Consider the following 57,671-nt stretch of genomic DNA (forward strand, 5'->3'; position numbering starts at 1 on the left):
ATGAGTGCGGTATCACCAGTCAGCCGTATTGTTCGCAAGCGGACGCAACTCTTGGCGAAGCTTCGTAACGAAGCCCGCCGACAGTCAGTGACAGTGGAGAATATCCAACACCAGTTCGCTTTCGATATGTTCCTGACCCGATTATTTGCTCATGATGACTGTGTGTGGGTCCTCAAAGGAGGGACGAGCCTTCTCTTACGGATCGGGTCTGGTCGACGCAGTCGCGACATCGACTTAGCGCGCCGGGAGCAAGTCCCTCCTGCAGAAGCGCTCCGAGAGCTGCAGGTGCTAGTTGATGAGCCTGGCCCGACAGATCCCGATTTCACTTTCGAGTTACAAGAGCCGGCAAGGGATAATCAGGACCCGATGGACCGGACCAGAGGATCATTCAAAGTCATTCTCAGGATCGGGGCGCAGCAGGTCGTATCCTTCAGCGTGGATATATCTACGCAGCAGCATCTCGACGCCCCGATTGACTCTGTGACGATCAATCCGGTCATTGAGTACGAGGGGCTTCCATCCGGTGCAGTTATCCGAATGGTTCCGGTTGAAAACGTTGCTGCCGACAAACTATGCGCCTGCTACGAATTGCACGGGGCAGAACCATCAACGCGGTACCACGATCTCATCGACTTGGTCCGGATTGTGACCAGCCAATCCATCGATGCGAAGCTCTTGCAAACACTCATGACAAAGGAAGCCACCCACCGCGGTCTTGATCTTCCAAAGGAGATGATTAGTCCTGGTCCGCAGTGGTCCCAGGCCTATCCGAAGCAGGCGCGGCAAGCAGCTGATTTCCCTGCGGAGTATCACGATCTTGCAACCGCACTTGGCGTCGTCGGAGGGTGCTTAAACCCGCTTCTTAGTGCGTCAATCGTGGCCGGGGTATGGAATCCGCAGAAGCAGACATGGGAATCCTGACAACATATAGGTCGCTGGTGCAGACCTCTCACTTACCCCACTCGCGCGCCTGAGTCACCTGTTCGCCGTCGGGGAGCTGGCTTTCGCGATCCCATTGGCCTGGTGTTCGCAGATGATTGCCCGCTCGAGTTTTACCACGTTACCGAGAAGGCCGAGCATGGTTTTGTATTTGGAGCCGAATCCCACGATTGGGTTGGTCCCGCTTTGATAAATCTCATCGGGCTTCTGCATTCGGCGAGATCTACGACTATGCGGTGTAAGTGCTTGTGCACCTCGTGGCCGAGTGGCGTTGGAGTTCGGTCGGGCTGCGGGATTTTGCTTGCAGTGCTCGTGTCGAGGTGTTTAAGGAGTGCGATGCTGGTCGCCGAAAATCGGCCCGGTTGGGTGAGAGAGCGCGACCTGCATCGCACGCTTTGAAGCCCACGCTTTGAATGGTTTGAGGGCGCCAGGCAGGGGAGGGTGCGCACCAAATTCCCACATCGGGGCGGGGGTTTGTCCGACCTGGGTGTTTGTAAATCCGCTCGCTGAAAACCCGGAATCTGGTGCGAAGATACAAGGCTTGGGGGAACGTTCTTCGTAGACAGACGACGCGACCTGGGGAAACGCAAGTGCTGGTCGACGCGGGCGAGGCCACAAACCCCCAAAACGCAAAGTGGCCCCGGGCAAAAGCCCGAGGCCACAAAGCCGCAAAACCTAGCGCATCATTACTTGAACGTGATCGACGCTGCGCCGCCGATGTGGCGGAGGTTGGAGCGTGCCAGGTCGATCATGCGGCCGACGCCACCGTCGAGAACGGTCTTGGTTGCGGCGGCGGTGAAGCCCTTCATCATGTCCCAGGTGATGTTTGGTGGCATGGAGAGGGCGTCCGGGTCGGTGACGATGTCGACGAGGACGGGGCCGTCGTAGGCGAGGGCCTCCTTGAGCTTCGGGCGCAGGTCGGCTGGGTCTTCAATGCGGAAGGACTTGATGCCGACGCCTTCGGCGATGTTGGCGTAGTTGACGCCGTCGTGGTCGGTTTCGTGCTCGGGGAAGCCTTGGACGAGCATTTCGAGTTTGACCATGCCGAGTGAGGAGTTATTGAACACGATGGTCTTCACTGGCAGGTTGTGCAGCTTGACGGTGAGCAGTTCGCCGAGCAGCATGCCGAGGCCGCCGTCGCCGGACCAGGAGATGACCTGGCGGTCGGGGAATGCGGCTTGGACGCCGATGGCCTGCGGGAGAGCGTTGGCCATGGTGCCGTGCAGGAAGGATGCGGATTCGTCGCGCTTGCCGTTGGGGGTGAGGTAGCGGGAGGACCACACGTTGCACATGCCGGTGTCGACGGTGAAGTAGGCGTCTTCGTCGGCGAGTTCGTCGAGGACGGAGGCGGCGAGCTCTGGGTGGATTGGGGTGCGGGCTTCGCGGGCTTCCGTCGTGTACTTGCCGACGACCGACTCCAGCAGCTCAGCGTGACGCTTCAGCATTGCGTCCAGGAAGGAGCGGTCCTTCTTCTCCTCGATGTGCGGGAGGATGTTCTCGATGACGCTCTTGACGTCGCCGATGACGGGGTAGTGCACCTTGGTGCGGCGGCCGATGTGGGCGCCGTCGATGTCGATCTGGGCGACGTTCTTGCTGGGCAGCCAGTCGGTGTATGGGAAGTCGGTGCCGACCATGATGAAGAGGTCTGCCTTGTCGGAGGCTTCGTGGCAGGCGCCGTAGCCGAGGAGGCCGGACATGCCGACGTCGTATGGGTTGTCGTACTCGATGTACATCTTGCCGCGGAAGGAGTGGCCGACTGGTGCCTTGATCTTTTCGGCAAGCGCGAAGACTTCGTCGCGGGCGTCCTTGGCACCGTAGCCGCAGAAGAGGGTGACGGTGTCGGCTTCGTTGATGGCTTCGACGAGGCGGGCGGCTTCGGTTGGGTCGGGGTAGACGCGCTTGTTGCTGCCGGAGGCGTAGTTGCCGGACAGGGTTGGGGCGTCGGCGGTGACTTCTTGTGCGAAGACGTCACCTGGGACGACGACTACCGATACGCCGTTGCCGGACATGGTGTTCTGGATGGCGTTGTGTACGACGCGCATGCCCTGGTCGGCGGAGTTTGCCATCTCGCAGTAGGAGGAGCACTCCTGGAAGAGCATTTCTGGGTGGGTTTCCTGGAAGAAGGACGAACCGATGTGGAAGGAGGGGATGTGCGAGGCGATCGCGAGGACCTTTGCGCCGTTGCGGTGCGCCTCGAAGAGTCCTTGGACGAAGTGAGTGTTGCCTGGGCCGCAGGATGCGCCGCACACTGCGAGTTCGTCGGTTGCGAGTGCGTCGGAGCCGGCGGCGAATGCGGCGGCTTCCTCGTTGCGGACGTGGACCCATTCGATGCCTTGGGTGCGGACGGCGTCGGAAAGCGGGTTGAGGGAGTCACCGACGAGGCCGTAGATGCGCTTGACACCGAGTTCCTTCAGCTTGGCAACGAATGCCGAGGCGAAGTTCTGAGCCATTTCCAAAGTCTCCTTTATTTGAAGAATAAATTAACCGCTTATCATGTTACCTATTTGCCTCCTGGAACTCGAAAGATTGTGTGAGAGCTGACACAAAGGCCTCGTCTGTGAAGTAGTCGCTATGTCCGCCCGAAACACCAGGTAGAACGCGCGCGCCGTAGGCAGGATCGGTTGGCGACGCCCCCAGCACCGCTTGCGAACCGGACCTGGTCCACAGGATCGGATCGTCGGGAGAATCCACGGTGACCACGCGGGAATCTGGCCCTGCCAGTCGTAGGTCGCTCACGTGGGTACCGGCGACGCCGGCGCTGCCGACGAGCCAGAGTTGGTCGGTAAGCAGGCCGTGGTGGACCGCCGCTTCGGTTGCGACGCGGGTGCCGTAGCTGTGGGCAAGCACCAGCCGGTGGGCGTTCGGGAAGCGGTCGCTGAGCGCGAGTTGGAAGGCGGAGAGGTCGTCGGCGCCGCGGCGCGCCGGGCCGGGATTCAAGCCATCGACCACGTTGGGTGGTGGGTCGTACCCCTGCCAGAGGATGACGGTCGCGCCGGTGCGTTCGGCGAGGAACTGCGCGCGGGCAAGTTCACCGCCCAGGTTTTCGGGCCGGCCGGTGGATACTCCCGCGACCATCGTGATCACGCGCGCCGGGTCCAACACGTCACCGACCGCCAGTGTCGCCGACACGGGCCCGGCTTCTAGTACGGTCGCGCCCGCGGACTCAACGAGCTCGCGGCGTGCCGGGTCGAGCGCGGCCAGGTTTGTCCGGTGTACCTGGCCAAGGTCTACGCCGTGGCGCGCGATGAGCGGTACGTGCCCGCGCGCCGCCTCTAGCTCCCGCTCGCGCGCCTTGCACAGGGCCTCGAGCTCGGCGGCGCACAGCGTGTCGAAGGTCCGCGAGACCCCGTTCAACACCTGCACGGCCAGCGCGTAGACGGGGCTGTCGCGCAGGGATCGGGCCATCGCGTCGAGGCGCGCCTGCCAGGTGGCGTAGCGGCGTAGTACCTTGGCGGCCTGGGTGAGGTCGTCGGCGGGGTGGGCGAAGGTGGCGTCGACACGCTGGAGGCGCTGCAGGGCAGCGGCAGGTGCGGGCCCGTGAAAACCCGCCCCTACCAGGTCGGACCTGGCAACGTGGCACGTCTGGGAACGCGCGCGGAACTCGGCCACGGCACTGTCCAGCACGCCCGCGGCGACCATCAGCTGCCCGGCATCCAGGGCAGGCCGGTAGGCGTCAGACATGGCGCAACGCCTCCGCAAGTCGGGTGTCGCAGTGGATGCAGTCGTCCGCAAATGAGGCGATGGATTCTAAGTGCGTGTTGAGGGCGGTGGTGGAGGCGTCGAAAAGCGATTGGGCGCGATCCCCCAGCGAGCGTAACGCGGCCGCGCTGGCGCTGTCGCGCAGCTCAGCGCGGGGGAGCGACGTGCGGGCGACGCGGTGGGAGCGGGCGAGGGACGGGATAGTCGTTGAGAGATGCATGCACCCATCCTCGAAAACCCGCCGAAACGGGGCAAGGAAAAACCCCGAAACCCTGTGGATAAAATTTCAGATTCGCTAAAGTTATCCACATGCGTATCGCATTGGCACAATTCACCAGTGGACCTGATAAAATGCGCAACCTTTCGCGCATAGAACCCCAGGTCAGGGAGGCCGCGCGCCGGGGCGCGACGCTCATCGTGTTGCCGGAGGCGGCCTCGCACGCGTTCGGGGCCGGCCGCCTTGACTACCAGGCCGAGAATACCGACGGGCCGTTCACGCAGGGGCTGTTTTCGCTGGCCAAGGAGCTGGGCGTGACCATCGTCGCGGGTTCGTTCCGCCCGGCGGACACCGTCGGCAGCATCAACCGCGTCTACAACACCACACTCATCCTCGACGGCCACAGCGACACCCCACGCATCCTCACCTATGACAAGGTGCACCTTTACGACGCCCACAGCTACCACGAGTCCCGCACCGTCAAGGCTGGCGACACCCTGCTCACGTTCCGGCACGGCGACGCCACCGTCGGCGTGGCCACCTGCTTCGACATCCGCTTCCCGGAGCAGTTCAAGGAGCTGGCGGCGATGGGCGCGCACGTCATCGTGGTGCCCACGAGCTGGGCGGACGGCCCAGGCAAGCTTGAGGAGTGGCGCTTATTGACGCGCGCCCGCGCCCTCGACTCCGGCGCGTTCATCGCGGCGGCCGGGCAGTCCCGTCCGAACCACGAGACCGAGGCCGGCGAGAAGTCCGGCCCGACCGGCATCGGGTTCTCCACTGTTGTGGCGCCGGACGGGCACCGGATTGTGGAGGCCGGCTACGGCCCTGAGCTCCTCGACGCCGATATCGACATCGCGCAGGTCGCGGCCGTGCAGGAGGACGTACCTCTTATTAGGCTGTCGGAAACTGGACCGCTGCGTCAGTCGCGCATGTAAGGATCCCACTAGCGCCAGCGGCCTCGAGGGCCTCGCGGTACTCCGCAACCTCGGCGCCCTTGCCACACAGCACGATCTGGTGGTCCCACCACGTGCCCGGCGCCGACACGAACGCCGACCCCGGCACCCAAATGGCCTTCGCGGAACTCTCGCCAAACTCGCCCGGGGTCGGCGCGACGCGCGTAACCTGCAGCCACGGCTGCGAATCTGCGAGCGAGTTGATGGTGCGGGTGTCGTAAAAATCGCTGGGGCTGTCCCCGCATAGCACCAGGTGCACCTCGGGGCGGATGCGTTCCTCGATGAGCCCGAACACCACCGACTTCGCCGCCGCCCAGCCCGTGCCCACGGCCACGAGCAGCATCTTTGGTCGGTTCGCCCGCACCGCAGGGCCTCGCGCCGCCCCTAACGTCAGGTAGTCGCCGACCTCCACATCCGGCCCGTCGAGGTGGAACTCGAGCTGCCCGAACCGGTTCGGCGGCACCGCCGGGGCCAACGCCCACCACACGCCCTGGTTGCCCGCGCGCATCACCGGCAGCGCCTGCCCCGCCGCATAGCCTACCGCCGCGGAAGCCTCCGCCCGCACGACCCACGCCGATCCGTCCTGTACAACCGAGGTCACCTGCGCCACCGACGCCGCAGGTACCCCGGCCTCGTCAGCCTCCCGCGACACCCGCTCCATCTCGCGGGCCGCCCGCACCAACACCTGCGTATCGACGCCCACAACCCCACCAACGATCTCCGCCACCGCCGGAAACTCCGATGCCGGAAACCCCGTCCGCCGCAGATCCAACGCCCACTCGCGCAGCGGGATAAGGGTTGCTTCAGGGATTGCTGCCCCCGCCGACTCGGACTCCTGGGTGGACGCGAGGGTGAACGAAGTGGCGTCGAGAAGCACTTGAGGTACCTCCGTGGGGCTTTCCGGAAAGACCATCGCTGCCTGCGGATACTGCTCCACAATCCGCTCAAACAGCGTGGCGCGCACCTCCGAATCTGGCTGCGCGAGCGCCTGCAACGCGGCCGAATTTGGGCCATCAGCAACGGGGGCAAACTTTGTCATAGGGCCAGGGTACTGTTTCTCAGCCTCGGTGAGGTGGACTAGTGTGAGCAGGGAAACAATTAGAGAGAAAGGTGCCGCAGTGGACTACACGCCGTACACACTTCTGACGGATATCGGATGGATCTCCATCCTGCTCATCATCGGAAACGTGCTCCGAAACCGACTGAAAGTGTTACAGGCGCTGCTCCTGCCGGCACCGATCACCGCCGGACTGCTCGGGCTCATCCTCGGGCAGGAAGTCCTCGGCGTCATTCACTGGTCCGACCAAGTCGGCACCTACACAACGCTGCTCATCGCCGTCGTGTTCGCCTCCATGGCCTACTCCATGAACCTCGGCGGCTCCGTCGCCTCAGGCGCCCGCAACATGTGGGGCTACTCGACGGCCATGTTCATGGGCCAATGGGGCATCTTCATCCTCCTGGGGCTGTACTTCTTCGCGCCATTCTTCGGCACCGAACCATGGTTCGGCATGATGCTCCCGGTCGGCTTCGTCGGCGGCTTCGGCACCGCCGCCGCCGTCGGCTCTGCACTTGAGGACATCGGCATCGCCGAAGCGTCCTCCATCGGATTCACCTCCGCCACAGTGGGAACCCTCGTCGCTATCGTTGGTGGCGTCATCGTTGCAAACTGGGGTATCCGGAAAGGCAAGGCAACCGAACTCCGTGGCACCCTCCCCGAAGACCTGCGCACCGGCTACATCGCCGCCGAGTCCGAGCGCCCCTCCATCGGACGCGCAACCACCAACCCGTCCTCCATCGAACCGCTGGCACTCCACGCCGGATTCATCCTCATCACCGTGCTGATCGCCTACACCGTCAACACCTGGATCAAGAGCATGTGGAGCAACGTCTCCATCCCACTGTTCGCCATGGCCTTCGTCATCGGCCTTATCGGCCGCGGCCTGCTCGTCGCCTTCAAGCGACCCAACTACCTCGATCGCGAAACCATCTCCACCGTCTCCGGCGCCGCCACCGACTTCATGATCGCCTTCGGCATCGCCTCCATCGTCCCCGCAGCACTCGCCGGGTACTGGCAGGCCCTGCTCATCATGTTCGTGCTCGGCACCGTCTTCTGCGTCGTATGGATGGCCTGGGCCGGCCCGCTCTTCTTCGGCGAAAACTGGCTCGAGCGCGGCATCTTCGGCTGGGGCTGGGCAACCGCCGCCGTCGCCACCGGTATCGCCCTGCTCAAGATGGTCGACCCCAAACTGAAGTCCGGCACTCTCAACGAATACGGTGTGGCCTACGTCGGCTTCGCCCCTTTCGAGATCGGTATGACCATCCTCGCCCCAATTGCGATTATCGCCGGGTTCACCACCGCGTTCGGCTGGGTGTCGTTCCTGATCGCCGTTGCGGTGGTGGTCGTGGCGTTCGCGCTGAAGTGGGTGCCCGCCAAGAAACACGGCTCAGGGGCTATGGCTGCCAAGGAATAGGGCCGGAATTTTCCTAGATGGTAGTAGCAGGAATGTAGTAATCCGCTTTTTTGGGCCCATTTCGAGGATTACTACATTCCTGTTACTACCTTTTGCGTTTTGACGTGGGGTTTCAGAGCGTTTCCAAGGGCTCGCCGAGCCCCAAAATCTGCAGCGCCACCCCCGAAAACGCCACACTCCAACCTTGAGTGGAACAGACTCAACTTCTCGTGCGTTAGGGAGAGTGAACAACAAAAATAAAACGCAAAGAGAAAGGAAAACGGACATGTCTTCGTTTAACCCAACTACGAAAACGCAGGAGGCGTTGCAGCAGGCGCTGCAGCAGGCGTCGGCAAAGGGGAACCCGGATATTCGTCCGGCGCATTTACTTGAGGCGATCCTGAAGCAGGAGGACGGCATCGCGGCGCCGGTGCTGCAGGCGACGGGTGTGGATCCGCAGACGGTCGCGAAGGAGGCGGCTGAGCTGGTCGATTCCTACCCGAAAGCGGAGGGCCAGAACATGGCGAATCCGAACTTTAACCGCGATGGTTTGAATGCGTTGAATGCGGCGCAGGAGTTGGCGGGCGAGCTCGGCGACGAGTTTGTCTCCACCGAGGTGCTGTTGGCTGGTATCGCGCGCGGTAATGATGACGCGGCGGAGTTGCTGAAGAAGCGTGGCGCCACGTTTGAGGCGATTAAGGCGGCGTTCCAGTCGGTGCGCGGGAATAAGAAGGTGACGTCGGAGTCGCCGGAGGATCAGTTCCAGGCGTTGGAGAAGTATTCGACGGACCTGACGGCGCGTGCGCGTGAGGGCCGGATTGACCCCGTCATTGGCCGCGATAGTGAGATCCGACGCGTGGTGCAGGTGCTTTCCCGTCGCACGAAGAATAATCCGGTGTTGATTGGTGAGCCGGGCGTCGGTAAGACGGCGATTGTTGAGGGCCTTGCAAGGCGCATCGTGGCGGGCGACGTCCCGGAGTCCCTGAAGGGTAAGACGCTGATCTCCCTGGACCTCGGGTCGATGGTTGCGGGCGCGAAGTACCGCGGTGAGTTCGAGGAGCGCCTGAAGGCGGTGTTGGACGAGATTAAGGAGTCCGACGGGCAGATCATCACGTTTATTGACGAGCTCCACACCATCGTCGGCGCTGGTGCCACGGGCGAGGGCGCGATGGATGCTGGCAACATGATTAAGCCGATGTTGGCGCGCGGCGAGCTGCGGCTGGTTGGTGCGACGACGCTGGATGAGTACCGCCAATTCATTGAGAAGGATGCGGCGCTGGAGCGTCGTTTCCAGCAGGTGTACGTGGGTGAGCCGACTGTGGAGGACACGATCGGTATTCTGCGTGGCCTGAAGGAGCGCTACGAGGTGCACCACGGCGTGCGGATCCAGGATTCGGCGTTGGTGGCGGCTGCGGAGCTGTCGAACCGTTACATCACGAACAGGTTCTTGCCGGATAAGGCGATTGACCTGGTTGATGAGGCGGGCTCGCGTCTGCGGATGGAGATTGATTCCTCGCCGCAGGAGATTGATGAGCTGGAGCGTATTGTGCGCCGCTTGGAGATCGAGGAGATCGCGCTGCAGAAGGAGTCCGACGAGGCTTCGAAGGAGCGTCTGACGGATCTGCGCCAGGAGTTGGCGGATCAGCGCGAGAAGCTCGGTGAGCTGAAGGCGCGTTGGTCGAATGAGAAGTCGGAGATCGATAAGGTGCAGGCTGCAAAGGAGGAGCTGGAGCACCTGCGTAACGAGTCGGAGATCGCGGAGCGCGAGGGCGATTACGCGAAGGTCTCGGAGCTTCGTTACGGCCGCATTCCGGAGCTGGAGCAGCAGGTCAAGGACGCTGAGGAGGCGGCGGGGACGTCGTCAAGGACGATGCTCACGGAGGAGGTTTCTCCTGAGGTGATTGCTGAGGTTGTGTCGGCGTGGACGGGTATCCCTGCGGGCAAGATGATGCAGGGTGAGACCGAGAAGCTGCTGGACATGGAGGCAATCCTGGCTGGCCGCGTTGTGGGCCAGAAGGAAGCTGTCGTGGCCGTGTCGGATGCGGTGCGGCGTTCGCGTGCGGGCGTTGCGGATCCGAACCGTCCGATTGGTTCCTTCCTGTTCCTGGGCCCGACTGGCGTGGGTAAGACGGAGCTTGCGAAGGCGCTGTCGGAGTTCCTCTTCGATGATGAGGCGGCGATGGTGCGCATCGATATGTCAGAGTACGGCGAGAAGCACTCGGTCGCGCGCCTGGTCGGTGCCCCTCCGGGATACGTCGGCTACGACGCTGGCGGCCAGCTGACTGAGGCTGTGCGCCGTCGCCCGTACTCGCTGGTGCTGTTCGATGAGGTTGAGAAGGCACACCAGGATGTGTTCGACGTGTTGCTGCAGGTCCTCGACGAGGGTCGCCTGACCGACGGCCAGGGCCGCACAGTGGATTTCCGTAACACGGTGATCATCCTGACGTCGAACTTGGGCGCGGGCGGCGACCGCGAGCAGATCATGAACGCGGTGAAGTCGCACTTCAAGCCGGAGTTCATCAACCGCCTCGATGATGTGGTGGTGTTCGAGCCGCTGACGAAGGAGCAGCTGGTGGGCATCGTCGACATTCAGCTGGGCACGCTCGCCGATCGCCTTGCTTCTCGACGCCTCCAGCTTCGCGTCTCCGACGCCGCGAAGGCCTGGCTCGCGGACCGCGGCTACGACCCGGCCTACGGCGCGCGTCCGCTGCGTCGTGTGATCCAGCAGGCGATTGGTGACCGGTTGGCGAAGGAGCTGCTGGCCGGCGCGATCCGTGATGGTGATGCGGTGCAGGTTGATGTCGCGGAAGGCGGTGAGGAGTTGGTGGTGTCTGCAGCGAAGTAGCGTTCGGGCTACACTGCTGTCCATGCAACCAACGACGACGATTTACACACGGGTGGCCGTGCCAGGCGTGGAGAACGAGCAACTTGAGGCTCACCAGCTTGGTGGTGGCCACTTCGTCGTTGCGTCGGTGCCGTTTGTGGATGTGTCGTTGGCGGTGGGGGACATCGTGGAGTGCGTGCGCGTTGGCGGCATGTTCCACGTGAATAAGGTCGTGGTGCGCGGGGGTGCGTCCACGGTGCGGATTTTGCCGCAGGGGGAGTCGCCGTTTTCGCTGGCGGAGACGTTGTTGGCGTTTGGTTGCCGGGTGGAGATGGGCCCGGGTGGGATGTTGGCGGCGTCGATAGGTGCGGATTGTCCGAAGGCCGGTATTGATGAGTGGCTGGAGGGTTTGGCTGCTTCTGGCGTGATCCAGCTCGCACCTGGCTATACAGCGTGAGGCATACGCGTATGGTGTTATGTATGACTGTTTTTATTTCTCCGCAGGAGCTGTACGAACGTATTAAGTCCGGCAAGAAGCAGACGGTGCTCGATGTTTCTTGGGAGCCGGAGGCAGGCAAGGCCTGGCAGAAGTTTCAGTCCGAGCACATTCCGACGGCCGTCTACGGTGACCTGGAGGGCCACCTCGTGGGCATGCCGGGCCGCCGCGAGGGCCGCAATCCGCTGCCGTCACTCGCCGTGATCGATGAGGCGCTCGAGGAGTGGGGCGTCGAGGCGAACCGCCCGGTCTTCATCTACGACCAGGGCTCCGGCGTCTTCGCCGCCCGCGCGTGGTGGATCATGCGCTGGGCTGGCCTGGAGCACGTCCACATTATCGACGGCGGCTTCCGCGAGTGGGAGGCCGAGGGCCTCAAGACCATCGCCGGCCCAGGCAACGTGGTTGTGCCGCGCGACCTGGAACTGGAGGGCAGCAAGCTTCCGGTGGCGACGCTGGAGGACGTACAGCAGTTCGAGGGCATCCTGATTGATGCGCGTGATGAGAAGCGCTTTGCTGGGCGTCGAGAAGTACTGGACTTGAAGGCGGGCCACATCCCGTCTGCGCTGAACCTGCCGGCGGCGGACCTGTTCTGCAAGGAAACGAGGAAGGTCAAGGAGACGGACTACATCCGCGACCGCTTCGCAAGCCTGGGAGTGACGCAGAATACGGACCCGGCGAAGATGATTACGTACTCGGGTTCGGGCAACCACTCCGCGCTGCTCATCGCGGCGATGGAGCACGCGGGCCTGCCGGTGGCCACGCATTATGTGGGTGGCTGGTCGCAGTGGAGTGCACGGTTGGGGAATAAGGTCGCCACGGCACTGTAGTATCAATCTTCGATGATTGCTTACGTGTTGTTTGGGCTGGCCGCGCTGCTCGTGGTCGCGGCTGTCTGGTTGTGGTTTGCACCTGCGTCTCCCTCCTTATCGACGCCCCCTCCGCCACCAGCCGAGCCCTCGCCTGAGGCTGAGCCGGACGTGGAGCCTGAGGCCGAGCAGGAGCCTGCGCTCGAGGTGGAAGAAGAGCCGGAACCAGAGCCCGAGCCTGCCCCGGAGCCAGAGCCCCAACTGGAGCCGGAGCCGGTACCGGAGCCGGAGCCCGAACCTGCACCGGCGCCCGAGCCTGCCCCGAAGCGCCCGCACCGCATGTCGGGCCTGCAGCTGCCGGGCGCGTCGCGCCGGGAGCGCCGCCTGTGGGCGGAACAGCACGGCTTCCGCTTCTCCAAGGTGGATGAGTACCTGGTCGACGAGTGGCACCGGGGTGCGGCGGCGTCCGGTGCGGAGCCACGCGATGTCGTGGCGGGCCAGGTCTACGGCCATGATGTCCGCGTGGTGGACCTTGGCGGTGTGACGGTGGTGGCCGTCGCAACGGGTGAGGTCAGCGACATCGTGGTGGATATGCGCCGTCCGCAGTTCCAGGCGGATTCCTCGGCGGATTTGGTGCTGGTGGAAACCGTCGAGGGCTTCGAGCTATTCACGAACGAGCCCGGTCCCGTCCTGCGCTTCATCGACGTGCGCGTGCGCACCGCCCTGCGCGAGATGCCCGAAAGTGTGTGCGCGGTGTGGTGCGAACAAGACTGGGTGTTGGCCCAGCTGGAGCGCGGTTCGACGCCGCAGGACTGGGAGGACACGTTCGCGCCGCTGGCGTTGCTGGCGGACGCGGCACGCACGCTGCCACCGCGCGAGGCGGCCGAGCTCGCCCCGGTGCTCGGTGCCGAGGAGGCACTTGAGCCGGAGACCCCGCAGGTGCAGCGCCCGGAGGAACCACTCGAGCTGCCGACCCGCGTCACCGGCGGAGGTTTCGGCGAGCTGGAGGACCACGAGATTGGGGCGGATTCTGTGGCGCCGATCGCGGACGGTTCACCTGCCGATGACGGCGCGCAGCTCTATGATTTGACCAGAGTGCGCCGCGAGCAGCAGCCCTCCACAATTTTCAACGACACGTCAGACACCCCGGACACCGAGAAGGAGCCAACCGATCATGAACGATAAAGCACGCCTCGCAGAGCTGGTGAAGGAACTGGCCGTGGTGCACGGCAAGGTCACGCTTTCCTCCGGGAAGGAGGCGGACTACTACGTGGATCTGCGTCGTGCGACGTTGCACCATGAGGCTGCGCCGCTGATCGGCAAGCTGTTGCGTGAGATGACGGCGGACCTGGAGTTCGACGCGGTTGGTGGCCTGACGCTGGGTGCGGACCCGGTGGCCACGGCCGTGATGCACGCCGCCGGCCGCCCGATCGACGCGTTCGTGGTGCGCAAGGAGGCGAAGAAGCACGGCATGCAGCGCCGGATTGAGGGGCCGTCGATTGTTGGCAAGAAGGTGCTGGTGGTGGAGGACACCACCACGACGGGCAACTCGCCGCTGACCGCGGTGGAAGCCGTGCGCGCTGAGGGCGCGGAGGTCGTCGCGGTGGCCACCGTGGTGGACCGCGCGACTGGCGCCGCCGACGCCCTGCACGAGGCCGGCCTGGACTACCGATTCCTGCTGGGGCTCGAGGACCTTGGACTCAACTGAGCAGGCTGAGCAGGCCAAAGGACCGACGGAGTGGAATGAGGGCCGCCACGGCGTAGGCCCTTGGGAGGGCCCGTGGCCGGATGACCCCCGGTTGGATCCGCAGTTTTTGGAGGAAGGGGATCGTCGCAACGTAGTGGACGCCTACCGCTACTGGTCCCTCGAGGCGATCCGGGAGGAGCTGGACAAGCGGCGCCACCCGTTCCATGTTGCGATTGAGAACTTTGAGAACGACGCCAACATCGGCACCGTGGTGCGCACCGCGAACGCGTTTCTCGCCGAGGAAGTCCACATTATTGGGCGGCGGCGCTGGAACCGGCGCGGCGCGATGGTGACGGACCGCTACCAGCACATCCGCCACCACGCGACGATCGAGGATTTCGCGCAGTGGGCCAAGGAGCACGACCTGCCGATTGTGGCGATCGATAACACGCCCGGCTGCGTGCCGCTCGAAACGGCGGAACTTCCGCAGCGCTGCGTGTTAGTGTTCGGGCAGGAAGGTCCCGGCATTACGGACGAGACGCAGCGCGAGGCGTCGATGACGTGCTCGATTGCGCAGTTCGGCTCGACGCGCTCGATTAACGCTGGTGTTGCTGCGGGCATCGCGATGCACGCGTGGATACGCCAGCACGCCGACTTGAGTACTGCTTGGTGAAAGGTGAAGGTTGTGGAAGAATCCGCCGCGGAAACATGGTCGCACCGCGCTGACCTGGCTCAATCGGCTGTGCAGGAGCGACACGCCTCCCGCCTGTGGGGGCTGCCGAAGACGAACCTCGCGGTGGTCACGTGGCCGCCGGGCTCGAAGGATCGCCTCTACTGGCACTGGCACTACTGGTGGCAGGCCCACTATTTGGACTGCCAGATCGACGCCGCTCTTCGACGCCCCACCAAAACCCACAAGCGCCGCCTCAAAGACACCCTGCGTGGCATCCAGCGCCGCAACCTGGGCAAGCTGACGAAGAACAAGTACTACGACGACAAGGCCTGGCTGGCCCTGGCGTGGAACCGCGCCGTCGACGAGGGTTTGGCGCGCCGCACGAAGGCCCTCGACGCCCTGGAGTTCGACCTGCTCGCAGGCATCGACCCGGTGATGGGTGTGCTGCCGTGGCGTACGGAGGAAACCTTCTACAACGTGCCCTCGAACGGCCCGGCCGCCCTCTTGTTCGCGCGCACTGGCCGCCTGGACAAGGCCCGCGAGCTGCTTGACTGGACGTTCGACAACCTGGTCACCGAGTCAGGCCTGGTGCAGGACGGGATCCGGATGCGGATGCATGGCCCGGAGGTCGTCGACAAGCTGTATACGTACAACCAGGGCACGGTGCTCGGCGCGAGCCTAGAGATCGCGCTGGCGTTGCGCGCCGACGTCGGACTTCGCGACGACGAGCCAATCGACTCCTTCGCGTACTCAAAACGCGCCGACGATTCCGTGTTTTACATCACACATATCCGGGCAATCGTGGAAGCGATTGTGCTGCATATGGCTACCCCCCAGGGGGTGATTCTGAACAAGTCCTACGAATCCGGCGACGGCGACGGCGGACTCTTCAAGGGAATTCTGGCACGCTACCTTGCCGATGTTGCAGTCCGTCTCCCTGAAGATTCCCGCCAGAACATCGCGACCAAAAAGATAGCATCAAGGCTGATTATGGCCTCGGCGGAGTCCCTTTGGTCCCACCGTTTGGAGGTCGACGGACTGCCGATCTTCTCCGCGCGATGGACCGAAGACGCCCGCCTTCCCCACAATTACGGGCTCGGGCCTTCGTCCTTGAGCGAGGCTGTCGGGTTGGTCCGAATTGATGAGAGGGACCTTTCGGTACAGCTTTCCGGGTGGATGCTGCTGGAGGCTGCTGCGCGGGTGGCGGCTGCAAATAGTCAGTAAAGCAGGCATACTGGTTGGCGTACCTAAGAAGCTCTAGTGGAGGTTATCTTCATGCCAATTGCAACCCCTGAGGTCTACAACCAGATGCTCGACACTGCAAAGAAGGGCGGGTTCGCTTACCCGGCCATCAACTGCACGTCGTCTGAGACCATCAACGCCGCAATTCGTGGTTTCGCAGAAGCCGAGTCTGACGGCATCATCCAGTTCTCGACCGGTGGCGCAGAGTTCGGCTCTGGCCTGTCCGTGAAGAACAAGGTTGCGGGTGCCCAGGCGCTTGCTGCGTTCGCACATGAGATCGCTAAGCACTACGACGTCAACATCGCGCTGCACACCGACCACTGCCAGCTCGAGGTTCTCGACGAGTACGTCCGCCCACTGATCGCGATCTCCCAGGAGCGCGTCGACCGCGGCGAGAACCCACTGTTCCAGTCCCACATGTGGGACGGCTCCGCCATCCCAATCGACCACAACCTTGAGGTCGCCCAGGAACTCCTGGAAAAGGCACACAAGGCCAACATCATCCTCGAGGTCGAGATCGGCGTCGTCGGTGGCGAAGAGGACGGCGTCCAGGCAAAGGCCGGCGCCAACCTGTACACCAGCGAAGAGGACTTCGAGAAGACCATTGATGCCCTCGGCACCGGCGAGAACGGCCGCTACCTGCTGGCCGCAACCTTCGGCAACGTCCACGGCGTGTACAAGCCAGGCAACGTGAAGCTGCGTCCAGAGGTCCTCGACATGGGCCAGAAGGTCGCCGAGAAGAAGCTCGGCCTGGCAGCAGGCACCAACCCATTCGACTTCGTCTTCCACGGTGGCTCCGGTTCCGAGAAGGAGAAGATCGAGGAGGCTCTGCGCTACGGCGTCATCAAGATGAACGTTGACACCGACACCCAGTACGCCTTCACCCGCCCAGTGGTCTCCCACATGTTCGAGAACTACAACGGCGTCCTGAAGATCGACGGCGAAGTGGGCAACAAGAAGGTTTACGACCCACGCTCCTACATGAAGAAGGCTGAGCAGGGCATGGCCGACCGCGTCATCGAGGCCTGCCAGGACCTGCGCTCCGTTGGCACCTCCGTGTCCAAGTAGTCGTACTGCTTGCTTTTCCTGAAACCCCTGGGACCCTCGCGGTCCTGGGGGTTTCTTCGTGTGTGGGGTGGTTTGGGCCCCTTTGGGGGTCCTTTGCGGCCTGCTGTGCACCAAAATCCCTGTTTGGCCAGGGACGACCTGGGGTTTTGTTGTGGCGGTTTTCTGGAATCCGCGAATTTGGTGTCTTGGCCTTTTGCGCGCGCACCAAATTCCCTCTCTTGGTCCCCGCGACCTGGGGTTTTACGAAGCCGCTTCTCCAAAAACCTGGAATCTGGTGTCGCCGCTTTTCACGCCAGTGCCAAAGGACGCAATCCCTTCCGCCGAATCCGCCAAAAGCCCAGGTCGCGAAAAATGCGGTGCGTCTATTGGCACTGAAAGCGTCTGGAAGGTTCCAGCAGTTCACACTTCATGCGGTTAGGTGTCTTGAAATGTGACTATTTTGTATTTGCTGTCGAGGGACTGCTGGCTTGGGGTGACAGGCTTGGCAGGCTTGTGTATACATGTATACATGAGTGGATCAGTGATTAGTTTGCGAATGGACGAAGTCCAGAAACGTCGGCTTGACGAGCTTGCTACAAAGACAGGTAGGCCAAAGGCGTTCTACATCCGTGAGGCAATTGAGGCCTATCTTGATGACGCTGAATATATCTACGAGCTTCAGGCTGAGGCGGAAGCTGTTCGTAGGGGCGAGCTGGAAACTGTTACCCTCGATGAACTTAAGGCCGAGTGTGGCCTGGCAGATTGAGTTTTCGCCTAGGGCACGAAAGGCGGTGCGACGGCTAGACAAGCAGGTACAGCGTCGGCTTTTTCAAGTCTTGGGTGATTTGTCGCGGTTGAATGATCCACGCGTCCGCGGTAAAGCCCTTGTAGGTGGAATGTCAGGGTTGTGGCGTTGGCGTGTCGGGGACTATCGGGTAATTGCTGAGATTCAAGATGACACGGTGACGGTGTTGGTGGTTGATGTGGGGCACCGTGGAGAAATTTATAGGTAGTGGACCGCCCTCACCCACGCTGCTCCCGTCGACCGGAACGAAAACGGCACGACCACCCGGGGCGCTATGGTTATGGCATGGCGAAAGAGAGAATGGGTACGCGTGCCAGGTTGGCGTCGGTGGATCAGTCGATTCAGGCGCGGTTGATGCGTGTGCGTAAGCGCCTGTTGCCGATTCTGCAGATGGGGATCGCTGCCGGTATTGCGTATTGGATCGCGGGAGACATTATTGGGAACGCGAAGCCGTTTTTTGCCCCGATTTCCGTGGTCATCATTATCGGTATGTCGGGTGGGGAGCGCATTTCGAAGGCGATTGATCTCTCGATTGGTTGTGCGCTCGGCGTGCTGGTGGGGGATTCGCTGTTTTACAGGTTGGGGGATGGGGGTTGGCAGATTGCGGCGATTGTGTCGGGCAGTTTGTTGATTGCGTCGTTCTTTTCGAAGTCGCAGTTGGTGAATAACCAGGTGGCGATTGGTTCGATTCTGATCGCGACGATTATGCCGCCCGGTGCGGAGGTGACGGGTTTTGACCGTACGATTGACGCGGCGGTGGGTTGCATGGTGGCGTTGGCCACGATTGCTCTGATTCCGCAGGGGCCGATGGAGCCGGTGCGCGCGGAGATTTCGAACTTGATGGGGTTGATGAGTTCAGTGCTTGACGACGTCGCCTCCGGCCTCACCGACCGCGACCCATTGGTGATCGATGATGCCCTGGAGGCGATCCGCGGGTCGCAGACGGATATTGACGATATGGCGTCGGCGGTGAACGCGGGCAAGGAGACGACGAAGATTTCCCCGTTTTTGTGGGGCGCCCGCCGTTATATCAATTCGCTGAGTTTGGTGATCCCGCCGGTGGATAACGCGGTGCGTTCGTGTCGTGTGCTGGCACGTCGGGCGTTGGTGTTGTGTGAGGACGGGGATCACGTTTCGCCGAAGCAGATTGAGCTGATTGATGTGTTGGCGAAGGCGTGCCTGGACATTTCTGAGGTGTACGAGGTGAAGTCGCGGCGTGCGCAGGCCACCGTGATCCCGCAGATTGTGAACGAGTTGCGGGCGGTGGCGCAGGGCTCGTCGGTGGACCTGCTGGAGAAGGACGCGGTGTTGTCGGAGTACGCGATTTTGGCGCAGACGCGTTCGCTGACGGTGGACCTGCTGCAGGTGTGCGGCATGTCGAGGGAGTCTGCGCTGGCGGCGCTGGCCCCGACCTCTGACACGCCGGCGTACCCGCCGGAGTCCTTCGATTTGCGCTAACCGCGTACCGACTGGATGTCGCGAAGGTGGCGGTAGAACGTCACCCGCTGCAGCGGCCGCGGGTGGGCGACACCGTCCACCACTAGCGTGATGTCCTCCCCGCCGGACTGTAGTGCCCGGCCAGTCAGAACGGTCGCCGGGTCCGTGAGGGCCGGGGCGACCGTTTTGCCTTTCACAAACATCCCGCCAAGCGGCATGCCCGCCAACCCCTCGAGTCGCTGCGGGTCCACGCGGCGCCCCTCCGGCACCACGAGCGGCGTGACCAGCCGTGACGCCGCCAGCCCCGGCGCATCCGGGGTGGGCACCAGGCGTGCTCCGAACTGCCCGAAGAACCGCGCGGAGGGTTCCTCGCCGGTGCGCATCACTAGCTGCTGCGAATCCACCACGATCTCGCCCACGTACTCGCTGCGCCCATCCCCGTGGGAGAGCGTCGCCGAACCGGCCACCACCACGCCCGTGTCCGTCCTAATACACGGCGACGGCACCACCGGCCCCTCCACGGCCAGGTCCACGGACCCCGCGCCCCATGCCACCGCCGCCGGCGACGCCGCATTGGTCGGCAGGTAGGCGACCTCGACCCACATCACGTCCGCGCGCATCAGCCGCGTCAGCACCGCACTCAGCGCAGCATCACTGCCGGACACGACCACACGCAGCCGCTCCTCAGGCCGCTGCGGCGCCAACTGCGGGGCACCCAGGTGCTCCACCGACGGCGACTTCTGGATCTCCGCCAGGCTCGGCGTCGGGTCGTGGGGGAGGGCGGAGCTGGCGACGTCGAGAAGAAAGGAAAGCTCACTTCTCGACGGCACCTCCGGAAGTGTGACCTCCTCCGCACCAGGGACTGTGAGGGAGCTAGCACACGCACAATGAAGAAGACGCATGGCATTCACGCTACAATAAGCCCGGATTAGTGCCTATTAAAGGAGAGAGAATGTCCGCCATTATCATTGTCGGCGCCCAATGGGGCGACGAGGGGAAAGGCAAAGCCACCGATATCCTCGGCGGGAAAGTCGACTACGTAGTCAAACCCAACGGCGGTAACAACGCAGGTCACACGGTTGTTGTGGGCGGCGAAAAGTACGAACTTAAGCTACTGCCGGCAGGCGTGCTCAGCGAGAACGCGACCCCGATCCTGGGCAACGGCGTCGTTATCAACCTCGAAGCGCTCTTCGACGAAATCGACGGCCTTGAAGCCCGAGGCGCCAACGCCTCACGCCTCCGCATCTCCGGCAACGCGCACCTCGTCGCGCCCTACCACCAGACACTCGACCGCGTCCAGGAACGCTTCCTGGGCAAGCGCGCCATCGGCACCACCGGCCGCGGCATCGGCCCCACCTACGCCGACAAGGTCGCCCGCGTCGGTCTGCGCGTCCAAGACATCCTCGACGAATCAATCCTCCGCCAGAAGATCGAATCGGCGCTGGACGTCAAGAACCAAATGCTGGTCAAGATGTACAACCGCCGCGCTATTGAGGCCGACGCAATGATGGACTACTTCATGTCCTACGCCGAACGCCTCAAGCCCATGATTATCGACGCCGAAAACGTCCTCAACACCGGACTGGCCGAAGGCAAACACGTCCTCATGGAGGGCGGCCAGGCCACCATGCTCGACGTCGACCACGGCACCTACCCGTTCGTGACCTCCTCCAACCCGACCGCCGGCGGCGCCTGCGTAGGCTCCGGCATCGGGCCGACCAAGATCACGGCGACCCTGGGCATCGTCAAGGCGTACACCACGCGCGTCGGCGCCGGCCCGTTCCCAACCGAGCTGTTTGATAAGTGGGGCGAATACCTGCAGGAAACCGGCGGCGAGGTCGGCGTGAACACCGGCCGCAAGCGCCGCTGTGGCTGGTACGACTCCGTTGTTGCCCGCTACGCCGCCCGCGTGAACGGCTTCACGGACTACTTCCTGACTAAACTCGACGTCCTCACCGGCATCGGCGAAATCCCGATCTGTGTCGCCTACGACGTCGACGGCGTCCGTCACGACGAAATGCCGCTGACCCAGTCCGACTTCCACCACGCCACCCCCATCTACGAAACGATGCCGGCCTGGGACGAGGACATCACCGGCTGCACCACCTTCGAGGAGCTCCCGCAGAAGGCCCAGGACTACGTCCTCCGTCTCGAGGAGCTCTCGGGCGCGCCGATCAGCTACATCGGCGTCGGCCCTGGCCGCGACCAGACCATCGTCCGCTTCGACGTGATGGACCGCTAGCTTTCTGCTTCCTCCGAAGTTCGGGACCTGGGAGACGCTCCCAGGTCCTCTTTTTTGCTCGGGCCGAGGGGTGGATATGTGCCTCTCAACTTTATTCGGAAAATCGTGAACAAAATTGCGCTTTTTGTGACCGCGCACACAAGCAAATCTGTTCACAATTTCCCGACTCCGCTCGAGAGCACACCTTCCCCCTCCAGGGCTCATTCAAGCCCGTTCAAGTTTGCTCGCCACATACGCAGCTGAATATGCTGACCACTATGAACGCAGCAATGCCCGAAGAGCAGCAGTCAGAGCAGCAACAGCAGCTCGACAACGAGCCCATCACTCAGCTCGACCCCGCACGGGATTTGAGGTGCGATCCTCGTCAGGTGCTCGTGCTGGGTGACAGCGTGGTTGAGGAGGAACTCGCGTGGTCCTTCAAACAGCTCGGTTTTGACGTGACGCACCTGCACACCTCCGAAATTGCAGCGGAAGACATGCAGCAGCGGTATCCGTCGTTGACGGTGGCGGGAGCCGGGGTGGACCCGGAGGTGCTCAAGGAACTGGAGGAGCGCGCCGGGTCGATTGTGGCGCCGTCGGTGGAGGCGCAGGAGCTGTGCAGTTCGCGTGAGGGCGTGCGTGCGACGGCGACGGATTCCTTGGGCTTGCCGACGTTGCGTTGTGAGTTCGTCCGTTCTCCGGAGGAACTGGAGGAGGCGGCGTTGCGGTTGGGTTTGCCGGTCGTCGTGAAGCCGGGGCGCTCGTCGGAGGGGCAGGGCCAGACGGTGCTGCGGAGCGAGCAGGACCTGCACGCGGAGGTAACCACAGCGTGGGAGGCGGCTGCGGAGGTGGACCCGGAGGGTCCGGTGGTCGTGGAGCGGTTTATTGAGTTTGATTTTGAGTTGACGATTTTGGCGGCTCGTTCGGTGGACCCGGCGACGGGTGAGTTGGCGACGTGGTTCTGTGAGCCGATCGGTACGCGGCATGTGGGTGGCCGTTTGGTGGAGGCGTGGCAGCCGGCGGTGTTGTCGGAGGCTGCGGCGGGGAACGCGAGATCGATTGCGGCGCGGATTACGGGGGCGCTCGGCGGGCAGGGCTTGTACGCGGTGGAGATGTTCGTGGCCGGTGATGAGGTGTACTTCTCGGATGCGCGGCCGCGGCCGTCCTTGGATGGGTTGCTGACGCGTGCGACGCAGCGCCTGAACCAGTGCTCGCTGCATGCGCGGGCGGTGATTGGTCTGCCTATTGACGCCACCTTGGTCAGCCCGGGCGCAATGGTCCTGGTGGAGGATGTTGTCCCGAGCGTGGATGGCCTTGCGAAGGCGATGTCGGTGGCGGAGACTGGTGTGCGTTTTGTGGATGGTGCTGCGGTGGTGACGTCGACGGGTGAGTCGGCGCAGGAGGCGCGGGACCGGGCGACGCTGGCGGCGTCGCGCCTCTGAACCGGGCCTGTGTTGGATTTGGACTAGTTTACTGGTTTAATTGACAGATTACTGCAATCTTTTTTAGAGATGGAGTTGTCTGCGCATGAACACTTCCCGGTTGGGTATGGCGGTGGTTGCTGCGGTGGTGGCGTCGTCAATTGTGGTGCCGCAGGCGTCGGCGCAGATTGATGTGGAGGCGGCGAAGCCGTTTCTGAACGTGGTTGCGCCGGATTATGCGCAGGCGCTGCATTCGACGGAGGCGCTGTTTTCGCCGGGGAATCCGGATGATCCGGCGACGGTGAGTGGTTCGGTGAAGCTGCCGATGGAGGTGGCGCGTTCGGCGCGGACGGTGAGTGCGTCGGCGAAGGTGCTGACGAACCGCAAGGGGGAGCCGCTGGGGCGGCCGGTGATGGTTGATGATGGTTCGGGGAATTTGACGCCGGCGTTGCATCCGGGGACGTGGGCGCCGGTGCGTCGGGAGCCGATTCGTGTGTTCGCGCAGTGGTATGAGGGCGTGTATACGGAGCATTCGTCGCCGACGTTTTTATACGGAGGTGGATGAGAACGGGAACTTTTCGCTGAAGCTGCAGCCGTATGTGGATGCGCGTGGGGTGGAGCGTGAGTTTTTGGCGGATGCGACGGTCGGCGTGGTTGGTTCGGGTGATCGCGGGCGTGATCAGTTGCGTGAGAAGCTGCGCGTCTGGGTGGAGCTGCCGGAGAGCGTCCGGGATGACTACCGCCTGATCCATCAGCCGGCGGGTATTGTGCCGCCGACGAATTGGTTGGGCAATGTGACGCCTTCGTATGAGACGAATGGTTGGTGGCGTGGCGGCAAGGTGAATGGGTTCTTTGTGGCGTACCAGGACCGGAGGAACTCGGCGCAGCATCTGAAGGACCGCTCGAAGTGGGTTGAGAATGAGGGCTCGGGAACTCCGTTTGGTGTGTACACGGGGCAGATGTTCTGGAATACGGTGGATACGCCGTATAACCGGCGCTACCAGGAGTCGATGACGAACAATACGGGAGATGCCCCGGCCGTTGGGATGATGGTGGTCGGATCGTACCTGTCGGATGAGGCAGTGGCGAAGACGCGCGAGTATGGCCGGGAGCACTTTGGTAAGAAGGTTCGTAGCCGATCGTGGACTCCGGAGGATGAGAAACAGCTTCAGCTTTGGATCAATGAGCAGGTTGCGAAGGACCAGAGCTGGATCGCGGAAACCGCCGTGACCACGACGGACGAGAACGGCGATTTCAACCTGTACTGGCGCGGTACCTACGGTGACACTTACAGCTATCCCGGTCTGGTGGGCAGTTGGCATCACCGGGTTGCGGAGTCGTGGGATGAGGGCTCGTGGGCCAAGGGCAATATGTATTCGAAGCATATTAACTGGGATTGGTCGTTCGTCTCGATTTTGACCCCGGATGGCAAGGAGCTGCCGAACAACGTCGGCGCGATCCACCCGTGGGCGTTGGGGTACTGGGGTGGCCCGGGGCCCGGCGGTAGTTTTGATTATTGGTCGGGGTCGGACGTGCCGTGGTTAAAGCTTTCGGCAGGCTCGGCATACGCTGGGTCGACGCTGGTGAGCTCGCCGCGCTACGCCTTATCGACGGCCCCCTTGAAATTCCACGTGGAGAAGCGAAACACGTTTAACAACTGGGCGCCTCCGGGGGAGACGGTTCGCACGTTTGGTTCGGGTGTGCCGCTTTCGAAGGGGTTGAGCTACAAGATCGTCTGGTATGACGATGAAGGCGAACGGGTTCACGAGTGCAAGGCAACGACGCCGGATGACCAGGCGCGCATTGAGTCGTGTGACTTCAAGGTGCCGGATGATGCGAAGAAGGGCGATACGTACATTGCCCGCCTGTTCTACGCGTCGGACGCTGGCAACGTGCAGGCGATGCTGGCGCAGGATTCGTTTGCGGTGACGCACATGTTCCTGGAGTACGGGGATTCGGTGCAGGCGGCCGTCGGCAGGGCGGCGGAGGCGACGCCGAGCTTTGATAACCCGGATTCGGATCCGGTGGAGGAGAAGCCGGAGCGCGCGGAGTTCCAGCTGGGTTCGTTGCCGTTCGGGGTTGATGCATCCCAGGTGAGTGTGGATGATGAGGGCGTGGTCCGTTTCACGCCACGCATGGACCAGGTTGGCGAGCGCATTGAGATTCCGGTGGAGATGCTGGACCCGAGCAACAAGATCCAACGTTATGATGCGCAGGGTTCGCAGGGCCCGGGCTCGCGTCCGGTCTCGGCCGCGATTGCGACATTCGTGCCGCACGTTGCCCAGTACGCCTTGGAGTACAAGGAGCAGCAGGTGGAGCCGGGGCAGACGGCGAAGTTCCCGGCGCCGACGTTCGATGACCGCGCGACCAAGAAGCATGAGAAGCTCACGTTCGAGGGCACCCAGTTCGAGCTGGAGCGCCCGGTGGAAGGAGTGTCTATCGACGCCGACACCGGCGAGCTCACGGTCGATGTGTCACACCGCCAGCTCACTGATGTTGAGGTCCCGGTCGTGGCGCACGTGCCGTACGAGGACCCGATCCGCGGCGTGGCGAAGGTTCACCTCCGCAGGCCGCTGCCGGTACTGAGCACGGTTGAGCAGCAGTCAGTAGCTGCGGGTGCCCACCAGGAGCGTCTGGTCCCGACGGTGGAGCACGCCGGCAACGCACAGGCCCGACTGGAGCGCATCGGTGCCGAAGGGAAGTCTGTTGAGGGCGCCTCAGTAGACCTGGACCTGGATTCTGGCGCGATGCTGTTGACCGTTCCGGTGGAGACCAAGCCTGGCGATGACTATGTGATTGTCGTCTCCGCGCTCTCTACCGGCGAAGAGATCGGCCGCATCCCGCTGCGCGTTACCGAGAACGTCGCGGACCTCTACACGCCGAAGTACCAGGGCGCGACGACGAAGGCCAACGGGGATGTCACGCTGGACAACTTGGGCGATGCCCTGCCGAAGGATGCAGAGGTCTCCGTCAGCGGGCCGCTGGACTGGGGCGTTACCGTCGAAGGCGATGCGGTGAAGCTGCACGCGCCGAAGCACGCGACCCCGGGCACCGTGGTCTTCGATATCACGGTGCGCTACAAGGACGGCTCCTCCGACGTGATCCCGGTGCGCGTCCGCGTGGCCGCCCCGGTCACGACGACAGCGCCGACCTCCACCACACCGACCTCAGCTGCCCCTACGGCGACGGTGTCGACGTCCACCGCGACGCCTGAACCAGCACCGGTGACGACGAAGGGGACGTCGACAAGCGAGGCGACCTCGCAGGCCCCGACCACCCCAGCGACCGCGCCGGGCACCACCCCAGTGCCGACCACCTCGTCGGTCCCGATTCCGCCGGCGGACGCCCGCGCGAACTACGCGGATCCGAACAGCGCGCTCGGCCGTGTGCCGGTTGACATGGGCGGACGCGCCATGACGCGCGACCCGTTCGCCGACTCGCTGGCGCTGGTGCGCAGCTACGAGATGCATGCCCCGGCGGGCGCGCACGGCTGGGAGTTCACCCTCGACGAGAACACCGGCCAGATCCACGCGGTTGCGCCGTCGCAGGAGTTCCTGGCCGCGCTCTTCGAGGAGGCCTATGGCAGCGCCCGCGACGGTGTGGTGCAGCTGCGCCCGCCTGTGTGGGCCCAGTTCGCGGTGGATTTCCAGCACGTGCTTCGCCCGGCGGTCAACGTCATCGTCGAGCACGAAGACGGCCGTGTTGAGCTGGCCACAGCAGCCTTCGAGCTTCTCGACGCCCACAAGCACCCACTGCTCGACCGCACAGCGGACGCCGACGGTGACGGCGTGTCCAACCTCGACGAGTTGGAACAGCGCACGAACCCGTTCGCCGTACCAGCCCCAACCCCGACCACGGAGCCGGACCAGCCAACCGAGACCACTACCCCTGCCACCCCAACCACGACGGCGCAGAAGCCGGATTCCGGTTCGGAGCGTTGGGAAGTGGAGAAGTGCATCGCGGTGTCCGTCACTACTGGCGTGCCGCTGCTGTTGCTGCTGCCGCTGGGCATTGCGGCGCAGGAAATCCCTGGCGTGCAGCAGGCGTTTGCTCCGATGCGCAAGGCGATGGCCGACGCGTTCGGCCCTGGCGGCCAGTCCGGCGTGAAGAACCCGGAGATCGCGCTGGCTGGCGCGGGCTTGCTGGCGTTTGGTGTGGCGCTCAGCGCGCTGATCTACACGCAGTGCGGGCCAGAGGTGAACAAGGACGGGCTGAGCAGTAAGAATCCTTGATGGGACTTCTGCGGTTGAACATGATTACGGGCACCGGGACTTCGAAAATAAACGGTGTCGAAATTATGTTCGAATCGTTGATGATCGATAGGGTACCGGCGCAATAGTATGTGGGTATGTCGCTGAATCCTCTTGAGTCCGATCCACCGGAGTTTGGCAGCCAGCCCCATTGCTACATCCCAACTGAGCATAGTGATGACGGCGGTAAACGTTGGGACGTCACCGAGGAATTCGCTGAATACATCGCGTGGCTTCGAAAAGATCGAAAAGCGCCGCGTCAATATGCGAAGGTCAGCGGGGACTTTCTTGCCAAACTTAACTGGCTCAACAGGCCTGGGAGCTGCCTCGATGAAGCGGATAACGTTGAGCTTTCGGACTCAGTCGTAAACGAGGATGGAGTACATCGAATTCCTGTAGGGAGAAAGGTTGAACCGACGCAATTGCCTAGTGATGTAAGCCTGATCTGGATGGGGGAGTTATACAGCCAACACGACAATCCGGCGTCGGCTCACCGGGTCTACTTCAGCGATGTCTCTGACCTGGAGGGGAAACCCCGGAAACGAGTCATTGTGGGTGGTGGCGGCACGAAAGATCAAACGCGACAAGGTAGGCAGACAAAGGATATTGCCAGAGCCATGGTTTCGGTGACTCGATTCGCGGCTGATGAAAAGAGCCAAGTCAGACCACCCGACCCCACTATGTATGCAGATTAAGCTAGTTGGATACAATGTCAGTAAGTTAAGCTATATATTGACTTTGTTGAGATGGAGGTGAAATTCAAGATGAACAGCATTCTCGATCAGTTGTATGAACAAGATAAAGCTGGCATTGACCAGCAGGAGGTGTTCATTGAGCTTATCCACAGTATGCGGACTTTGCGTAAGGAACGTGGATTATCGCAAGAGCAAGTCGGCGAGCGAATGGGCGGATTGTCCAAGGCGAGGGTGAGCCAAATTGAATCCATCAATCCCGTATCCAACCTGCAGCTTCAAACCTTGGCGGACTATGCGGAGGCGATTGATGGTTTCGTAAGTATCGTCGTTTTTAAGCGTGATTCATATCCGACTATCACGGAGGAGCGTGCACGGCGAGCGCAGTATGACACTCGAGAAGCCACTTACGATGTCGAATTGGTGAGTGAAGATATCGATCTGGCTCGAGAGTTTGAAGAATATGTCACGTCGGATTTCCAACCGATACACAGGTGATTCAAGTGGTCGACAATGTTTACGAACTGTCCAACAGGTTCTTTAGCCACTCAACATTTAGCACTCCCGCAGTGGCAGTGGTTCCAACGCCGAACGGCCCCAATCCTCATGGAAAGGCCCCGTTGAGTCTCGGCGCACAGCTTCCGACTCTTAATGAGGCAAACGCTCAAGATGTGGTGAAGGTTCGGTTGAACCTTGCTTTAAATGAGCCGGGGAAGGTGTATTACACCGTTCAGGCTGAAGGTGTGTGGGATAAGCGGGAGGATAGCCCTCAATTCGACTTGGACACATGGGAAACGTTTGTCTGCGATATCGCTCTTCCGCAGCTCTTTGCCGTCTGTAAATATGAACAGGTGGCGTTGACTCGTAGCCGCCAACTGATTCATGCTCGCTTTTCGCTCGATACTGAAAGTCGCTTTATCGGTGATATGAGGCAGCGTCTGCGTACTGAAAACTCCTGATGTGGCGATCGAGCAGGTCACTTTATAGATCGGCGTGCTGGGGGAGGAAGCGCCGGAGTTTCCGTCGGTCTATCTCAGCTTCTGTGTAGAAAACTCGAAGTAGACCGACTTATGTCAATCAATAGAGTGCCCCTATTGGGGGGTGTTTCGCCCTTCTTGGAGAATTCTCGCCATCACTTTGGCTGATCTTTGTCGGGAAAAACTCAGGGAGGAACTCGTTTCGGCAATTGCCGGATAAGACACTGAACTAAAGGTCTGGCACAAATGTCGTGAGCGCTACGTTTGTGTTTCGGTGGATGTGTTTGGGCTCTATTCCCGTTGGGGCTCAAAGAATGTTTGGCGGTAATCCGCTTGACTGCTGTTGAAAGTCAAAAGAAATAGGGCCGTTATCAATCCATTCTTAAAACGCTTTAACCAAAAGAAAAGTAACCGGCCGGAGATGGGGCTTCAGTTTGAGTCGATGCAGGCTGCCGTGGATTCCGGCCGAATAGGCGCTGAATGCGGGCGGAATTGTGCAAGTTTCTTGCGAAAAAGGATTCCCGGAACGGTGCACTCCTGTCGATATTGTTTAGTTTCGGGAAAGGTCTGTGCACCTTATTGACGGGCACGGACACAACTTTCTGGACATTCAGATCTTCGGGAAGAAGGAAGAAACATATGCGAAAGAGCATCACGGCACGTCGCGGCACTTCGATTGCCGCCGCGGCGTTGTCCTTTGCACTGGTGGCCCCGCTGGCTCAACCTGTTGCGTTTGCACAAGACAACCCGCCGGCTTCTGCTGCTCCTGCCTCAAGCGCTGACAAGGGCGCCCAGCAAGGCGAGGGTAAGAACAAGCAGGTGCCAAACGCCATCTTTACTAAGGGTGGCTGGCGTGATTTCTATGGCTATCACGGCTGGGCGTACATCAATAAGGATGGCCGCCACGATGACTTGTCTTCGAACAATGAGCCGCTCAAGGGCAATGTCATCTACCTGCAGTACGTGACCAAGAACGGTGAGGTCTCGCCGACGTTCTATACCACGACCGATTCTGAGGGTCGCTTCTCCTTCGACCTGTCTGAAAACGTGACCAACGAGGTCGACGCGCCGCCGTTCTGGCTGGCCGCCGGTGGCGTTCGCGTCCGCGTGTGGGGCGAGAACCCGGATCCAAGCAAGTACTCGGTGGTTGCCGCGGGTGACTTCAACTCGGGTCGTTACACCTCGATTACGGACCGTGTGCAGGAATCTTGGAACTTTACTGCAGGCCCTGCTGGTTCCCGTATTACCAACGGCCGTTTTGTGCTGGAAGAGAAGCCGAACCACGTTGGTTGGTTGGCTAAGCCGGAGAAGGATTGGACCCGAGCCCTCGATGGCGAGACTGGTGAGCCGACGGTTGATGGTCAGTTCCCGTACTACGGAGACTTTGGCGCGATCAAGAGCATTGCCCACCCGAACGAGTCCATGGTGTGGTGGGAGACTGGTGAGTCTGCCGGTACCTTGCCGGGTTACTACAAGTACCAGCCGAGCCGCGGCGATCGCGCCGCTGGCGGAATCGAGATTGTCGCGTCGTACCTCAACGACGAAGTCGCGCGTCAGATTGACGCCTGGAAGAACGAGAACCCGAACTACACCGTTGAGCAGGAGCGTGCGAACCAGGAACGCATCATCAAGGCGTACCAGGATGAGCACGGCGAAGGCTCCCACATTGCGGAGACCGTGGTTGCCCCGTCTAAGGACGACGGCACGATTTACTTGCCGTTCAAGGGCACGCTGGGCTACTCGCGCGACAAGGCCAACTTCGGTGTGAACAATGTGGTCAGCGACGAAGACTGGGGCAAGGTCGCCGACGACTATCAGAACCAGTGGGTCAACGTGTTTACCGGTGCTTCGTTGTACGACGTGCGCCACATCAACACTGACTACATGTACATCTACCCGAACATCGAGGGTCGCGACGTGAAGAACTCTGCGTTCGTCGCCAACATGTTCATGAACTACGGCGACCAGGGCACCGTTATTGCTGGCGCGAACATGAACGGTCTGCAGTTCCCGTTGATGACTGCACAGCCGATCTTCGATATTCCGGAGTACAACTCCTACGACAACAAGGGTCGTCCCGGCTCCAAGGTGACCACGAAGACGTCCGGCCTGCTGCCGAACACGGAGTACGCAATCCGTTGGTACGCCACCGCCCCGGACGGCACCCAGACCGAGATCAAGGACGCGATGTGCAAGATCAAGAGCGATGACAAGGGTGCGCTCGAGTCTTGTGATTTCCAGGCTCCGGAAGACCTGAAGGAGACAACCGTCTACACCGCTGCGCTGGTTTCTGTTGACCCGGCTTCCGGTGAGCCGTCTGATCGTTGGGAGATCGCAGACTCCTTCACCGCTGTTGTTCCTGAGCCGCTGCCGTTGGGTTCGGTGGGAACCGATTTCCCGGATAACGACGTCACGCCGCTGTTCAAGGATCTGCCGGACAATATGAAGGAGGGCGCTGAACCGTCCTACTCGGCTAACGACTTGCCTGCAGGCCTGGAGATCGACCCGAAGACCGGCAAGATCACCGGCAAGCCGACCACCCCGGGCACCACCGAGGTCATCGTGACCCGCGAGGTCGAGGTCATGGTCGAGCAAGAAGTGCCGGTGCTTGACGACGACGGCAAACCGGTCTACGAAAACCCGGACGAGCAAGATCCGGAAAAGCGCGTCGAGAAGACCGAAAAGAAGCTCGTTCCGCAGAAGCGTAAGGAGCAGGTGGTCACCAAGATCACGGTGACGGACACCAAGCTTGCCGACGGCGTTGTCGGCGAGCCGTACGAGCAGGAAGTGAAGCCGGAAGGCTTTGACAAGCTGCCGCAGGGCTACAAGCTGAAGGAGAAAGACCCCATCAAGGAGGTTAAGGGCCTTCCGGATGGGCTGAAGTTCGAGAACGGCAAGATCATCGGTACGCCGACCGAGAAGGTTGACGCCTCCGAAGAGGAGCCGAACGTCACCGTCACTTACACGTTGGTGGATCAGGATGGTAACGAGACCGAGCACACCGACGTCGTGCCGCTGAAGGTCACCGACCAGGCCGGCAAGTACGACCCGAAGGGTAAGGATCAGGAGGTTGCGAAGAATTCTGAGCCGAAGGCTGAGGATTCGATTGCGAACAAGGAAGATCTTCCGGAGGGCACCAAGTACGCCTGGAAGGATGCTCCGAAGACTGACACTTCCGGTGACAAGCCAGCTGTTGTTGTTGTGACCTACCCGGATGGCACTACCGATGAGGTGCCGGTGACGGTGAAGGTTGCTAAGGATCAGGCCGAGCAGTTCGACCCGGAGGGTAAGGACCAGGAGGTTGCGAAGAACTCTGAGCCGAAGGCTGAGGATTCGATCGCGAACAAGGACGAGCTTCCGGAGGGCACCAAGTACGCCTGGAAGGATGCTCCGAAGACTGACACTTCTGGTGATAAGAAGGCTGTGGTCGTTGTGACCTACCCGGATGGCACTACCAATGAGGTGCCGGTGACGGTGAAGGTTGCTAAGGATCAGGCCGAGCAGTTCGACCCGCAAGGTAAGGACCAGACGGTCGAAACCGGCAAGAAGCCGGAACCGAAAGACAACGTCAAGGATGCGGACAAGCTGCCGAAGGGCACGACGTTCAAGTACAAGGAAGATCCGGATACCACTACCGCTGGTGATAAGCCGGTCACCGTCATCGTGACCTACCCGGATGGTTCCACCGACGAGGTTGAGGCCAAGGTCGTTGTTCAGGATAAGGTCACGCAGGCTGACCAACATGATCCGCAGGGCCAGGACCAGACGGTCGAAACCGGCAAGAAGCCGGAACCGAAAGACAACGTCAAGGACGCGGACAAGCTGCCGAAGGGCACGACGTTCAAGTACAAGGAAGATCCGGACACCTCTACCGCTGGTGACAAGCCGGTCACCGTCATCGTGACCTACCCGGATGGTTCCACCGACGAGGTGGAGGCCACCGTGAAGGTGGAAGATCCGAAGACGGAGGATCCGAAGCCGAAGCCGAAGCCGGAGCAGCCGAAGAAGTCCGACGCTGACACATACGAGCCGCAGGTCCAGGACAAGACCGTCGCGCCGAATGAGGTGCCGGAAGCCAAGGACCACGTGACCAACGTCGACGAGCTGCCGGAGGGCACGACCTTCGAGTACGAGCAGGCTCCGGACACCTCTACTGAGGGCGACAAGCCGGTGACCATCGTCGTCACTTACCCGGACGGCACCACCGACAAGGTTAATGCCAACGTCAAGGTGCAGAAGAACGCGACCGACGCCGACAAGAACGATCCGCAGGGCCAGAACCAGAAGGTCGAGACGGGTGGCACCCCGGACGCGAAGGGCAACATCAAGGACGCCGACAAACTGCCAAAGGGTACGTCGTTCAAGTACAAGGAGACCCCGGATACCTCGAAGCCGGGCGTCTACGACGTCACTGTTGTTGTGACCTACCCGGACGGCTCCACCGACGAGGTGCAGACGACCATCACCGTCGGCACCGACGCCGAGCGCTTCGTGCCGGAGTACGACAAGGTCACGGGCATTCCGGTTGATGGCGAGAAGAACACCAACGACCCATTCGGTACCAAGGCGCCGGTGAAGAGCGTTGAGGCGAAGAAGCCTGAGGGCGCTGATAAGTGGGCGTTCACCCCGCAGGACAACGGCGTGCTCACAGCGAAGGCGCCGTCGATGACGGACGTCTCCGACGAGTTCAAGGCGAAGCTGCCGGAGCTGAAGAGCACTGACGTCGAGAAGCGTTGGGACAAGTTCTTTGAAACCTTCACACCGTTCGCCCGCCCGGCCGTCGAGGTTGGCTTCACCTACGAGGACGACTCGACAAACAGCGCGACCGCCAACTTTGACTTGATCGGCAAGGATGGCAAGTCGCTGCTGGATCCGGACGGCGACTTCGACGGTGACGGCGTCACGAACGAAGCCGAGATCAAGGCTGGCTCCGACCCGGCAAACGACGGCGAGAAGCCAGACACCACCGCGCCGACGGTGAACCCGATTACGGCGGGTGACACAAAGATCTCCGGTAAGGGCGACCGCCCGAACGAGACGATCATCGTCACGTTGCCGAATGGCAAGGAACTTGAGGCCCCGACTGACGCGAACGGCAACTGGTCCGTGAACCTGCCAAAGGGTGTTGAGCTCAAGCAAGGCGACAAGATCAATGTGAGGGACGGCCACGGCAACAAGGCGAAGACTGTCACGGTTGCTGGCAAGGTCAACGCTGGTGCCTGTGCAGCATCCGCTGTTGGCTTCGGTCTGCCGCTGATCGCGTTGCTGCCGCTGGGGCTGGCTTCCCAGATTCAGATCCCTGTGCTGAGTGACCTCGCGGGACAGGTAGAGGCGCAGCTGAAGACTGCGAACACTCGCATCCAGCAGCAAGCTGGCATCTTCAACCCGGAGATGGCTGCTCAGGCTGAGCGCATCAATGCCCAGCTGCGCACCGTCGGTGCTGACCTCGGCATGGTTGTCGCTGGCATCGCGTTGATCGCGGCTGGCGTCCTGGCCGGCACGTTCATTTACGACGCCTGCAAGCCCGGCGGCCCGAGCTCCTCTGTGAAGGACCTGGAGCTGAAGGGGTCCTCCGGTAAGACGACGAAGTTGTCGTCGGAGCCTGCAAAGAAGGAAGGCAAGTCGACGAAATAGCCAGTTGCGCGCGATCCGCTTTGCACCCCCGAGTAGGGGGCCGGGTTGCGTGAAGCTGGACTGAATATCCGATAAGAAAAACTCAAGCTGTGGTCCGTTACCGAATGTGTAGCGGGCCACAGCTTATTTATTTTATGAATTGGGCTATTTGAAGAAGAGGTGTACCACACATGTACTTTTGCGCCGGAAAGCAGGTGTGACAACGTTTCGGGGGGGGGGTAAGTATTTAGATGTACAAAAAGGTAGTAATCCACCCGTCAATGGACTATACGGAGGGCGAAAGTCGACGTTTGTAAGTCTGTGACCTGCGAAATTAGAAAACAGCTGTACGTAATCTGTGGCCTGTATGGATTGATACAATTTTTGGTGAATGGCTTTTAATTGGCATGAATAATCATTTTGTCTGGAAGTTTATCCAGTGATTTGGTTGGTGAATTGAAAGTCATACCGCTTGGATCAATGGAAGGAATCTTCATGCGAAGCTCATATAAAGCGCGTCGTGGCACCTCGATTGCTGCAGCCGCATTGTCGTTTGCGTTGGTAGCGCCATTCGCGCAGCCGGTCGCGTTTGCTCAGGAGGAAACTCCAGCAGTTGCGGATCAGAATCCGGTCGCGCCAGCGGCCGATGCGAATGGTGTGATTGATGCCGACATGATCGCCAGTGGCCGCGTCACCAAGGCTGCCAACCTGACTGACGCTCACGGTGTTGGTAAGGGCCTGATATCGGGTCACGTATATGCGACCGGCCCGAAGGGCAACCCGGGATCGACTATCGATAACGGAAACATTCCACTGGACGGCGTCACCGTTTACGCACAGTTCCAGGACAAAGACGGTTCGTACTCGCCAATCTTTAAGGCAGAGACCCACACCCTGCCGGATGTTGTCGGTGGCAACGGCGGTCAGGGTACGTTCGCTTTTGGTACCGGGGATAAAGGCATTACCTGGACCGACAAACTCGGGGTGGAGCACACCTGGTCTGCTCGTACGGATCAAAAACACCGTATCTGGGTAGAGCCGTACACCAACGAGCGCGGCAACAAGATGGTCATGTTCCGCCAGGCCAACGGCTTTGTCCCGGGCTCTTTCAACGGTGTAGTTGAGGGCCCCCTCGGTTCCTTCGTTGCTGCTGATGGCAACATCCAGTTGATGGCGGCTTTCTACCAGGAAGTTCCACCGAGCCACGAAACCAGCTGGATGGCTGCGAAGGGTGACAAGCTTGTCGAGGACCCTGAGGGGCCGATCGATTTGGCATCGACGCAGACCGACGTTCCGAACACCATTTCCGGCACTGTCTGGCTCGAGACTGGTGGCCCAGACAAGGGCATCGTCGCTACTGGTCCGTCTTTCAATGGCGTCGACGAAGCTGCGGATGGCTACACCGTATATGCATCCACCTTGACCAAGGATGGTGCTGCAGCAAACCAGAAGCTGCACGAGCAGTACAAGGACGATCCGAACCAGCTAGCAGATGCAACCAAGAAGATGCTTGAGGACCACCCCGAGTACATCCTCAAGACCGTCTACGGAAAAACCAACAATAAGGGTGAATACACCCTGCGTTTTGGCGCGTACGAGAAGGGCCAGGATCGCGAGGATATCCTGAATCCGAACCATGTCTTCGTGTGGGTCGAAAACAAGGACGGTGTAGTCCAGAACGGTTACACGGGCTTCCACACTCCAGTTTTCCAACGCTTCAATGATGGTGGAGACTTCCGGGCTTCGGCTATTCCAGGCGAGAACCAGCTGCCGATCGACTTCACTGGTGTTCCGTTCCAGAATCTGAACTCCCTGTACAACGTCAACTACGCGGTCATGCCGTACACCCCGGTGTCGATCACGGCTGACTACAACGCGACGGACAAGCCGGCCGCTCCTGGAGCGACGGTGACCCCAGAGTTCAACGGTGATTTGTCGACCTTGCCGTCGAAGGTCGAGTGGCGCGACCAGAAGGGCGACGTCAAGAAGACTTGCGAACTCGACCAATCCAAGGGCATTAAGGCCCAAGTGAAGGCTTGCACCTTCGACATCCCAAAGGATGCAAAGAAGGGTGATTACTTCAACGTTGTCCTGGTTTCCGGCGGTAACGACGTCTCCGCATGGACCGTTCTGGTGACGAATGACGCGGATGAATTGACGCCTGCGTACGAGGAAAAGCTCGTCGTTCCGGGTGAGGAGACGAAGTCTTCTCCGACATTCACCAAGACTGGTGAAGATCAAGAGGGCAACCCAACCGAAGAGACGGTCGACGCGCCTGAGGGGTCGAAGTTCGCAATCCCAGAAGATTACAAGGCTCCTGAGGGCTATGCCGTCGAGATCGATAAGAATACCGGTGAGATCACTGTGACCTTCCCGGATAAGTCCAAGCTGAACAAGGACACCACGGAAGAGTTTGACGTTCCGGTCACGGTGACCTACCCGGATGGTTCTAAGGATGACGCTACAGCGAAGTTCAAGCTGGATACCGATGGGGATGGCACGCCTGACGTCACGGATACGGATGATGACGACGACGGTATCGATGATAAGGATGACAGTAATCCGAAGGTTCCGAACCAGAACTTGTCCTACGAGCCGGAATACAAGGGCGGCGAGGGTAAGCCTGGTGGCGAAGCCAAGGTTGATAAGCCGGAGTTCAAGGACAAGGACGGTAAACCGACCACGGCGCCTGATGGTACGAAGTTCACCCCGGGTGAGAATGTTCCCGAGGGCTACGTCGTCAAGGTGGAGGAGAACACCGGTGAGATCACCGTCAACATCCCGGACACCGCCAAACCAGGTGACGAGGTCAAGATCCCTGTCGTTGTGACCTACCCAGATGGAACCAAGGACAACGTTGACGTCACCGTCACGGTGACCGACAAGGACAAGGACCTTTACGAGCCGTCCTACGAGGACAAGCTCGTCGTCCCAGGCAAGGAGACAAAGTCTTCGCCGACCTTCACCGACAAGGATGGCAAGGACGCAACCGCTCCTGAGGGCTCCAAGTTCAAGATCACCGATGGCTTTACTACGCCTGAGGGCTACGAGGTCTCTATCGATGAGAACACCGGTGAGGTCACGGTGACCTTCCCGGATAAGTCCAAGCTGAACAAGGAGACCACGGAAGAGTTCGATGTTCCGGTCACGGTGACCTACCCAGATAAGTCCACGGACGAGGCCAAGGCGAAGTTCAAGCTGGATACCGATGGTGACGGCACGCCTGATCTCACGGATACGGATGATGACGGTGACGGCATCCCGGATGATCAAGACAGCAACCCGAAGGTTCCAAACGCGAACGATCACTTCGACCCGAACTATGAGGACGGGTCTGGTAAGCCTGGTGAGGATGTGAAGGTTCCTGCTCCGACGTTTAAGGATAAGGAGGGTAACCCGACCACGGCGCCTGATGGTACGAAGTTCACGCGCCGTTTGCTTACAATGTCCACATCAGAAACATTAACGTACTCCCGGAACTGGCGGGCCTGCGCGGTATCGCGGCGCTCGGCATTGTGGTGACGCACGTGGCGTTCCAGACGGCCACTGACTCGCCGGTGCTTGCGCGCTTCGACTACTTCGTGGCCGTCTTCTTCGCGCTGTCGGCGTTTTTGCTGGCGCGCGGCGAGCCCCGCCCGGCGCGCGAGTACTACTGGCGTCGCGTCGCCCGCATTGTGCCTGCGTACGTGGTGTCCGTGGCGATCATCGTGGTGACGTTGCCGCCACTGGCGGGGGTGCGCGCCGGCCCGCTTCTGGCCAACCTGACGCTCACGCAGCTCTACGTCCCCGGCGGGCTTATCGACGGCCTCACCCAGCACTGGTCCCTCTGTGTCGAGGTGGCGTTCTACCTGGTCCTGCCCGCCTACCTAGCGTGCGGGCGCCGGGGCCGCGCCGTGGTGCTGGCGGTGGCGGTGGCGACCGCCCTGGTCTGGCCGCACCTGATCCCCGCCCCCGAGCAGACGCCGGGGGAGCTGAACCTGCAGATCTGGCCGATCTCTTTTGCGCCGTGGTTCGCGGTGGGCTTGCTGTGTGCGGAGGCGGAACGCGCCGGGTGGCGCTGGCGGCCGCGGGTGCCGGCGCTGCGCTGGGTGTTCCCGGCGTTGTCGCTGCCGGTCGCGTGGGCGGGCGGGGTGCTGGGGCCTGCGGGTCTGGAGCACCCGAGTGCTGCCGAGTTCAACGTCCGGGTGCTGCTCGGCGCGCTGTTCGCAGCACTCTGGATCGTGCCCTTCGCGCTCGCGCCGCGCCTGCACGGCACCGCGCTGTGCACCCGCCCGGCGCAACTATTGGGCCGTTGGTCCTACTCGCTGTTTTTGTGGCACATGGCGGTGCTCTACGCCGTGTTCCCAATCTTGGGGGTAGGGCTTTTCGACGCCCACTTCGTCCCCACCCTCACCCTGACGGTGCTGTTGAGCCTGGTAGTGAGCTATTTGTCCTACACGTGGGTGGAGGTGCCGGGCGCGCGGGTGGTGCACCAACTACGCGCCAGGCTTGTTAGGTAAGGCTTGCCTGATATATTGTTGTTCCGCTCTATTGGAACAAATGTTACTACGGTAAGGAAACCACTGTGAACATCCTGCGTAAAGCAATGACCGGCGCCGTCGCACTGTGCGCGGCCGCCTCACTCGCCGCGTGCTCGGGCGACAGCGCCGACACCACCCCATCCGCCGAGCCGACCCAGGCGGACAAGGCGCTGACCGTCACCGACGTCACCGGCCGCGAAGTCACCTTCGACCACGCGCCGGAGCGCATCGTCCTCGGCGAGGGCCGTGGCGTCTTCGCCACCGCGCTGCTCGGCGGGGACCCCTTCGACCACGTCGTGGCCTACGGCAACGACCTGACCAAGGCCGCCCCGGCGTTCAAGGACAAGGTCTTCGAAATCAGCGAGGGCGCCATGAAGGCGCAGGAGATCGGCAACATCGGCAAGGGTGACGTCTCCCTGGAGACCCTCATGGCGCAGGAGCCGGACGTCGTTGTGATGACGCTCGACCAGAAGAAAGTCGCCGAGGAATCCGGACTTTTGGAAAAGATGGACCAGACCGGCATGAAGTACGTCTTCACCGACTTCCGCCAGTCCCCACTCGAGCACACCGTCAGCTCCGTACAGTTGCTCGGCGACCTGATGGGTAAATCGGAGCGCGCCAAGGAGTACGGCGAGTTCTATGAATCGAAGGTCGAAGAGATCAAGGGTCGGGTCGAAGAGGCCGTCGCAAAGGACGGAGAGAAAGACGGCCTGATCTGGTCCGCCGCGGGCTTCGTTGACTGCTGCAGCACCCCCGGCAAGGCGAACCTCGGCCAGCTGCTCACCGCCGCGGGCGGCAACAACCTGGGCGAACAGCTCATCACCGCGGATTCCAAGCAGTTCAGCGCTGAGAAGATGATCGAGCTGCAGCCAGAGAACCTCATCGTCACCGGCGGCGAGTGGGCACGCAAGCCCGACCAGCCGGACACCTTCAGCCACGTCGAGCTCGGCTACCAGTCCAGCCCGCAGCGCGCCGCCGAAACGCTGAACAACCCGCTGGGCACCCCGGGCCTTGACCTGCTGCAGGCACCGAAGCAGGGCAAGTACTTCGCCGTCTACCACCAGTTCTACGACAACCCATACAACGTGTTCGCACTTGAGGCGTTCGCGAAGTGGCTGCACCCAGAAGCCTTCGCTGACATGGACCCGGCAAAGGACTTCGAACAGTTCCACGCCGACTGGCTGCCATTCGACTACTCCGGCGCGTTCTTCGCCCAGGCACAGCAGTAGGGGAACCATGAACCAGCAAGATCAGGCGATCCGCGCCTACCACCAGCGAGGACGACGCAAACTCATCGCGATCAGCGCGCTGCTGCTCGTCGCGTTCATCAGCTTCGTCGTTGCCACGGTGGTCGGCCCGATCAACCTCAGCGCCTCCCAGCTTCTCGACGCCCTCCTCCACCCCAACACCGCACCCGAGCAAGCCTCCGTGGTCCTGTGGGACCTGCGCCTGCCGGCCTCGGTGATGGCGCTGCTCATCGGCGCGTCCCTGGGACTTGCGGGCGGGATGATGCAAACCATCCTGGACAACCCGCTGGCGGAACCGTTCACGCTGGGCATCTCGGCGGCGGCCGCGTTCGGCGCCGCGATGTCGATCGTGCTGGGCATTAACCTGATCGCGCACCCCCAGTTCAACCTGGCGCTCGCCGCTGCGCTGGCCGCCCTGGTGGCGGTGGCCGTTGTCGCCGCCGCGGCCGTGTGGCGCGGGGCCGCCGCCGAAACGATGATCCTGCTAGGCATCGCCCTGTCCTTCTTCTTCCAGGCGCTGCTGTCGCTCATGCAGTACGGCGCAACGCTTGAGGCGCTGCAACAGATCGTCTTCTGGACGCTCGGCTCCATGCAGCGCGCCACCTGGCTCGCCGACGGCATCATCGGCGCCCTCCTTGCCGCCGCAGTCCCGTTCGTGGTGTTCAACGCCTGGCGGCTCACCGCCCTCCGACTTGGCGACGCCCGCGCCGCCTCCCTCGGCATCAACGTCTCCCGTCTGCGCGTCACCACCCTGATCGTGGCATCCCTGCTGGCAGCAGCCTCCGTGGCCTTCGCAGGCGTCATCGGCTTCATCGGATTGGTGGGCCCCCACATCGCCCGCATGTTGGTTGGGGAGGACCAGAAGTTCTACCTGCCCGCCTCCGCCGCGGCCGGCGCGCTGCTGCTCACCGCCGCGCACGCCGTCTCCATCACCGTCAAACCAGGCCTGGTAATCCCGATCGGGATCATCACCGCCATCGTCGGCGTCCCATTCTTCGTCTTCCTCATCTTCTCCCGCTACCGCAAGGCAGGCCGTTAACCATGATCGTCGCCACAGACCTCAACGTTGCCTACGGACGCACCCCTATCCTCCACGACATGACTTTCCGCCTGGGCACCCCCGGCGCCGTCACCGGCCTGCTCGGACCCAACGCCGCCGGCAAGTCAACCCTGGTCAAAACCATCGCCGGCCTCAAAGCCCCCACATCCGGCACCGTCACCACCTCCTGTGGGCCCCACGACGTCGGCTACGTCCCCCAAGACCTGCTGACCAGCGCATCGCTCACCGCGTTCGAATCCATCGTCGTCGCCGCAAAAGCCGGAGGCGCCGTCACCAACCCACTCGAAGCCACCGCCGCGATGATGGACCGCCTCGGCATCCTCCACATCTCCGACCGGATGGTCTGCCACATGTCAGGCGGCCAGCGCCAACTTGTCGGCGTCGCCCAGATGCTGGTACGCGAACCCCAACTCCTCCTTCTCGACGAGCCCACCTCCGCCCTCGACCTCCACCACCAAGTAAGCCTGCTCACCATCATCCGCAACATCGTCGCCGACACGGAACGCCAAGCCGTCGTCGCAATCCACGACCTCAACCTCGCCGCCCGCTACTGCGACGAACTCCTGGTCATGAAAGCCGGGCGCGTGGTCACGCACGGCGAACCCCTCGACGTACTCACCCCCGAACTCCTCGAAGATGTCTACGGCATCGAAGCCCGCGTCCTCTACGACCCAGTCTCAGGCGCGCCCGTCATCTGCCCTGCGTAGACGCCCAAACAAGCTATGATGCGTGTTATGGTGGCTATACCAATGTGAGTGAAGGAGCGAAAATGTCTGGCATACTATCTAAACTTGGTATAGGTGCAGGTTTGAATGCGCAAACTGTACATTTGGTCGGCGTTATTTTAGCGGTGTTGGCGGTGGTGAGCAGTACCATAGGAATAGTCTCAGCCACCCCTGTCGGCGACGAACTCAGCAGCGCAATGGGGATCGTCCACAAAACGCGACAACAACCCTCCGACGTGGAGGCGCGCAACGATCTCAAAAATGAGCGTCAAGTCAAATGGTCGGGCTATCAAGTAATCAGCCCCACACAAATACGTGTGTTCTTCCCCGCCGGAACCGAAACTTGCTACGGATACCGCGTGGAGACATCGGAGACCGCGACATCAGTAAAAGTTAGAGTGTACGAAGGGAATATTCCAGGATCGCCTGATAAGTGCATCCTGATCGGTCGCCCGGCCTCCATGAAGGTGACGCTGCAGTCGCCACTAGGGGCTCGCTTGCTTCAGAACTGGTAGATCACATGCTTGGTGTGTGAGAGTTTTCCAGCGTAATTTGACCCGTGCACTCATGGGCACGGGTCAAATTACGTGTGGAGTTCAATAAATTTCGGATTCACCTCGCGTACCCCACGCCGTCGTCTGACCTGTGTGGTCGGGCGGTTTTTGTTCCGGTCGAGGTGTTTAAAGCGTGCGATGCTGGTCGCCGGAAATCAGCCGGGCTGGTTGAAAGTGCGCGACCTGCATCGCACGCTTCTAAGCGCACGCTTTGAGCATCGTTGGGGCTTGATGGACTGAAAACGCGGTAAAGCTATCGCCTGCAACTCGAAGAATTCAGGCTGATTCACCCTTCTGCCAAGCAACGATTGCTTCAGAAAAAGAGAGATCTGGATTCTTCTCCCGATAGCTCTTTAGCTCTGCTGCCGAAGGGGTTGGCAGATCAGAATCAATAACATCATCGAATGCTGAGCGCCGATTATGCGACCCCAACCCCCACACGCCAATCGCCGCGACTACCGTCGCAAGCAGAAACTGGCCGGAAAGAAGCCCCAGTACCGCCGCGAATAGAGCCAAATATGATCCAATGATCGTCAGTTTCTCAGACATAACGACGCCTTTCGCAATATCTCGGTCGTGCTATCTACTCAAAGCACTGGTCTTTGATTCCTGCAATTCCAGTCAGCTCTGCTGCGAGCACCGGCTGCGATCATTCTAGTGATTGCTGCCGCACATCGCAGAGCGCTTGTAGATGGAGTGGCGTGCTGTCACCCGATTTTGTTCCGGTCGAGGTGTTAAAGGAGTGCGATGCTGGTCGCTGGAAATCGGTCGGGCCGGACGAGAATGCGCGACCTGCATCGCTCGCTTCTAAGCGCACGCTTTAAACGGTTTTGGGGTGCGATGATCGGCCGGGTGTGCACCAAATTCCTGCATGAGGTTTGCGCGACCTGGGGTTTTTGCAAACCCGCTGGCCGGAACGCCGGGGAAACCTGGAATCTGGTGCGAAGAGGCGGTGGTCTTGGGAACTTTCTGTCGTAGACAGTAGTCGCGAACTGGGGAAACGCCATGTCGGTCGACCGGAACCGGCCGAAGCCCCAAAATGGTTCCCGGGCGGGGCAACCAAAATCTAGTCCGGCCAGGCGAGGCAGGCCACCGCGACGCACCCGGCCACGAGCATGAGGGCGGCGTCGCCGGCGTACCCGGCGGAAGGCCAGGGCGCGCGTGCCAGCCACAGTCCCATCACGGTGATGGCGCCGGCGGCAATGTAGCGTCTGGCCAGGAGGGTAAAGCGGCGCACCGCCCAGACTCCGATGGCGCTGACGATCCCGAGTACCGGGTTGATGCACAGCGCGGCTGCCAGCGGCAACGCTGCCACCATCCTGCCGGGGATGGGGCGGGCCGGAGTGCCAACAAACCGGCGTCGACACGCGAAGCACAGCAACACCAGCGCGGTGACCAGGCTGAGCGCCGCCCCGCCGAATAGGCTGAGGCGGTAGGGGCGCTCGCCTGCGAAGGAGAACGTGAGGGTGCCACCGTGGCCTGCGGGGATGCGGAAGGCGAGCTGGCCGGCGTCGATGCGTTGGGCGGTGAGGGGTTCGCCGTCGAGGCTGGCTTGGAGCCCTGGGTTGAACGCGCGGGTGGTGATGAGCAGGCGGTCCTGGTCGGCGGGCACAACTGCGCCACCAATAACCGGCTCCCAAGAAACAGCAGGCGCAGGCCCGCGCCGCAGCGTGATCGTTTCGGCGTCCGTGACCAATTCGTGGCGCCCGGCGGGCAGGAAGACGGTGTTGGTGGCGGAGGAGCCGTCGATAAGGGCGGGGGAGGAGAGGTGCCATTCGGCGTCTTCGGCGGTGGTGAAGGCGCGCTGCAGTGTGGTGGTTTCGGGCATGAGGCGTTGGAAGAAGTAGGTGTCGGCGGTGCCGGGGACGTCGACGATGCGGTGGATGCCGGTGTCGATTTCGGTGATGCCGACGGGTTCGGTGAGCGTGAGGGTGGTTTCGCCGCGTACGCTGATGGTGCGGGGTTGGTCGGCGACGAGGCTGAGCGTGCGCTCGCCGGAAGCGTCCGTGACCTGCACTTTTGTGTTGGCGGTGGCGGTGATGGTGGCGGTGTCGGCGTTGGGGGTGAAGCGTAGCCACGGGTGGGGGTCTTGGGCGGCGGGCCACCAGGCGGTGTCGTCGAGGCCGTCGAATGCGGCGGTCAGTGACCGGGAGGCGCGGGCGCCGCCGAAGGCGGTGGCGTCGGCGGCGGAGGAAGAAGCTGAAGCGCTGCCTGCCATGGCTACGCCGACGGGTGTGCCCGCAGACGGGTAGTCTGGCACCCGGTTGCGCACGTCTTTGCCCTCCGAAGCGGTGGCCAGGTGCGCGGACTGCGCGCGCTGCACGGCGCCGTAGTTGCGCACCGCCAGCGCCGGGGTATCGGTCACGATGTCCGCATCGCCGCTGGTCAGGGTGGCGGGGAAGTAGCCGAACTCGCGCCACAACAGGGGCAGGGCCTCGCCGCCGGCGTCGACGCGGACGGGGGTGGCGCTGGTCAGCATCATGTCGCGCGTGGGCTCCAGCGCATAGATATCGACGTCCCCGAAGCGCACGGTCGGCTCGCCAAGATTAGGCACGCTTGTCGACGCCACCGCCTCCTCCAAATCGTGCCGCACCACGACGACGCCCACCCCGATGGCGCGCAGCGCCTCCGAGTCCACGGCGCGGACCTGGCCGTCGAGGCCGCGGATCGCCTCCGGGTCGACGAGGGGGATGGCGTCGCGCACTGCGAAGCGCGCCTGACTGAGCGCCTGGATGGGTTCGTCGCGCGTCCAGCCCCAGGTCTGGCGGGCGAAAGGCGCGGCGGGGACGACGAGCGTGCGGGTGCCGGTGGCGTGTTCGTCGAGCCAGCGGGCTGCCGCGACCCAATCTTCGGATGGTTCCTGCCAGGTGCCCTGCGGGAGGAGGCGCAGCGACCACGCCGGGGATACCGCGACCGCCACCAGCGTGACGGCGCCGACCAGCTGCGGGGTTCGCGCCCGGGACACCACCCACCCGGCCCCCAACGCCAGGGGGAGGCGGACCAACGGGTCGAACTTGTGCAGGTTGCGGAAGGCGGCGAGGGGGGCGTCGAAAAGTAAGGGGTGGGCGTGCGCGAAACACAACAGGCCGACGCCCACCGCGAAGACCGCGACGAGCGGGCCGCGGGCGGGCATGTCGCGCCGGGCTAGCCCCGCGACGCCGAGCGCCGCCACACCCGCCGTGAGCAGCACGAATACGGGCTCGGTGACCAGGAGGTGCCCGGCGGCGCGCTCGGCGTCGACGAACGGGGCCCAGCTGGTGGTGCCGCGCAGAACCTCGATCGGGTTGAGCCACGCGGTGGTCACTGAGGCGGACTCAATAAAGTCGGTGAACGGTGGGGAGTAGCGGCCGAGCACCACGAGTGGGCCGAGCCACCACGCGTTGACCAGCACTGCGCCCACCGGCCACAGTGCGGCGGCGCGCCAGTGGCGCTGCGCGCACAGCACGAGCAGGGTGGGTAGGCAGGCTGCGATGGTGGCCGTCGCGTTGACCGCGCCCATGCACGCCACCGGCAGTAGCGCGGCGGCAAGGCGCGGCCCCCGGCGTTGGTCCCCCAGGAGCGGCAGCAGCGTCCACGGCACCAACGCCACCGGCCACGCCTCCGAAGAAATGGCGGTCAGCGTGGTTAGGATTCGCGGGCTGAACGCGTAGAGCGCCCCGGCCACCGCCGGGCCCGCCACCCCGCGCATGCCCAGCCGTCTGGCCAGCGCGTACGTCCCGGAGAACGCCAACCCGACCAGTAGTGTCCACCAGCAGCGCTGCAACACCCACGCGGGCAGCGGCAGCAGGAAGAACACGCCTTGGGGGAAGAGGTATCCGTACGCCTGGTTCTGCAGCTGCCCGAGCGTGAAGCGGTCCGTGTAGGCGTGCATCGCCTGCGCGAGGAACCCGGCCGGGTTGGTGGTGAGGTCGAACTTGGTGTCCGCGGCGATCTGCCCCGGCGCCTGCGCCCACACAATCAGCGCGATGATTGCCCACGCGACCAAGTGGGGAGTGAGGCTGCGGAGTTTAGCGCGCGCCATATTCCGGGCCGCCAAGCACGGCCTCGTCTGCCGGGACGGCGTTGGACACCGGCACGGAATTCTGCCCGGAGAACGCCGCTACCCCAATCACGCCCACCACGCCGAGCACAACACCGACGACGGCGCTAGCCACAACGGAAGGCAAGGTAGTACGGTTTGACATGTGCAAAAGCGTACCAGACGTGTATGGGGGTCCGCCGCGGTGACGGCGGGGCTCGTCGTCGTGCTCGCCGGGTGCGCGCCCGAGCCGGCCCCACAACCCGTGACGACGCCCGCTCCGCTCCACAACCACATCCCACTTTTGCCCACCGACACGGTGCCGATCACCGAGATCGTCCCCAAAACGCCAGCCCAGCAGCGCGTCCCGGAGGACCTGCGTGCGCGGGTGGCCTCCCTCATGGTTGTCGGGGTGAAGAACTACGACCAGGCCCGCGCGGCCCTCGATCAGGGCGTCGGCGGGCTTATCATCCCCAGCTGGGCCGACCCCAAGCTTCTCGACGACCCCGGCCACGACATCAACGCTCTCCGCGAGCAGTACCCGCGCGGGTTCACCGTCGCCATCGACTTCGAGGGCGGCCGAGTCCAACGCCACACCGACATCCTGGGGGACTTCCCCGCGCCCGGTCGCCTCGCCGCCGGCACACCCGCGGTGATCCAGGGCACCGGCTACGACATCGGCCGTTCGCTTCGCGCCCACGGCATCAACGTGGACTACGCCCCGGTCGTCGACATCGATGCCGCCGACCTGGCCATCATCGGGGACCGCGCCTTCCACCGCGACCCCGCCGAGGTCGCCCGCATCGCCGGGCTCTTCTCCCAAGGCCTTCTCGACTCCGGCGTCACCCCCACCTTCAAACACTTCCCGGGGCACGGCCGCGCCTCAGGCGACACCCACAAGAAGCTCGCCACTACGCCCCCAATCGGGGACCTGCACGCCTTCGACCTGGTCCCCTACGGCGAGCTCCTGCAGCGCTTCCCGCGCGCCAGCGTCATGGTCGGCCACATGATCGTGCCCGGCCTCGGCGCCGAGGGCGTGCCCAGCAGCCTCAACCCGGAGGCCTACCGCATCCTGCGCGAAGGCGACTACCCCGGCGGTGTCCCCTTCGAAGGCGTCGCCGTTACCGACGACCTCTCCGGCATGCGCGGCATCCTCGAATACGCCCCCACGCCGGACGCGGTCCGCCTCGCCATCAGCGCGGGTGCCGACCAAGCCCTCTGGTCCTCCGGCCACGACATCGCGCGGATCATCGATGGTGTCGTAGCGGGCGTCGAAAAGGGAGAAATCCCCGAATCCCGCATCGACGAAGCCGCGACCCGCGTGCAACAACAACTCATTGACGTTGGGTTATAGCCCAAACTCTATTACCCTGGGGCGGGTGAATAGGGCAACAAAGATCTTCATCGGCTTCTCCGTGGGCGTGCTCGCGGTGCTGCTGGCCATCTACCTCGCCGACCTGGCGCTCAACCGCGGCCACGTGCCGCGCGGCACCACCGTCGGCGGCGTCGCCATCGGCGGACTCACCACGCAGGAAGCAGAAGCCGAGCTCAAAGCCCAGCTTGGCGACGCCCCCTCACGCCCCATCACCGTCACCTCCGGGCCCGAGCGCGCCGAAGTGGTGCCGCAGCGCGCCGGGCTCGGCATCGACTACTTGGCGACCGTGGAGGCGGCCGGGCTGCAGTCCGCAAGCCCGATTGAGCGCCTCAGCGGCCTGATCCGCGAGCACGAAGTGGCCGTCGTCCCCAGCGTCGACGACGCGAAACTCGCCCCAGAAATCACCCGCCTGCAAAAAGAACTGCACCGCGACCCCGTCAACGCCGCCATCACCCTCGAAGGCGGCACCGCCCGCGAACGCACCCCCGAGGACGGCCAGGACGTGCCCGCCGACGCGCTGCGCACCCAGCTGACCGCCCACTGGCTCAACCCAGACGGCGTCACCGTTGAGCCGCAACCAATAGCGCCGCGCATCGGCGCTCCTGCTCTCAAGGAAGCGATGGACGGCCCGGTCCACCGTGCCCTCTCCGGGCCACTCACCGTCAACGGCCGCGAAGATGTCACAGCCGTGATCCCGAAGGAACGCATCGGCGAGATCCTCCACTTCGACGAGGTCCTGAAACCCGTCGTGGACCACAAGGCAGCCGGCGCCATCCTCGGCGAGCAGCTGCACGAGTCCGAAGTCGAGGCCAAGAACGCCCGGGTACTCACCAGCGGCGGCATCGAACCCTCCGTCGACGGCATCAACGTCGACTGGGACGCCACCTTCAAAGGCTTCGACGACCGCCTCCTCCACGACGCCGACCGCACCTGGGACGCCACCTACAAAGACGTCCCCGCCGCCTTCACCACCGCCGACGCCGAACAAGCCACCTTCAACGACACCGTCGGCTCCTTCACCACCGGCGGCTTCAGTGGCGCCTCCGGCGAAAACATCCGCATCGTGGCCAACACCGTCAACGGCGCCATCGTCAACCCTGGCGAAACGTTCTCCCTCAACGGCTACACCGGTCCCCGCGGCACCGCCCAGGGCTACGTTGAATCCGGCATCATCATCAACGGTCGCGGCGGCACCGCCGTCGGCGGAGGCATCTCCCAATTCGCCACCACCCTCTACAACGCCGCCTACTTCGCCGGCATGACCGACGTCGCCTCCACCCCACACTCCTACTACATCTCCCGCTACCCAGCCGGGCGCGAAGCCACCGTCTACGAAGGCGCCATCGACCTCGCCTTCCACAACGACAGCAACCACCCCGTCAAAATCGTCACCAACTACGGCGGCGGCAACATCACCGTCAGCCTCATGGGCGTCAAGACCGTCAACGTGCAGTCCATCAACGGCGGACGCTGGGCCTACACCCAGCCACAACCCCGCACAGTCACCGGCCCCGACTGCGCCCCGTCCGGCGGCGCCCCCGGCTTCACCACCTCCGACACCCGCGTGATCACCGACCTCGCCGGCAACGAACTCAGTCGCGAAACCACCACCACGGTCTACGACCCGCAGCCCATCGTGCGCTGCGGGTAGCCATGTGGTGGGCAGTGACAAAAGACGCATCTCTTATTGGCTATCCATTTTGTGACCTGCAGGTATGTAGGTCGCGGTTTTTCGAATTGCGTCCTGTGGCACTTGGGTGTTTTCTCAGGCACCAAATTCCCGTCAGTGCCCTGAACTTCAATAACTGTGCTGTGGAGCTTCGTTGCTAGAAGGAAACGTAACTTGCGTGGATTATTGTGCGGGGCAGCTATAGAGTCACTACTTCGTGTAGTGTTGATCTAGTTTTTGCGTGAGGAAAAGCCAGGAAAATAGCCCCGAAAGTGGGGAAACGCTCAAGGGTTAGTGCCAGGTTTTTAGAGTGAAGTCGCAGATAGGTTCATCACATGTGCAGTCTGTGTTCGTTTGGCTGCTTTTCCAACGCGCGTGGATTCTATTAGTATCAGATTTAACAGCACCCCCTACGCCTCTTTGCTGGAACCTCGGTTCCTGTGAACGCGCCTCAAGGGGGCCCTTTCTTTTATAATCCGAATCTTATGACTCCGATTCCCTTCCTCCGCCCCGAACAGCAAGAGCAGTTTCTCCGTGAACACGGGATGATCGAAAGTCAACCACTGAACGGCGAGCAGCGACAGTGGTTGAAGACCGTCAACTTTCATTTTCTAATGGGGTATGCGAGGCATTATAGAGATCTGATCGAAGGTGGTTACGTTGACCGCCCGAAGCGGTTTTCAGATATCAAGGGCCTCGTGGATACTGAGGCTGAGCTTGCTGCCTTCCTCGCCCCTTGGATAAGACGGGCTGAGTGGGTTCTTCGTGCCCAAACAGTTAAGCATTTTTGCGTACAGCAAGGGACTGGGGAGGGGTATCTTGACCGTGATAATTGGACATGCCATGACGATAAGCAAGCAGAGCGACTTCAACTGTCAATGCTTCGCGATATATTACGTCATGGCGAGCCCTATGTAACTTCTGAGATTAAGAGGCAAGCAGCGCTTAAACAGAGGCGAGTGCCGGGATGGTGTGATTCGCAAAACCTGGAGGAAGTGATGGGGCTGGTCAAAGAACTTCCGCTTTGGGCTGTAGTCGACAGTTTTACCATTGGGACACTAGGTAAATTCCTACGCTACTGCGGAACTCAGCCTGGCGGAACGAAAAGCGTCAACGATTTGGTGGCAAGAGATCTACGAGTTCCTAAACGCTCGTTCAACACGACTGTTGAATGTTTTGGTATTACTCGGAACCTCTTATTTCACCATCAACGTCTCTGGATGCGACCAATGCCTAAGAGTCCAGGGCTTTCGAATGTGTTGGAGCGGCGCTATCCGAACGACAACCTAAAAAGTGCATTTAAACAGGCTCAATTCATAGCTTTGGCGAGTATCTCTAGCTTGCTTCCCCCGTCGGAGCGTGTTCAATACCTGGATGCACTCGATGGTTTTCTGGAGCGGAATCCGCTCTACACTATTGGTATAAAAAGACCTGTTTTTGCAAAATTCACCCCAAAGTAGTCGGAGTAGGCAATGCTACCAAAATTGCTACCACCCACACCCCGCCCCAAAAATGGCAAACAAAAAACACCCCGTGACCTGGGGTGTTGTTGGATACTTAGACGTCGAAAATGATAAAAGCCGCGTGAGTTCCTGAACCCCTTTTGACCAGGGAGTTTGTTGTTTCTGGGGCTGTTCGCTAGCGTGCTGGAGGTTCAGCTATAGGGTACTCATCGCCGTTCGGTTCGTTGGTTTGGTGCATATTTCTGGTTGAGGGGGTCTGCTGGTGGGGTTGCGTTAGCGGGTACCTAGTGCGGGGGTTAGAACATAAAATCTGGCATCGAGAAGGCTTCTGGCACGTTGTATCTGATTTCGTTGGCTTCTTTGCGGACGTTGATGTTCGAGCTTTCGAGGAGAATCGGGTTCAGGTAAGGCTTTTCTTCGTGAAGGAAGATTGCATTGGAGACGTTGGTTCGAATGTAGGTGGCGCTCTCGCGGGTGAATCCTAGCCGTTGGAGAAGGATAGTTTCCTGCTTTGTTGTGCCGTACTCGATGTACTCGTACCAGTCATTGTCGAACTGCTCTACTCCGTGGACCTTCTTGTATTCGTTGGAGAATTTGAGGAAGTAGTGGGGTGTGGTATGGGCGTAAGACGTGGGCGTCGAACACGAAATACAAGTACACAGTCTGGCAATGCAACCACAAATACACAGACGAACATCCCTGCAGCAGCGCGACGGTGAAAGACGAGCAGATCAAGGATTCTTTCGTGCAAGCGCTCAATCAACTGATCGCCCGCCGTCCGCAGCAAAGCCAGCTACCGCAGGTGCTTGGCGACATGTTCGGTACGAGCCGTTTGGAAGAACAGGCCGCTGCCTGCCAAACAAAAATCGTGGAGCTGACCGAGCAGATCGAGGCGCTGATTGCGGAAAACCAGCGGTGTGCGCTCAACCAGGACGCCTACCAAGCCCGCTACACCGAACTCGATACTATCTACCGTAAGACGCTCGCACGTAAAACAAGCCTGGAAGCAGATATCGCAGCGAACACCGCCAAGCACGCCGCCATCACCACAGCCCTAGGCGATTTGACGGGCGAACCTGTGAGCGAGTTTCACCCCGCACAATGGAGCGCTCTCATCGATCACGCCATCGTAGACGAGGATACGATCCGGTTGGTATTCCGCACCGGTGAACAGGTAAGCATGGCCTTGAAAGGGTGATGCTCGTATCGGTTGATGTGCACGGTTAGGTACACCTCCCAGAAAGCGAGTAAGGTTAGACTTACCTAATAAGGATGGTGTTTACGTGAACGATAGTGTAACGGATCAGGTTGTTGACGGTGAGTATGGGTCCGCGAAGGAAAAATCTGTCGCTGGCCAGAACGCGATCCGTCAGCTATCGCAGCCGGTGAAAGGCAAACTGTTTATCGCGCAGGTTTTGGCTTTTCTCTCAGGCGTGTTGGCTATTGCCCCGTATGTGGCTCTGGTGGAGCTTGGCAGAGAACTTATGCAAGACCAGGTGGACCCGGCGCGGGTGAACTGGATCGTCATGCTCCTCGTCAGCGCATACATGGCCCGGTTGACCTTATATTTTGTTGCATTGGGCGTGACGCATTTTATTGACCTGTCGTTGCGTAATCAGATGCGTCGGCAAATTGCCGCCCGAATGTCGACTGCTCCGCTGTCGTGGTTTACCCGCGAGGGTGAGGGGAAGATCCGCAAGACCATTCAGGATGATACGGCCACGGTGCATACAGTGATCGCGCACGGGCCGATTGAGAAACTGAACGCGATCGTATCCCCGCTCGCCTTGTTGGTGTATGCGTTTGTGGTGGATTGGCGGCTCGCTCTGCTGTCGATTGCGACGATTCCGATTTATGTGGGCATGTATGGCATGTCGATGCGTGGGATGAATGAGAAGACCGCACAAATGGACACCAAGCTCGCTCAGGTTTCGGCAACGATGGCCGAGTTCGTTGCCGGTATCTCAGTGGTGAAAGCATTCGGCAAGGTCGGCCAAGCACATAAAGCCTATTTAGATGCGGCTAACGAGTTTTCTAAGTTCTACCGGGCGTGGTGTATGCCGCTGGTGTCGATGTCGGTCGCCTCATTTTCGTGGGTGTCGATCCCGGTGTTGTTGATCGTGAACCTTGGCGGTGGCGCGTTGATGATGAACGCCGGTTGGGTGAGCATCTACGAGGTGATAACGACGACGTTGATCGCCTTGGTGCTGCCGGGAGCGTTGATGGCAGTCGCAACCATCGCCTGGTCGTACCAGCTCGCAGGGTCTGCGGCAGTGAGGCTGGTGAACGTCATGGAGCTACCAGCGTTGAGTCAGCCCGATGCGCCACAGACACCACACGGTCATGATATCGAGATTCGGGGTGTGTCGTATGCCTATGACGACACCCAGGCATTAGACGAGGTGAGCCTGAGCATTCCGGCAGGCACGGTGACCGCGCTGGTTGGCCCGTCGGGTGCGGGGAAGTCGACGTTGGCGAGTTTAATTGCCCGCTTCGATGACCCGGACGCTGGCACGATCACTATCGGCGGGGTTGATCTAAAGAGCATTTCCCAGGATTTGTTGTATTCGACGGTCGCGTTCGTCTTGCAAGATGCACAGCTTATTCGCGACACCATCCACAACAACATTGCCCTGGGCGCGCCAGACGCAACCTTGGATCAGGTGCGACAGGCGGCGAGAGCCGCGCAGATCGACGAGTTCATCATGAGCCTGCCAGATGGTTACGACACCGTGTTGGGGGAGGACACCCACGTTTCGGGCGGGCAGGCAGCCCGTATCGCGATCGCCCGGGCGCTCATGGTTGATGCCCCAGTGTTGGTGCTGGACGAGGCGACGGCGATGGCGGACCCGGAATCGGAATCGAAAATTCAACAAGCTCTCTCGACTCTTGCCAAAGGCAGAACCGTGATTGTGATCGCCCACCGGTTGGCCTCGATCAGGGGCGCGGATCAGATTGTCGTCATGGAACGCGGGCGCATTGCTGTGGTCGGTAAACACGACGAGCTGTTGGGTAATGCGCACTATCAGGCACTTCTTGCCCAAGGTGCATGTGAGGAGATGACACGATGAATCAACTATTGCTGCCACGCTTTAAGCGTTTGATGGAACCCGCTTCGTGGCGTGACCTCTCGGTCGGTCAAGCGTGGGGTGCGGTCTCAGGACTGTGTCACGGCTTTGCCCTGCTGATTCTGCTTCCCGCAGCAAGTGCCCTAGCGACCGGAATGCCGGTGTGGGGGTTATCGTTTTGGGGCTGGCTCATCGCCTTGGCGGTGATCTCGGTAGCGGGTGTAGGCACCGAGTTTTATGGCATGCGCACCGGCTATATTGGCGCGCTCGGGTTCATTCACGACGTCCACCACGCAATAGGTAACAAAGTAGCCCGCCTACCGTTGGGAGTGTTCGATTCGGGTAGCTCTGGCCGACTGTCGCGCATGGTCACCCAGGAAATGATGAACTTGGGCGAGTCGGCGGCGCACTTCATTTTCTCCCTCGTCCAAAAACTCTCAGCCGTGCTGGTGATCACTGTGGGAACCTGGTTCTGGGATTGGCGGCTGGGACTGACCTTGACGATCGCGTTCCCGATCATGCTCGCCTTCCTCCATATCTCCCGCGTGCTTCTTGATAAAGGTAAGCAGGTTTCCGAACCAGCTGAGTCAGAATTGGCGGCTCGCATGGTCGAATTCGCCACCTGCCAAGGCGCGCTGCGCTCCTGCCATGTCGCCGACGACTACCCGGCCCTTGATCGGGCATTCAAACAGGCTGACCGCAAAAGCCGCAAAGCATTGTGGATCGAAACATTAGCGAACCTGATTAATGGAATGTTCGTCCAAGCCCTTGTCGTGATAATGATCTGGCTGACCGCCCAACTCGCCCTCGGCGGGCAAATGAATGCGCTGAACGCCGTGGTCACAATCGGCATGTGCCTGCGGTTCACCACCATGCTCCAAGACATCGGTGGCTGCATGACCGGGCTGGAAGAACGCCGCCAGCAGATGAACCACGTCGACAAGGTCATGGATGCCCCCGAACTGTCCGAACCCGATGCCTCTACACCAGTGAGGGCACCTGGTGATGTTCGTTTCGAGGACGTCACCTTCAGCTACGATCCGGACACCCCGGTGCTGCACGATATGTCCTTCCATGTCCCGCAAGGCGGCATGTGTGCCCTGGTTGGTCCATCTGGGTGCGGGAAGACGACGATCGCCCGGATGGTTGCACGTTTCTGGGATGTGCAGTCCGGCAGCGTGCGCGTTGGCGGAGTGGACGTGCGCGAGCAGACCACCGAAGATTTGATGCGCCAGATATCTCTGGTCTTCCAAGACGTCTACTTATTCAACGACACTCTCGAAGCCAACATTCGCCTTGGCAATCCCGAAGCTACTGATGAAGAAATCAGGTGGGCCGCTGAGCTGTCGGGCGTGACGGAAATTGTCAACCGCCTCCCAGACGGCTGGAATTCATTGGCGGGTGCTGGCGGGCGTGCACTGTCAGGTGGGGAACGCCAACGAGTGTCCATCGCTCGCGCCTTGGTGAAGAAAGCCCCGATCGTGCTGTTCGATGAGGCCACCAGCGCGTTGGACGCGGAAAATGAAGCCAACATTGTTGCGGCGATGAACGAGCTGCGTAAGCACTCCACACTAATTGTCATCGCCCACAAACTTGAAACCATTCGCCAAGCTGACCAAATCATTGTGCTCTCCCACGATGGGCGTATCGCCCAGCGCGGGTGCCACGACGAGCTGGTCAACCAGCCGGGTCAATACCGCGATTTCTGGCAAGAACGCATCAACGCAGCTGGATGGCAACTCGTCTAAACACAGCACGTATACGCACATGAAAGGAAAAACTATGTCTACGCCTACATCCTCGCGCCTCAACACGCGCGACTTCATCAACATTGGCGTCTTCACCGCCTTGATGTTCGTCATCGTGTTTGCATTCGGAATGCTCGGGTTCATCCCCGCCGCCATGTATGCCGGCTTCTTGCTTTCTATTCTCGTTAACGGCATCGTCTTTGCGCTGTTCACAGCACGCACTCCGAAGATGGGGGCATTGACAATCATGCTGATTATCATCGAAATCCTCTTCTTCGTGACCGGCCACTGGGTAGGGGGAATCGCGGTGGCCGCTGTATTCGGCCTGCTCGCCGACCTAGTCATTACCAAGGGGCCGAAGAGCGTGAAGGTTCGCGTTCCGCTGGCATACGCACTGTTTATTCTGCCGATCTATGTTTCCCCGTGGATGCCGCTATTTATGGACCAAGACGCATATATGTCGCAGATCGCCGAACAAATGGGCGCCGAGTATGCCGCGAAGATGGCGCAGGTTGTCACGATTCCGATTCTGTTGGGCTTCTTCGTTGTGATGCTCATCGTGGGCTGGCTTGCTGGTCTGTTGGGAACCAGGGTGGCGCGTAAGCACTTTGAACGGGCCGGTCTTGTCTAAACTTCCCGACCCGCGCACGATTATCGTAGCGCTCGTCATCGTCTCCACCACGATCTACAGTGCCTACTCGCCGTGGTTCGTGTGTGCTCTGGGCGGATTCGCCGCCGTGATGCTGGCGAGCGCTGCGATCAACCCCAACACGCTCGTGCGCCCGAGCTGGGTGGCCGTCTACCTGGCCACGTTTGCGGTCCTCGGCGGGCTCGTCTTCGTGATACCACTGGTGTGGAAGTCAACGGTCAGCGCGTTCCTCATGCTGTTTTTGCAGTGGATGTGGCGATTCAGTGTCAGCGCAGGCATGGGCGCATACGCGATCGGTGTAATCCGACCCGCCACCTTGCAAAAAGCACTCGTCAGCTCACGGATCCCGACCTGTTTCACGATCCCAATCTCGGTTGCCTTACGGGTGCTGCCCGTGATCGGCCACGAGGTTAAAGCGATCTCAGATGCGATGAAACTACGCGGCATGTCTGCGTTTTCCCTGCGCGCGGCCCAGTACTTCACAATCCCGCTGCTATCGACCGTGGTACGCAGCGGGGACGAACTGGCATCTGCTGCCCTCGTGCGAGGACTGGGCGGAACCGCAAAGCCCACCTCAGTCACGGTCGTGAAATTCCGTGTGATCGACGCAGTCATTCTGCTCGTCGTTATCGGCTTCGCGATATGGAGAATCGTCCTATGACAATAACCCAAGCCACCGGCGTCACCTTCACCTATCGAGGAGCAGACCACCCCTCAATCACTGACGCAACCATCACCATCACACCTGGAACCGTCACCTTGCTGTGTGGCGCATCGGGATCGGGGAAAACCACCGCGCTACGGCTGTTTAACGGGCTCATCCCGCACTTTCACGACGGCGACCTTACCGGAAGCGTCACAGTCGACGACATTGACGTGGCACGAGTAGATCTATCAGAGCTTGCCCACCACTGTTCGACAGTGTTTCAAAACCCACGCACCCAGTTCTACACCACTCACGTGCGCCAAGAACTCGCCTTCGGCCCAGAAAATCTCGGCCGCGCCCCGCAGGAGATCTGTGCCCGCATTGACGAGGTTGCAGCCGAGTTAGGTATCGCCGACCTGTTGGAATCCCGCGTCACACAGCTGTCGGGCGGGCAGATGCAACGCGTGGCCTGCGCCGTCG

The 57,671-nt window shown here is 61.5% G+C and carries 45 protein-coding genes (1 of these 45 running past the window's edge); 37 read left to right on the top strand and 8 right to left on the bottom strand.

Annotation, left to right across the window (positions count from 1 at the left end; all coding sequences use genetic code 11):
* Positions 1–921 (top strand): nucleotidyl transferase AbiEii/AbiGii toxin family protein (locus ACXIUA_RS10950; RefSeq protein WP_084028531.1); only part of this gene is annotated, 921 nt, incomplete at its 5' end.
* 704 nt (positions 922–1,625) lie between these two features.
* Here the strand turns inward: ACXIUA_RS10950 and ACXIUA_RS10955 are convergent.
* The 3 genes from ACXIUA_RS10955 to ACXIUA_RS10965 are packed head-to-tail and all read right to left on the bottom strand — an operon-like array spanning position 1,626 to position 4,858.
* The gene (locus tag ACXIUA_RS10955) at positions 1,626–3,389 is read right to left on the bottom strand and encodes a pyruvate dehydrogenase (RefSeq protein ID WP_457976851.1); all 1,764 of its coding nucleotides are present in this window, start codon (positions 3,387–3,389) and stop codon (positions 1,626–1,628) included.
* Between the two features lie 46 nt (positions 3,390–3,435).
* The gene (locus tag ACXIUA_RS10960; RefSeq protein ID WP_457976852.1) at positions 3,436–4,620 is read right to left on the bottom strand and encodes an alpha/beta hydrolase; all 1,185 of its coding nucleotides are present in this window, start codon (positions 4,618–4,620) and stop codon (positions 3,436–3,438) included.
* Positions 4,613–4,858 (bottom strand): hypothetical protein, encoded by a 246-nt coding sequence (locus ACXIUA_RS10965; RefSeq protein ID WP_457976853.1) that lies wholly within the window; start codon positions 4,856–4,858, stop codon positions 4,613–4,615. The genes ACXIUA_RS10960 and ACXIUA_RS10965 overlap by 8 nt, the downstream gene beginning before the upstream one ends.
* An 89-nt stretch (positions 4,859–4,947) precedes the next feature.
* Here ACXIUA_RS10965 and ACXIUA_RS10970 point away from each other — a divergent pair, with 89 nt between their 5' ends.
* Positions 4,948–5,790 carry a carbon-nitrogen hydrolase family protein gene (locus ACXIUA_RS10970; RefSeq protein ID WP_457976855.1) on the top strand — a complete coding sequence of 281 codons (843 nt, stop codon included), beginning with the start codon at positions 4,948–4,950 and terminating at the stop codon, positions 5,788–5,790.
* On the opposite strand, the gene ACXIUA_RS10975 is transcribed toward ACXIUA_RS10970, so the two are convergent.
* Positions 5,747–6,847 (bottom strand): hypothetical protein, encoded by a 1,101-nt coding sequence (locus ACXIUA_RS10975; protein WP_457976856.1) that lies wholly within the window; start codon positions 6,845–6,847, stop codon positions 5,747–5,749. The two genes, ACXIUA_RS10970 and ACXIUA_RS10975, sit on opposite strands and share 44 nt — an antisense overlap.
* Before the next feature lie 79 nt (positions 6,848–6,926).
* Here ACXIUA_RS10975 and ACXIUA_RS10980 point away from each other — a divergent pair, with 79 nt between their 5' ends.
* The 12 genes from ACXIUA_RS10980 (at position 6,927) to ACXIUA_RS11035 (ending at position 19,296) form a co-directional block, all read left to right on the top strand.
* Positions 6,927–8,279 (top strand): sodium/glutamate symporter, encoded by a 1,353-nt coding sequence (locus ACXIUA_RS10980; protein ID WP_256059986.1) that lies wholly within the window; start codon positions 6,927–6,929, stop codon positions 8,277–8,279.
* Between the two features lie 265 nt (positions 8,280–8,544).
* Entirely contained in the window at positions 8,545–11,103 is a 2,559-nt protein-coding gene (clpB, locus tag ACXIUA_RS10985; RefSeq protein ID WP_457976857.1) for an ATP-dependent chaperone ClpB, read from the top strand.
* A gap of 22 nt (positions 11,104–11,125) precedes the next feature.
* Complete coding sequence (locus tag ACXIUA_RS10990; RefSeq protein WP_070479576.1) at positions 11,126–11,539, top strand: DUF4265 domain-containing protein; 414 nt, start codon at positions 11,126–11,128, stop codon at positions 11,537–11,539.
* A 23-nt stretch (positions 11,540–11,562) separates the two neighbouring features.
* Positions 11,563–12,405, top strand: coding sequence for a sulfurtransferase (locus tag ACXIUA_RS10995; protein WP_256000819.1), 843 nt, complete (start codon positions 11,563–11,565; stop codon positions 12,403–12,405).
* A 12-nt stretch (positions 12,406–12,417) separates the two neighbouring features.
* On the top strand, positions 12,418–13,569 hold the full coding sequence (locus ACXIUA_RS11000) for a hypothetical protein (RefSeq protein WP_457976858.1): 1,152 nt from the start codon (positions 12,418–12,420) through the stop codon (positions 13,567–13,569).
* Positions 13,559–14,092, top strand: a complete 534-nt coding sequence (gene pyrE / locus ACXIUA_RS11005) for an orotate phosphoribosyltransferase (RefSeq protein ID WP_256000821.1) — start codon at positions 13,559–13,561, stop codon at positions 14,090–14,092. Before ACXIUA_RS11000 ends, pyrE begins: the two co-directional genes overlap by 11 nt.
* Entirely contained in the window at positions 14,079–14,744 is a 666-nt protein-coding gene (locus ACXIUA_RS11010) for a TrmH family RNA methyltransferase (RefSeq protein WP_070975598.1), read from the top strand. The genes pyrE and ACXIUA_RS11010 overlap by 14 nt, the downstream gene beginning before the upstream one ends.
* A gap of 12 nt (positions 14,745–14,756) precedes the next feature.
* On the top strand, positions 14,757–15,968 hold the full coding sequence (locus ACXIUA_RS11015) for a glycoside hydrolase family 76 protein (RefSeq protein ID WP_284818713.1): 1,212 nt from the start codon (positions 14,757–14,759) through the stop codon (positions 15,966–15,968).
* Between the two features lie 45 nt (positions 15,969–16,013).
* On the top strand, positions 16,014–17,054 hold the full coding sequence (gene fbaA / locus ACXIUA_RS11020; RefSeq protein WP_256006653.1) for a class II fructose-bisphosphate aldolase: 1,041 nt from the start codon (positions 16,014–16,016) through the stop codon (positions 17,052–17,054).
* Positions 17,055–17,562: 508 nt separating this feature from the next.
* Positions 17,563–17,799, top strand: a complete 237-nt coding sequence (gene relB, locus ACXIUA_RS11025; protein ID WP_070361826.1) for a type II toxin-antitoxin system RelB family antitoxin — start codon at positions 17,563–17,565, stop codon at positions 17,797–17,799.
* A complete protein-coding gene (locus tag ACXIUA_RS11030) occupies positions 17,765–18,046 on the top strand; it encodes a type II toxin-antitoxin system RelE family toxin (RefSeq protein WP_256000824.1) in 282 nt (93 codons plus the stop codon). The genes relB and ACXIUA_RS11030 overlap by 35 nt, the downstream gene beginning before the upstream one ends.
* 77 nt (positions 18,047–18,123) lie before the next feature.
* A complete protein-coding gene (locus ACXIUA_RS11035) occupies positions 18,124–19,296 on the top strand; it encodes an FUSC family protein (protein WP_457976859.1) in 1,173 nt (390 codons plus the stop codon).
* On the opposite strand, the gene ACXIUA_RS11040 is transcribed toward ACXIUA_RS11035, so the two are convergent.
* On the bottom strand, positions 19,293–20,177 hold the full coding sequence (locus tag ACXIUA_RS11040) for a hypothetical protein (RefSeq protein WP_457976860.1): 885 nt from the start codon (positions 20,175–20,177) through the stop codon (positions 19,293–19,295). The genes ACXIUA_RS11035 and ACXIUA_RS11040 overlap by 4 nt on opposite strands.
* A 50-nt stretch (positions 20,178–20,227) precedes the next feature.
* Here ACXIUA_RS11040 and ACXIUA_RS11045 point away from each other — a divergent pair, with 50 nt between their 5' ends.
* The 14 genes from ACXIUA_RS11045 (at position 20,228) to ACXIUA_RS11110 (ending at position 42,516) form a co-directional block, all read left to right on the top strand.
* The gene (locus ACXIUA_RS11045) at positions 20,228–21,517 is read left to right on the top strand and encodes an adenylosuccinate synthase (protein ID WP_070361829.1); all 1,290 of its coding nucleotides are present in this window, start codon (positions 20,228–20,230) and stop codon (positions 21,515–21,517) included.
* 257 nt (positions 21,518–21,774) lie between these two features.
* The gene (locus tag ACXIUA_RS11050) at positions 21,775–22,938 is read left to right on the top strand and encodes an ATP-grasp domain-containing protein (RefSeq protein ID WP_457976861.1); all 1,164 of its coding nucleotides are present in this window, start codon (positions 21,775–21,777) and stop codon (positions 22,936–22,938) included.
* A gap of 85 nt (positions 22,939–23,023) precedes the next feature.
* A complete protein-coding gene (locus tag ACXIUA_RS11055) occupies positions 23,024–23,482 on the top strand; it encodes a hypothetical protein (RefSeq protein WP_457976863.1) in 459 nt (152 codons plus the stop codon).
* Positions 23,475–27,149, top strand: coding sequence for a YPDG domain-containing protein (locus ACXIUA_RS11060; RefSeq protein ID WP_457976864.1), 3,675 nt, complete (start codon positions 23,475–23,477; stop codon positions 27,147–27,149). Before ACXIUA_RS11055 ends, ACXIUA_RS11060 begins: the two co-directional genes overlap by 8 nt.
* A 116-nt stretch (positions 27,150–27,265) precedes the next feature.
* On the top strand, positions 27,266–27,862 hold the full coding sequence (locus ACXIUA_RS11065; RefSeq protein WP_457976865.1) for a hypothetical protein: 597 nt from the start codon (positions 27,266–27,268) through the stop codon (positions 27,860–27,862).
* Positions 27,863–27,931: 69 nt separating this feature from the next.
* Complete coding sequence (locus ACXIUA_RS11070; RefSeq protein ID WP_256005595.1) at positions 27,932–28,357, top strand: helix-turn-helix domain-containing protein; 426 nt, start codon at positions 27,932–27,934, stop codon at positions 28,355–28,357.
* Positions 28,358–28,362: 5 nt separating this feature from the next.
* Positions 28,363–28,818 (top strand): hypothetical protein, encoded by a 456-nt coding sequence (locus ACXIUA_RS11075; protein WP_288792596.1) that lies wholly within the window; start codon positions 28,363–28,365, stop codon positions 28,816–28,818.
* Between the two features lie 657 nt (positions 28,819–29,475).
* On the top strand, positions 29,476–34,470 hold the full coding sequence (locus tag ACXIUA_RS11080; protein WP_457976866.1) for a Rib/alpha-like domain-containing protein: 4,995 nt from the start codon (positions 29,476–29,478) through the stop codon (positions 34,468–34,470).
* A gap of 474 nt (positions 34,471–34,944) precedes the next feature.
* Positions 34,945–37,971 (top strand): YPDG domain-containing protein, encoded by a 3,027-nt coding sequence (locus ACXIUA_RS11085; RefSeq protein WP_457976867.1) that lies wholly within the window; start codon positions 34,945–34,947, stop codon positions 37,969–37,971.
* A 5-nt stretch (positions 37,972–37,976) separates the two neighbouring features.
* Positions 37,977–38,948: an acyltransferase family protein gene (locus ACXIUA_RS11090; protein WP_457976868.1), complete on the top strand. Its 972-nt coding sequence runs from the start codon at positions 37,977–37,979 to the stop codon at positions 38,946–38,948.
* A gap of 65 nt (positions 38,949–39,013) precedes the next feature.
* A complete protein-coding gene (locus ACXIUA_RS11095) occupies positions 39,014–40,198 on the top strand; it encodes an ABC transporter substrate-binding protein (RefSeq protein ID WP_457976869.1) in 1,185 nt (394 codons plus the stop codon).
* 7 nt (positions 40,199–40,205) lie between these two features.
* Positions 40,206–41,255: a FecCD family ABC transporter permease gene (locus tag ACXIUA_RS11100; RefSeq protein WP_457976870.1), complete on the top strand. Its 1,050-nt coding sequence runs from the start codon at positions 40,206–40,208 to the stop codon at positions 41,253–41,255.
* A 2-nt stretch (positions 41,256–41,257) separates the two neighbouring features.
* Complete coding sequence (locus ACXIUA_RS11105) at positions 41,258–41,983, top strand: ABC transporter ATP-binding protein (protein WP_457976871.1); 726 nt, start codon at positions 41,258–41,260, stop codon at positions 41,981–41,983.
* A gap of 62 nt (positions 41,984–42,045) precedes the next feature.
* On the top strand, positions 42,046–42,516 hold the full coding sequence (locus tag ACXIUA_RS11110) for a hypothetical protein (protein ID WP_457976872.1): 471 nt from the start codon (positions 42,046–42,048) through the stop codon (positions 42,514–42,516).
* A 315-nt stretch (positions 42,517–42,831) separates the two neighbouring features.
* On the opposite strand, the gene ACXIUA_RS11115 is transcribed toward ACXIUA_RS11110, so the two are convergent.
* The 3 genes from ACXIUA_RS11115 to ACXIUA_RS11125 form a co-directional block, all read right to left on the bottom strand.
* Positions 42,832–43,104, bottom strand: coding sequence for a hypothetical protein (locus ACXIUA_RS11115; protein WP_071567898.1), 273 nt, complete (start codon positions 43,102–43,104; stop codon positions 42,832–42,834).
* Positions 43,105–43,621: 517 nt separating this feature from the next.
* Positions 43,622–46,540, bottom strand: a complete 2,919-nt coding sequence (locus ACXIUA_RS11120; protein ID WP_457976873.1) for an alpha-(1->3)-arabinofuranosyltransferase domain-containing protein — start codon at positions 46,538–46,540, stop codon at positions 43,622–43,624.
* Between the two features lie 22 nt (positions 46,541–46,562).
* The gene (locus ACXIUA_RS11125) at positions 46,563–46,739 is read right to left on the bottom strand and encodes a DUF2613 family protein (protein WP_071565697.1); all 177 of its coding nucleotides are present in this window, start codon (positions 46,737–46,739) and stop codon (positions 46,563–46,565) included.
* Here ACXIUA_RS11125 and ACXIUA_RS11130 point away from each other — a divergent pair, their 5' ends adjacent.
* The 9 genes from ACXIUA_RS11130 to ACXIUA_RS11170 all read left to right on the top strand — a co-directional run.
* Positions 46,740–47,927 (top strand): glycoside hydrolase family 3 N-terminal domain-containing protein, encoded by a 1,188-nt coding sequence (locus ACXIUA_RS11130; RefSeq protein WP_256005631.1) that lies wholly within the window; start codon positions 46,740–46,742, stop codon positions 47,925–47,927.
* A gap of 25 nt (positions 47,928–47,952) precedes the next feature.
* Positions 47,953–49,599, top strand: a complete 1,647-nt coding sequence (locus ACXIUA_RS11135; RefSeq protein WP_457976874.1) for a VanW family protein — start codon at positions 47,953–47,955, stop codon at positions 49,597–49,599.
* Between the two features lie 503 nt (positions 49,600–50,102).
* Positions 50,103–51,077 carry an Abi family protein gene (locus tag ACXIUA_RS11140; protein WP_256021321.1) on the top strand — a complete coding sequence of 325 codons (975 nt, stop codon included), beginning with the start codon at positions 50,103–50,105 and terminating at the stop codon, positions 51,075–51,077.
* Between the two features lie 718 nt (positions 51,078–51,795).
* Positions 51,796–52,278, top strand: a complete 483-nt coding sequence (locus ACXIUA_RS11145; RefSeq protein ID WP_256021319.1) for a hypothetical protein — start codon at positions 51,796–51,798, stop codon at positions 52,276–52,278.
* Positions 52,279–52,363: 85 nt separating this feature from the next.
* Positions 52,364–54,151: an ABC transporter ATP-binding protein gene (locus ACXIUA_RS11150; protein WP_070361799.1), complete on the top strand. Its 1,788-nt coding sequence runs from the start codon at positions 52,364–52,366 to the stop codon at positions 54,149–54,151.
* Positions 54,148–55,896, top strand: a complete 1,749-nt coding sequence (locus tag ACXIUA_RS11155) for an ABC transporter ATP-binding protein (protein ID WP_070975613.1) — start codon at positions 54,148–54,150, stop codon at positions 55,894–55,896. The genes ACXIUA_RS11150 and ACXIUA_RS11155 overlap by 4 nt, the downstream gene beginning before the upstream one ends.
* Positions 55,897–55,930: 34 nt before the next feature.
* Complete coding sequence (locus ACXIUA_RS11160) at positions 55,931–56,527, top strand: MptD family putative ECF transporter S component (RefSeq protein ID WP_070361801.1); 597 nt, start codon at positions 55,931–55,933, stop codon at positions 56,525–56,527.
* Positions 56,520–57,206 carry an energy-coupling factor transporter transmembrane component T family protein gene (locus ACXIUA_RS11165; protein ID WP_070361802.1) on the top strand — a complete coding sequence of 229 codons (687 nt, stop codon included), beginning with the start codon at positions 56,520–56,522 and terminating at the stop codon, positions 57,204–57,206. Before ACXIUA_RS11160 ends, ACXIUA_RS11165 begins: the two co-directional genes overlap by 8 nt.
* Positions 57,203–57,671: the beginning of an ABC transporter ATP-binding protein gene (locus tag ACXIUA_RS11170; RefSeq protein ID WP_070975612.1), read on the top strand. 923 nt of this gene lie beyond the right edge of the window; only the first 469 of its 1,392 coding nucleotides appear in the window; its start codon is at positions 57,203–57,205; the stop codon falls past the right edge of the window. Before ACXIUA_RS11165 ends, ACXIUA_RS11170 begins: the two co-directional genes overlap by 4 nt.

Source organism: Corynebacterium sp. UMB8791 (assembly GCF_054166365.1).

What these genes read in the sequence shown, in the direction of transcription:
- ACXIUA_RS11140 (WP_256021321.1), top strand. Translation starts at nt 50,103, where the DNA reads ATGACTCCGATTCCCTTCCTCCGCCCCGAACAGCAAGAGCAGTTTCTC.
- ACXIUA_RS11115 (WP_071567898.1), bottom strand. Translation starts at nt 43,104, where the DNA reads ATGTCTGAGAAACTGACGATCATTGGATCATATTTGGCTCTATTCGCG.
- ACXIUA_RS10965 (WP_457976853.1), bottom strand. Translation starts at nt 4,858, where the DNA reads ATGCATCTCTCAACGACTATCCCGTCCCTCGCCCGCTCCCACCGCGTC.
- ACXIUA_RS11050 (WP_457976861.1), top strand. Translation starts at nt 21,775, where the DNA reads ATGAACGCAGCAATGCCCGAAGAGCAGCAGTCAGAGCAGCAACAGCAG.
- ACXIUA_RS11110 (WP_457976872.1), top strand. Translation starts at nt 42,046, where the DNA reads ATGTCTGGCATACTATCTAAACTTGGTATAGGTGCAGGTTTGAATGCG.
- ACXIUA_RS10995 (WP_256000819.1), top strand. Translation starts at nt 11,563, where the DNA reads ATGACTGTTTTTATTTCTCCGCAGGAGCTGTACGAACGTATTAAGTCC.
- ACXIUA_RS10990 (WP_070479576.1), top strand. Translation starts at nt 11,126, where the DNA reads ATGCAACCAACGACGACGATTTACACACGGGTGGCCGTGCCAGGCGTG.
- ACXIUA_RS11040 (WP_457976860.1), bottom strand. Translation starts at nt 20,177, where the DNA reads ATGCGTCTTCTTCATTGTGCGTGTGCTAGCTCCCTCACAGTCCCTGGT.
- pyrE (WP_256000821.1), top strand. Translation starts at nt 13,559, where the DNA reads ATGAACGATAAAGCACGCCTCGCAGAGCTGGTGAAGGAACTGGCCGTG.
- ACXIUA_RS11100 (WP_457976870.1), top strand. Translation starts at nt 40,206, where the DNA reads ATGAACCAGCAAGATCAGGCGATCCGCGCCTACCACCAGCGAGGACGA.
- ACXIUA_RS10975 (WP_457976856.1), bottom strand. Translation starts at nt 6,847, where the DNA reads ATGACAAAGTTTGCCCCCGTTGCTGATGGCCCAAATTCGGCCGCGTTG.
- ACXIUA_RS10970 (WP_457976855.1), top strand. Translation starts at nt 4,948, where the DNA reads ATGCGTATCGCATTGGCACAATTCACCAGTGGACCTGATAAAATGCGC.
- ACXIUA_RS11155 (WP_070975613.1), top strand. Translation starts at nt 54,148, where the DNA reads ATGAATCAACTATTGCTGCCACGCTTTAAGCGTTTGATGGAACCCGCT.
- ACXIUA_RS10955 (WP_457976851.1), bottom strand. Translation starts at nt 3,389, where the DNA reads ATGGCTCAGAACTTCGCCTCGGCATTCGTTGCCAAGCTGAAGGAACTC.
- ACXIUA_RS11065 (WP_457976865.1), top strand. Translation starts at nt 27,266, where the DNA reads ATGTCGCTGAATCCTCTTGAGTCCGATCCACCGGAGTTTGGCAGCCAG.
- ACXIUA_RS11030 (WP_256000824.1), top strand. Translation starts at nt 17,765, where the DNA reads ATGAACTTAAGGCCGAGTGTGGCCTGGCAGATTGAGTTTTCGCCTAGG.
- ACXIUA_RS11045 (WP_070361829.1), top strand. Translation starts at nt 20,228, where the DNA reads ATGTCCGCCATTATCATTGTCGGCGCCCAATGGGGCGACGAGGGGAAA.
- ACXIUA_RS11085 (WP_457976867.1), top strand. Translation starts at nt 34,945, where the DNA reads ATGCGAAGCTCATATAAAGCGCGTCGTGGCACCTCGATTGCTGCAGCC.
- ACXIUA_RS11125 (WP_071565697.1), bottom strand. Translation starts at nt 46,739, where the DNA reads ATGTCAAACCGTACTACCTTGCCTTCCGTTGTGGCTAGCGCCGTCGTC.
- ACXIUA_RS11000 (WP_457976858.1), top strand. Translation starts at nt 12,418, where the DNA reads ATGATTGCTTACGTGTTGTTTGGGCTGGCCGCGCTGCTCGTGGTCGCG.
- ACXIUA_RS11105 (WP_457976871.1), top strand. Translation starts at nt 41,258, where the DNA reads ATGATCGTCGCCACAGACCTCAACGTTGCCTACGGACGCACCCCTATC.
- ACXIUA_RS11080 (WP_457976866.1), top strand. Translation starts at nt 29,476, where the DNA reads ATGCGAAAGAGCATCACGGCACGTCGCGGCACTTCGATTGCCGCCGCG.
- ACXIUA_RS11160 (WP_070361801.1), top strand. Translation starts at nt 55,931, where the DNA reads ATGTCTACGCCTACATCCTCGCGCCTCAACACGCGCGACTTCATCAAC.
- ACXIUA_RS10960 (WP_457976852.1), bottom strand. Translation starts at nt 4,620, where the DNA reads ATGTCTGACGCCTACCGGCCTGCCCTGGATGCCGGGCAGCTGATGGTC.
- clpB (WP_457976857.1), top strand. Translation starts at nt 8,545, where the DNA reads ATGTCTTCGTTTAACCCAACTACGAAAACGCAGGAGGCGTTGCAGCAG.
- ACXIUA_RS11070 (WP_256005595.1), top strand. Translation starts at nt 27,932, where the DNA reads ATGAACAGCATTCTCGATCAGTTGTATGAACAAGATAAAGCTGGCATT.
- ACXIUA_RS11035 (WP_457976859.1), top strand. Translation starts at nt 18,124, where the DNA reads ATGGCGAAAGAGAGAATGGGTACGCGTGCCAGGTTGGCGTCGGTGGAT.
- ACXIUA_RS11055 (WP_457976863.1), top strand. Translation starts at nt 23,024, where the DNA reads ATGAACACTTCCCGGTTGGGTATGGCGGTGGTTGCTGCGGTGGTGGCG.
- relB (WP_070361826.1), top strand. Translation starts at nt 17,563, where the DNA reads ATGAGTGGATCAGTGATTAGTTTGCGAATGGACGAAGTCCAGAAACGT.